This is a genomic window from Stenotrophomonas maltophilia (assembly GCF_004920835.1).
Classification (GTDB): domain Bacteria; phylum Pseudomonadota; class Gammaproteobacteria; order Xanthomonadales; family Xanthomonadaceae; genus Stenotrophomonas; species Stenotrophomonas maltophilia_AQ.
Genome location: NZ_QFHO01000002.1, coordinates 56,532 through 114,202 on the forward strand (window position 1 = coordinate 56,532; position 57,671 = coordinate 114,202).

Annotated in this window: 49 protein-coding genes and 2 pseudogenes (2 of these 51 cut by a window edge); 25 read left to right on the top strand and 26 right to left on the bottom strand. The window is 63.6% G+C overall.

The annotated features are described in order from the left end of the window. On the top strand, positions 1-1,802 hold the 3' portion of the coding sequence (locus tag DI041_RS01755) for an efflux RND transporter permease subunit (protein ID WP_136639467.1). It extends 1,285 nt beyond the left edge of the window; 1,802 of the gene's 3,087 nt are visible here — the last part of the coding sequence; the start codon falls outside the window, past its left edge; its stop codon occupies positions 1,800-1,802. 68 nt (positions 1,803-1,870) lie between these two features. On the opposite strand, the gene DI041_RS01760 is transcribed toward DI041_RS01755, so the two are convergent. The 7 genes from DI041_RS01760 to ykgO all read right to left on the bottom strand — a co-directional run bounded on the left by DI041_RS01760 (position 1,871) and on the right by ykgO (position 7,260). Then, positions 1,871-2,716, bottom strand: a complete 846-nt coding sequence (locus DI041_RS01760) for a phytanoyl-CoA dioxygenase family protein (RefSeq protein WP_046983813.1) — start codon at positions 2,714-2,716, stop codon at positions 1,871-1,873. Positions 2,717-2,765: 49 nt separating this feature from the next. After that, positions 2,766-3,986: a TraB/GumN family protein gene (locus DI041_RS01765; RefSeq protein ID WP_136639466.1), complete on the bottom strand. Its 1,221-nt coding sequence runs from the start codon at positions 3,984-3,986 to the stop codon at positions 2,766-2,768. Positions 3,987-3,990: 4 nt separating this feature from the next. Then, positions 3,991-4,521 carry a GNAT family N-acetyltransferase gene (locus DI041_RS01770; RefSeq protein WP_046983811.1) on the bottom strand — a complete coding sequence of 177 codons (531 nt, stop codon included), beginning with the start codon at positions 4,519-4,521 and terminating at the stop codon, positions 3,991-3,993. A gap of 14 nt (positions 4,522-4,535) precedes the next feature. Continuing rightward, the gene (locus DI041_RS01775) at positions 4,536-5,423 is read right to left on the bottom strand and encodes a carbon-nitrogen hydrolase (protein WP_046983810.1); all 888 of its coding nucleotides are present in this window, start codon (positions 5,421-5,423) and stop codon (positions 4,536-4,538) included. A gap of 158 nt (positions 5,424-5,581) precedes the next feature. Next, positions 5,582-6,619: an agmatine deiminase family protein gene (locus DI041_RS01780; RefSeq protein WP_136639465.1), complete on the bottom strand. Its 1,038-nt coding sequence runs from the start codon at positions 6,617-6,619 to the stop codon at positions 5,582-5,584. A gap of 39 nt (positions 6,620-6,658) precedes the next feature. Then, on the bottom strand, positions 6,659-6,961 hold the full coding sequence (locus tag DI041_RS01785) for a hypothetical protein (RefSeq protein ID WP_426355763.1): 303 nt from the start codon (positions 6,959-6,961) through the stop codon (positions 6,659-6,661). 173 nt (positions 6,962-7,134) lie between these two features. Further along, positions 7,135-7,260 carry a type B 50S ribosomal protein L36 gene (gene ykgO / locus DI041_RS01790; RefSeq protein WP_005409283.1) on the bottom strand — a complete coding sequence of 42 codons (126 nt, stop codon included), beginning with the start codon at positions 7,258-7,260 and terminating at the stop codon, positions 7,135-7,137. Between the two features lie 197 nt (positions 7,261-7,457). Here ykgO and cmk point away from each other — a divergent pair, with 197 nt between their 5' ends. The 8 genes from cmk (at position 7,458) to galU (ending at position 15,749) form a co-directional block, all read left to right on the top strand. Next, positions 7,458-8,135 (top strand): (d)CMP kinase, encoded by a 678-nt coding sequence (cmk, locus tag DI041_RS01795; protein WP_046983807.1) that lies wholly within the window; start codon positions 7,458-7,460, stop codon positions 8,133-8,135. Positions 8,136-8,333: 198 nt separating this feature from the next. Continuing rightward, the gene (rpsA, locus tag DI041_RS01800; RefSeq protein WP_012510790.1) at positions 8,334-10,019 is read left to right on the top strand and encodes a 30S ribosomal protein S1; all 1,686 of its coding nucleotides are present in this window, start codon (positions 8,334-8,336) and stop codon (positions 10,017-10,019) included. Between the two features lie 87 nt (positions 10,020-10,106). Continuing rightward, positions 10,107-10,412 carry an integration host factor subunit beta gene (locus DI041_RS01805; RefSeq protein WP_005409286.1) on the top strand — a complete coding sequence of 102 codons (306 nt, stop codon included), beginning with the start codon at positions 10,107-10,109 and terminating at the stop codon, positions 10,410-10,412. An 82-nt stretch (positions 10,413-10,494) separates the two neighbouring features. Beyond that, positions 10,495-10,779, top strand: a complete 285-nt coding sequence (locus DI041_RS01810; RefSeq protein WP_046983806.1) for a LapA family protein — start codon at positions 10,495-10,497, stop codon at positions 10,777-10,779. Positions 10,780-10,785: 6 nt separating this feature from the next. Beyond that, complete coding sequence (gene lapB / locus DI041_RS01815; protein WP_012510791.1) at positions 10,786-11,964, top strand: lipopolysaccharide assembly protein LapB; 1,179 nt, start codon at positions 10,786-10,788, stop codon at positions 11,962-11,964. A 3-nt stretch (positions 11,965-11,967) separates the two neighbouring features. After that, positions 11,968-12,957: an MraY family glycosyltransferase gene (locus tag DI041_RS01820; protein ID WP_046983805.1), complete on the top strand. Its 990-nt coding sequence runs from the start codon at positions 11,968-11,970 to the stop codon at positions 12,955-12,957. Positions 12,958-12,960: 3 nt separating this feature from the next. Continuing rightward, a complete protein-coding gene (locus DI041_RS01825) occupies positions 12,961-14,874 on the top strand; it encodes a polysaccharide biosynthesis protein (protein ID WP_046983804.1) in 1,914 nt (637 codons plus the stop codon). Next, positions 14,871-15,749, top strand: coding sequence for a UTP--glucose-1-phosphate uridylyltransferase GalU (galU, locus tag DI041_RS01830; protein WP_046983803.1), 879 nt, complete (start codon positions 14,871-14,873; stop codon positions 15,747-15,749). Before DI041_RS01825 ends, galU begins: the two co-directional genes overlap by 4 nt. Positions 15,750-16,314: 565 nt before the next feature. Here the strand turns inward: galU and DI041_RS01835 are convergent. The 3 genes from DI041_RS01835 to DI041_RS01845 all read right to left on the bottom strand — a co-directional run bounded on the left by DI041_RS01835 (position 16,315) and on the right by DI041_RS01845 (position 20,660). Beyond that, positions 16,315-17,523 carry an acetyl-CoA C-acyltransferase gene (locus DI041_RS01835; protein ID WP_136639463.1) on the bottom strand — a complete coding sequence of 403 codons (1,209 nt, stop codon included), beginning with the start codon at positions 17,521-17,523 and terminating at the stop codon, positions 16,315-16,317. A 69-nt stretch (positions 17,524-17,592) separates the two neighbouring features. Beyond that, a complete protein-coding gene (locus tag DI041_RS01840) occupies positions 17,593-19,965 on the bottom strand; it encodes a 3-hydroxyacyl-CoA dehydrogenase/enoyl-CoA hydratase family protein (protein WP_136639462.1) in 2,373 nt (790 codons plus the stop codon). Positions 19,966-19,991: 26 nt separating this feature from the next. Next, positions 19,992-20,660, bottom strand: coding sequence for a TetR/AcrR family transcriptional regulator (locus tag DI041_RS01845; RefSeq protein ID WP_046986532.1), 669 nt, complete (start codon positions 20,658-20,660; stop codon positions 19,992-19,994). Positions 20,661-21,006: 346 nt separating this feature from the next. Here DI041_RS01845 and ndk point away from each other — a divergent pair, with 346 nt between their 5' ends. From ndk to der, 7 genes are all read left to right on the top strand, one after another. Then, the gene (gene ndk / locus DI041_RS01850) at positions 21,007-21,432 is read left to right on the top strand and encodes a nucleoside-diphosphate kinase (RefSeq protein ID WP_008265389.1); all 426 of its coding nucleotides are present in this window, start codon (positions 21,007-21,009) and stop codon (positions 21,430-21,432) included. Positions 21,433-21,442: 10 nt separating this feature from the next. After that, positions 21,443-22,648 carry a dual-specificity RNA methyltransferase RlmN gene (gene rlmN, locus DI041_RS01855; RefSeq protein ID WP_065723019.1) on the top strand — a complete coding sequence of 402 codons (1,206 nt, stop codon included), beginning with the start codon at positions 21,443-21,445 and terminating at the stop codon, positions 22,646-22,648. Further along, positions 22,635-23,420 (top strand): tetratricopeptide repeat protein, encoded by a 786-nt coding sequence (locus tag DI041_RS01860; protein ID WP_136639461.1) that lies wholly within the window; start codon positions 22,635-22,637, stop codon positions 23,418-23,420. The genes rlmN and DI041_RS01860 overlap by 14 nt, the downstream gene beginning before the upstream one ends. A gap of 18 nt (positions 23,421-23,438) precedes the next feature. Next, entirely contained in the window at positions 23,439-24,308 is an 870-nt protein-coding gene (locus tag DI041_RS01865; protein WP_046986535.1) for a RodZ domain-containing protein, read from the top strand. A 65-nt stretch (positions 24,309-24,373) separates the two neighbouring features. Then, positions 24,374-25,012, top strand: coding sequence for a YfgM family protein (locus tag DI041_RS01870; protein ID WP_046986536.1), 639 nt, complete (start codon positions 24,374-24,376; stop codon positions 25,010-25,012). Beyond that, positions 25,012-26,220 (top strand): outer membrane protein assembly factor BamB, encoded by a 1,209-nt coding sequence (gene bamB, locus DI041_RS01875; protein ID WP_012510800.1) that lies wholly within the window; start codon positions 25,012-25,014, stop codon positions 26,218-26,220. Before DI041_RS01870 ends, bamB begins: the two co-directional genes overlap by 1 nt. Before the next feature lie 16 nt (positions 26,221-26,236). Next, positions 26,237-27,634 carry a ribosome biogenesis GTPase Der gene (gene der, locus DI041_RS01880; protein ID WP_046986537.1) on the top strand — a complete coding sequence of 466 codons (1,398 nt, stop codon included), beginning with the start codon at positions 26,237-26,239 and terminating at the stop codon, positions 27,632-27,634. Between the two features lie 207 nt (positions 27,635-27,841). Here the strand turns inward: der and DI041_RS01885 are convergent, their stop codons facing one another. The 3 genes from DI041_RS01885 to DI041_RS01895 form a co-directional block, all read right to left on the bottom strand. Continuing rightward, positions 27,842-28,432 (bottom strand): lysine transporter LysE, encoded by a 591-nt coding sequence (locus tag DI041_RS01885; RefSeq protein WP_248298497.1) that lies wholly within the window; start codon positions 28,430-28,432, stop codon positions 27,842-27,844. 335 nt (positions 28,433-28,767) lie between these two features. Next, positions 28,768-29,418, bottom strand: coding sequence for a LysE family translocator (locus DI041_RS01890; protein WP_136639459.1), 651 nt, complete (start codon positions 29,416-29,418; stop codon positions 28,768-28,770). A 74-nt stretch (positions 29,419-29,492) separates the two neighbouring features. Then, positions 29,493-30,308: an AraC family transcriptional regulator gene (locus DI041_RS01895; RefSeq protein WP_136639458.1), complete on the bottom strand. Its 816-nt coding sequence runs from the start codon at positions 30,306-30,308 to the stop codon at positions 29,493-29,495. A gap of 89 nt (positions 30,309-30,397) precedes the next feature. Here DI041_RS01895 and moeB point away from each other — a divergent pair, with 89 nt between their 5' ends. The 6 genes from moeB (at position 30,398) to guaA (ending at position 38,439) form a co-directional block, all read left to right on the top strand. Then, positions 30,398-31,534 (top strand): molybdopterin-synthase adenylyltransferase MoeB, encoded by a 1,137-nt coding sequence (gene moeB, locus DI041_RS01900; protein WP_136639457.1) that lies wholly within the window; start codon positions 30,398-30,400, stop codon positions 31,532-31,534. Between the two features lie 277 nt (positions 31,535-31,811). Beyond that, positions 31,812-33,644: a monovalent cation:proton antiporter-2 (CPA2) family protein gene (locus tag DI041_RS01905; protein WP_046982890.1), complete on the top strand. Its 1,833-nt coding sequence runs from the start codon at positions 31,812-31,814 to the stop codon at positions 33,642-33,644. A 177-nt stretch (positions 33,645-33,821) separates the two neighbouring features. Further along, complete coding sequence (folD, locus tag DI041_RS01910) at positions 33,822-34,700, top strand: bifunctional methylenetetrahydrofolate dehydrogenase/methenyltetrahydrofolate cyclohydrolase FolD (RefSeq protein ID WP_136639456.1); 879 nt, start codon at positions 33,822-33,824, stop codon at positions 34,698-34,700. Positions 34,701-34,835: 135 nt separating this feature from the next. Then, the gene (guaB, locus tag DI041_RS01915) at positions 34,836-36,293 is read left to right on the top strand and encodes an IMP dehydrogenase (RefSeq protein WP_136639455.1); all 1,458 of its coding nucleotides are present in this window, start codon (positions 34,836-34,838) and stop codon (positions 36,291-36,293) included. A gap of 107 nt (positions 36,294-36,400) precedes the next feature. Then, complete coding sequence (locus DI041_RS01920; protein ID WP_211195214.1) at positions 36,401-36,877, top strand: hypothetical protein; 477 nt, start codon at positions 36,401-36,403, stop codon at positions 36,875-36,877. Then, positions 36,874-38,439, top strand: coding sequence for a glutamine-hydrolyzing GMP synthase (guaA, locus tag DI041_RS01925; RefSeq protein ID WP_136639453.1), 1,566 nt, complete (start codon positions 36,874-36,876; stop codon positions 38,437-38,439). Before DI041_RS01920 ends, guaA begins: the two co-directional genes overlap by 4 nt. A gap of 79 nt (positions 38,440-38,518) precedes the next feature. On the opposite strand, the gene DI041_RS01930 is transcribed toward guaA, so the two are convergent. From DI041_RS01930 to DI041_RS01955, 6 genes and pseudogenes are all read right to left on the bottom strand, one after another. Next, positions 38,519-38,731 carry a KTSC domain-containing protein gene (locus tag DI041_RS01930; RefSeq protein WP_106549632.1) on the bottom strand — a complete coding sequence of 71 codons (213 nt, stop codon included), beginning with the start codon at positions 38,729-38,731 and terminating at the stop codon, positions 38,519-38,521. A 2-nt stretch (positions 38,732-38,733) separates the two neighbouring features. Next, a complete protein-coding gene (locus tag DI041_RS01935; protein ID WP_136639452.1) occupies positions 38,734-40,509 on the bottom strand; it encodes an ATP-binding protein in 1,776 nt (591 codons plus the stop codon). After that, positions 40,509-41,663: an SIR2 family protein gene (locus DI041_RS01940; RefSeq protein WP_248298495.1), complete on the bottom strand. Its 1,155-nt coding sequence runs from the start codon at positions 41,661-41,663 to the stop codon at positions 40,509-40,511. Before DI041_RS01940 ends, DI041_RS01935 begins: the two co-directional genes overlap by 1 nt. Before the next feature lie 74 nt (positions 41,664-41,737). Beyond that, positions 41,738-43,147, bottom strand: coding sequence for a DUF2130 domain-containing protein (locus DI041_RS01945; RefSeq protein ID WP_136639450.1), 1,410 nt, complete (start codon positions 43,145-43,147; stop codon positions 41,738-41,740). 779 nt (positions 43,148-43,926) lie between these two features. Then, positions 43,927-44,283: a hypothetical protein gene (locus DI041_RS01950; protein WP_136639449.1), complete on the bottom strand. Its 357-nt coding sequence runs from the start codon at positions 44,281-44,283 to the stop codon at positions 43,927-43,929. A gap of 551 nt (positions 44,284-44,834) precedes the next feature. Continuing rightward, positions 44,835-45,764, bottom strand: a pseudogene (locus tag DI041_RS01955) (LysR family transcriptional regulator). A gap of 97 nt (positions 45,765-45,861) precedes the next feature. Here DI041_RS01955 and DI041_RS01960 point away from each other — a divergent pair. Both DI041_RS01960 and DI041_RS01965 read left to right on the top strand, forming a co-directional pair. After that, positions 45,862-46,701, top strand: coding sequence for a type 1 glutamine amidotransferase domain-containing protein (locus DI041_RS01960; protein ID WP_136639448.1), 840 nt, complete (start codon positions 45,862-45,864; stop codon positions 46,699-46,701). Between the two features lie 98 nt (positions 46,702-46,799). Next, a complete protein-coding gene (locus DI041_RS01965; RefSeq protein WP_136639447.1) occupies positions 46,800-47,537 on the top strand; it encodes a hypothetical protein in 738 nt (245 codons plus the stop codon). 49 nt (positions 47,538-47,586) lie between these two features. Here DI041_RS01965 and DI041_RS01970 read toward each other — a convergent pair whose 3' ends face one another. The 4 genes from DI041_RS01970 to DI041_RS01985 form a co-directional block, all read right to left on the bottom strand. Continuing rightward, positions 47,587-47,820, bottom strand: a complete 234-nt coding sequence (locus tag DI041_RS01970) for a hypothetical protein (RefSeq protein ID WP_136639446.1) — start codon at positions 47,818-47,820, stop codon at positions 47,587-47,589. Positions 47,821-48,084: 264 nt separating this feature from the next. Continuing rightward, the gene (locus tag DI041_RS01975; RefSeq protein ID WP_136640129.1) at positions 48,085-49,560 is read right to left on the bottom strand and encodes an amino acid permease; all 1,476 of its coding nucleotides are present in this window, start codon (positions 49,558-49,560) and stop codon (positions 48,085-48,087) included. 73 nt (positions 49,561-49,633) lie between these two features. Then, positions 49,634-50,617 carry a hypothetical protein gene (locus DI041_RS01980; protein WP_136638678.1) on the bottom strand — a complete coding sequence of 328 codons (984 nt, stop codon included), beginning with the start codon at positions 50,615-50,617 and terminating at the stop codon, positions 49,634-49,636. A gap of 844 nt (positions 50,618-51,461) precedes the next feature. Further along, positions 51,462-51,806, bottom strand: a complete 345-nt coding sequence (locus DI041_RS01985; protein ID WP_248298449.1) for a LysR substrate-binding domain-containing protein — start codon at positions 51,804-51,806, stop codon at positions 51,462-51,464. Between the two features lie 102 nt (positions 51,807-51,908). On the opposite strand from DI041_RS01985, the pseudogene DI041_RS01990 reads away from it, so the two are divergent. Beyond that, a pseudogene (locus tag DI041_RS01990) lies at positions 51,909-52,642 on the top strand (hypothetical protein). A gap of 94 nt (positions 52,643-52,736) precedes the next feature. Here DI041_RS01990 and DI041_RS01995 read toward each other — a convergent pair. The 3 genes from DI041_RS01995 to DI041_RS02005 form a co-directional block, all read right to left on the bottom strand. Beyond that, a complete protein-coding gene (locus DI041_RS01995) occupies positions 52,737-55,943 on the bottom strand; it encodes a zeta toxin family protein (protein WP_282567767.1) in 3,207 nt (1,068 codons plus the stop codon). Next, positions 55,944-56,291: a hypothetical protein gene (locus DI041_RS02000; protein WP_248298450.1), complete on the bottom strand. Its 348-nt coding sequence runs from the start codon at positions 56,289-56,291 to the stop codon at positions 55,944-55,946. 623 nt (positions 56,292-56,914) lie between these two features. Next, positions 56,915-57,671: the 3' portion of a M1 family metallopeptidase gene (locus tag DI041_RS02005; protein WP_136638680.1), read on the bottom strand. The gene runs 617 nt beyond the window's last position; the window shows 757 of its 1,374 coding nt (coding positions 618-1,374); the start codon falls outside the window, past its right edge; it ends in the stop codon at positions 56,915-56,917.

Sequence of the window (57,671 nt, forward strand, 5' to 3'; positions counted from 1 at the left end):
TGGCCATCGCGCTCAGCGCCGGTACCCTGTGCCATTGCATCGTATTCGTACCGAACCTGTTCGGCGAGACCAACAACATCAGCATCTTCATGGCGCAGATCGCGATCACCATCTCGGTCTCGCTGCTGGCCTCGTGGCTGGTGGCAGTCAGCCTGATCCCGATGCTGTCCGCGCGCATGACCACGCCAAAGCTGGTGCATTCGAAGACCGGCCTGATCGCGCGCCTGCAGCGCCGTTACGCACAGCTGCTGGACTGGTCACTGCGCCACCGCGGCTGGAGCCTGCTCGGCATCCTGCTGGTGGTGCTGGTCAGCCTGGTGCCGATGAAGCTGACCAAGATCGATATGTTCGGCGGCGAAGGCGGCAAGGACATCTTCATCGGCTACATGTGGAAGGGCGCCTATACCTACCGGCAGATGTCCGAGGAAGTGGCACGGGTGGAGAGCTGGATCGACCAGAACCGCGAACGCCTGCACGTGAAGCAGGTGTACTCCTGGTACAGCGAGCAGGAAGGCAGCTCGACCGTGGTCACCCTCGACGAGAAGTACGCCAAGGACATCAAAGCGCTGCAGGAAGAGCTGCGCAAGGGGCTGCCGAAGTCGGCCCGCACCGATTATTTCGTCGGCAACCAAGGGGGCGACGGCGGCGGTGGTGGCAATCAGGGCGTACAGGTGCAGCTGGTCGGCGACTCCAGTTCGATGCTGCAGGAAATTGGTCAGGAAGTGGTGCCGCTGCTGGCCCAGCGTGCCGAGCTGCGCGACGTGCGCATCGACAACGGCGAGAAGGGCGGTGAACTGAAGGTGCGCGTTGATCGCGAGCGCGCTGCGGCGTTCGGCTTCAATGCCGAGCAGGTGGCCAGCTTCGTCGGCCTTGCACTGCGTGGTGCGCCGATGCGCGAGTTCCGTCGTGGTGACAACGAAGTACCGGTATGGGTCCGCTTCGCCGGTGCCGAACAGAGCAGCCCCGAGGATCTGGCCGGCTTCAGCGTACGTACCGGCGATGGCCGCAGCGTGCCGCTGCTGAGCCTGGTCAGTGTCGACGTCGGTTCGTCGGCCACCCAGATCGGCCGTACCAACCGCCAGACCACGTTGACCATCAAGGCCAACCTGGCCGAGAAGGTCACCGCGCCGGACGGCCGCAAGGCCATGGAATCGGTGCTCAAGCCGATGAACTTCCCGGCCGGCTATGGCTTCACCTTCGATGGCGGTGACTACGGCAACGACGACGAAGCGATGCAGCAGATGGTGTTCAACCTGCTGATCGCACTGGTGATGATCTACGTGGTGATGGCCGCGGTATTCGAGTCGCTGTTGTTCCCTGCGGCGATCATGAGTGGCGTGCTGTTCTCGATCTTCGGCGTGTTCTGGCTGTTCTGGATCACTGGCACTTCGTTCGGGATCATGTCCTTCATCGGCATCCTGGTGCTGATGGGCGTGGTGGTGAACAACGGCATCGTGATGATCGAGCACATCAACAACCTGCGGCGCGGCGGCATGGGCCGAACGCAGGCACTGGTTGAAGGCTCGCGCGAGCGGTTGCGCCCGATCATGATGACCATGGGCACGGCGATCCTGGCGATGGTGCCGATCTCGCTGACCAATACGCAGATGTTCGGTAATGGCCCGGAGTACGCGCCGATGGCGCGCGCGATCGCCGGTGGCCTGGCGTTCTCGACGGTGGTCAGCCTGCTGTTCCTGCCGACCATCTATGCGGTGCTGGATGACCTGCGCAGTGCGGTCACGCGACTGATCCGGCGCGCCCGCGGTCTGGAGATGGTAGAGCCGGGCGCTGCCCGGCTGTAATGCACGACAACGTGTTGTGGTGTGGGGGGAGACCGGTCGTAGTGGGGCGGTCTCCCCCCATTTTTTTTTCAGGCCTTGCGCAGGAACAGCGTGCGCCGGGTGTATTCATGCCCGAAATCGACATGGCCGAACCGCGCGATCTCACGCCGGCCGCGTCGGTAGTAGCGCCATGGCGCCTTCTCCGGCGGGTGGGTCTGTCCGTAGAAGACATCCATGTGACCGACCGGCATCGACTTCGGGGTCACATGCATCACCACGCTGCGGCGCGTGCCGGACGAAGGATGCGGGGCGCCGCCATGGAACAACTGTGGGTGCCAGACGATGACGTCACCCGCCTGCACGTGCACCGCTTGCGGTTGCAGGCCAGCATCTTCGCATTGGCGGGCCACCGCATCCTGGTAGGCAGTCCAGCCCTCCGGCGACATGGCGCCGACCGGGCTGTCGCCGAAGACCGTGCGTCGCAGCGCCTGCACATCAATGGGCGGCAGCAGGTGGCTGCCCGGGACCACCCGTAGTGGGCCGTTACTGTCATCAACTGCCTCCAGTGCCGTCCACACCCCCATGTAGCGCTCGCCCGGGGAGGTGCAGAACAGCGGCGTATCGCGGTGCAATGACTGTTCGGATCCGCGCTCGTAGTAGAGGCTGGTGTAGAGCGTAGTGGGTTCACCGAGGAAGCGGTCGCAGACGTCGATGGCCGGGTTGTCGGTGAGCAGGCGGGTCATCGCATCCACTGCCAGGTGCAGGTTGACGACCCGGTACATGCGATTGTGATCGTCCAGGTTGCGCGTTACCGCTTTGGGGTTGCGCTGCTTGAAGCGCGCGATGCGCTCATTGATGTCCTGGACCAGCGCCGGCGCGATGGCCTGGCGAACGACTACGTAACCATCGCGCATCAGCGCGTCATATGCATCCATCGCTGTGTTCCTCCTTAAACGCTGAGTATAGCCACGTGGGGCGGGACCATCAGCCCGCCACCTTGCCCCAGACCTTGAACGTGGTCAGCCACAGGCCCAGCATGCTGCCCAGGTTGGTCAGCATGAAGGTCAGCACCACGCGGGTGACGCGGTTGCGGTACCAGCCCTTCAGGCTCTGCGCATCGTCGCGCAGCTTCAGGAAGTCCTCGTACGCCGGCTTGCGCAGGCGTGCTTCCACCAGCGCCGAGAACGCGCCGGTTGGAATGCTCAAGCGGAACGGCTTGAACGGTGCCACCGCGATCGCGGTCAGGATGCTCAGCGGATGGCCACCGGCCAGCAGGCAGCCCAGGCCGGCCAGACCGCCGGTGTACATCGCCCAGGTCGCCAGCAGCTCGGTGCCAACGCCCAGCCCGCCGCGGTAGAAGCCCACGCCGATGCCGGTCGCTACGATGGCCAGGATGCCCAGCGTGAACCACGGGATGTTGCGCTTCTTCGGCACCGATTCCAGCTCGGCGCGCAGCGGTGCCGGCGCCTCGGTGTCGGTTTCCAGATAGCGTGCCAGCCCGGCCAGGTGGCCGGCACCGACCACCGCCAGCACTTCGCGCTGCTGCGGGTCGTGCGCTTCGCGCAGGCGCGTGGCCATGTAGCGGTCGCGCTCGCCGATGATGGTCTCGTACAGCGCCGGGCTCTCGCTGGCGAACTCGCCGAAGCTCGACTCCAGCATGTCGCCCTGCTTAAGTTTTTCGATCTCGTTCTCGCCCACTTCCTCCGACGAGAACAGGCCGGCGCCAAGCCCGGCAACCAGCTTCAGCTTGCCGAAGAAGCCCAGCCGCTGCGATGCACGGCGGAAGGTCAGGCCGACTTCACGGTCGATCAGGTGCACAGGCAGATCGCGCTCGCGGGCCAGTTCCACCGCGCGCTTGAGTTCGGCACCCGGCTCGATGTCGAGCTGCTCGGCCAGGCGCCGCTGGTAGGCGGACAACGCCAGGTTGGCGGCGAACAGGGCGACGCGGCCCTTGCGGATCACCTCGACCAGGTCGAGCTTGGCCAGGGTGTCCGGGTCGCTCAGGGCCTGCAGGCGCTGCGGATCGAGCTCGACGGCCACCGCGTCGAAGCGACCACTGTCGATCGCTTTTTCCACTGCTTCGACGCTGGCGCGAGAGACGTGCGCGGTGCCGAGCAGGGTGTAGCGCACGCCGTCGCGTTCAACGACGCGTACCGGCTGGCCGGCGAACAGGTCATCGCCGGTGTCAGGAAGGGTTTCAGTCATGGATTCATTCATTGGAAGGTGCGGTGTCGGCGCCATCGCCGAGCGCGCGCTGCATCTGCACGGTATCCAGCCAGCGGCCATGCTTGCGGCCAAGGCCACGGAACACGCCCACCAGCTCGAAGCCGAAGCGTTCGTGCAGCTTGATGGAGGCGGCATTGGTCGGTTCACCGATCACCGCCACCATCTGCCGGTAGCCGCGCGCCACGCAGGCGTCGATGAGGGCCTGGAGCAGGCCGGCGCCCACGCCCTGGCCCTGGAAGCGGGCATCGACGTAGACCGAGTTTTCCACGGTCCACTGGTAGGCGATGCGGGTGCGGTAGGTGTTGGCGTAGGCATAGCCGGCCACCTGGCCGTCGATCTCGGCGACCAGGTAGGGGAAGCCACGGTCGATGATGTCGCGCATGCGGCGCAGCATCTCCGGCGCGTCGGGGATGTCGTACTCGTAGGTGTTGACGAAGTCGGTCACTTCCACCGCATAGATCGCGGTGATCGCGTCGATGTCGGCCGGGCCGGCATCACGGATGAGGACGGCCATGCGCGGGCTCCGGCTCAGTCGATGTAGCGCTTGAGCAGGTCGCCGTACGCATCGATGCGGCGATCACGCAGGAACGGCCAGATGCGGCGCACGTGCTCGCTGCGCTGCAGGTCGACGTCGCACACCAGCACGGTGGCATCGGTGCCGGCCTCGGCCAGGAACTCGCCCTGCGGGCCGAGCACGTGGCTGTTGCCCCAGAACTGGATGCCCGACGCGCCCAGCGGCGAAGCCTCGTGGCCGACGCGGTTGCAGCTCAGCACCGGCAGGCCGTTGGCCACGGCGTGGCCGCGGTGGCTCAGCACCCAGGCGTCGCGCTGGCGGGTCTTCTCGTCCTGCACATCGTCCGGGTCCCAGCCGATCGCGGTCGGGTACAGCAGCAGCTCGGCACCGGCCAGCGCCATCAGGCGCGCCGCTTCCGGGTACCACTGGTCCCAGCACACCAGCACGCCGAGGCGGCCCACCGAGGTATCGATCGGCTTGAAGCCGATGTCGCCCGGGGTGAAGTAGAACTTCTCGTAGAAGCCCGGGTCGTCCGGGATATGCATCTTGCGGTACTTGCCCAGCAGCGTGCCGTCCTTTTCGAACACTACCGCGGTGTTGTGGTACAGGCCGGCAGCTCGGCGCTCGAACAGCGAGCCGACCAGTACCACGCCATGCTTCTTCGCCAGCGCGCCCAGGCGCTCAGTGCTCGGGCCCGGAATCGGCTCGGCCAGGTCGAACTCGTCCACCGACTCGTGCTGGCAGAAGTACGGACCGTTATGCAGTTCCTGCAGCAGCACCAGCTTGGCACCCTGCGCAGCCGCCTCGGCCACGCGTGCTTCGATCACCGCCAGGTTGGCGGCGGCATCACCGTGGTTGCGCTCCTGGATCAGGGCGACGGTAAGGGGGCTGCGCGAGTTCATGCGGGGCGTTCCTGCGGGGGAAAACCTGCATGTTAGCGCGGATGGACGGCGACGGCGTGTCGCGCGCTGAATGGGTGCTGGTAGTGCCGGCCGCTGGCCGGCAATCCCGTGGATCCATCAGACATTGCATGGTTGCCGGCCAGCGGCCGGCACTACCGTCATGCCTTCAACAGGCCTTCCGGCAGCTGCATGGTGATGCAGTGCAGGCTGCCGTTCTGCCAGATCAGCGAGCGGCACGGCACCTGCACGATCTCGCGGCCCGGGTGCGCCTGCGCCAGCACGTCGCGGGCGAGATCGTCAGCCGGATCGCCGTAGGCCGGCATCAGTACCGCACCGTTGACGATCAGGTAATTGGCGTACGAGGCAGCCAGGCGACGGCCTTCGTCGATCACCGGCTGTGCCCACGGCAGCGGGAACAGGCGGTACGGCTGCCCATCCTTGGTGCGCAGTGCGGCCAGCTCGTCGCCCATCGCCTGCAGCTCGGCGTAATGCGAGTCGCTTTGGTCGTCGCAGGCCTGGTAGACGATGCTGTCGGCCGAGGCGAAGCGGGCGAGGGTGTCGATGTGGGCGTCGGTGTCGTCGCCTTCCAGGTAGCCGTGGTCCAGCCACAGCACGCGATCCTGCTGCAGCCAGTCGGCCAGGTCGGCAGTCAGGCTTGCCCGGTCGCGGTCCGGGTGGCGCTCGTGCAGGCACTTCCAGGTGGTCAGCAGGGTGCCTTCACCGTCGGTCTCGATGCCGCCGCCTTCCAGCGCGAACGGGATGCTGCGCACCGGTGCGTCGTTGAACACGCCGGCCTGGTCGAGCACGCCCACCAGCTGGTCATCCAGGGTCGCGTCGAACTTGCCGCCCCAGCCGGTGAAGCGGAAGTCCAGCAGCTGGAAGCCGCCATCGGCGCGGCGCAGGGTGATCGGGCCGGAGTCGCGCAGCCAGGTATCGTCGTAGGCCGCCGTGGTGAAGTGGACCTTGTCCATGTCGATGCGGTTGGAGCGCAGCCGCATCTCGGCATAGGTCTCCACATCGTCGTCGGCCACGCAGATCAGCACCGGTTGGAAGCGGGTGATCGCCGCGACCAGCGCGATGTAGGTCTCTTCCACCTGGCCCAGGCGGTCGGCCCAGTCGGTGTCGGCGGTGGGCCAGGCAATCAGGATGCCGCTCTGGGCTTCCCATTCGGCAGGAAAACGAAGGGTCTGGTTCATGGTCTCGCTACACAGGCCCGCGCACGGCGGGTAGAGGGATCATCGGATCGGCGGTTTCGGGCCGATTTCGTTCGGGTCCGCCTGGTTGGCCACCACGTTGATCACCTTCTGCTTCTCGAAGTAGACGGTGAACTGCGGGTACACCCAGCGGTTGATGGTCGGCCATTGCCGCTTCTGCCCGCCACGCGGCTGCAGCTGCTCGCTCGGCGCGCCGAACTGCGCCTGCACCTGCTGCATGCTCTGGCCGCGCACGGGCAGGGCACCAGCTGGTTTTTCGCGGGCGCGGTCGACAAGCAGGGTATCGGCCAGCACCGGTGTGGCGGCGGCCAGGGTGGCCAGCATGGCCAGGGCGGACAGGTAACGCTTCATCTCGAACTACTCCCCAGTGGTCAAGAACGGCGATTACAGCAAAAACGGCAGGAAAAAGCCGCATAAACAAAAAACCGCCCGAAGGCGGCTTTTTGCATCGGGTCGGCCCCGCGTAGGGCCAGCCGCAGCCGCGAGGGCTGTGAGGCTTAGCGCTGACGCGCCTTGAAACGCGGGTTCGACTTGCAGATGACGAAGATCTTGCCACGGCGACGCACGACCTTGCAGTCACGGTGACGGGCCTTCGCCGACTTCAGGGAGGACAGGACTTTCATGGCATACCTCGGCGTAAACAGTAGTTGTTCGGGTGGAGCGTGGCCGCGATATGCGAAAGACAATCGGCAGTTGACGCTCGTTCAAGCCCGCCATTCTACCGGGCTTTTCCTCGTGGTTTCAAGTGGTTGCACAAAAGATCCTGCTGGGGGCGTCTGGCAGGGGCTAGAATGGCCTCTTCACACGCTCTGGGACCCCCATGAATCCACTCGCTCCCGTCCTGACCATCGACGGCCCATCCGGGGCCGGCAAGGGTACCATCAGCCGCATCGTGGCGCGCCGGATGGGCTGGCATTACCTGGATTCGGGCGCGCTGTACCGGGCGGTGGGCGTGGCTGCCAGCTGGGCCGACATCGATACCTCGGATGCCTCGGCGCTGGTCCGCTGCACCTTCGACACCCACGTCCAGTTTGTCGAGCAGGGCGAGGCCATGCGGGTCCTGGTCAACGGCACCGATGCCACCGACGAGCTGCGCCTGGAGACCACGGGGGCGCTGGCCTCGGCCATTGCCGCCATTCCTGAGGTCCGTGCCGCCCTGAAGGAGCGCCAGCGCGCATTCAGGGAACTGCCGGGCCTGGTCGCCGATGGCCGTGACATGGGCACGGTGATCTTCCCGGACGCGTCCTACAAGGTCTTTCTGACCGCCAGTGCCGAGGAGCGCGCCGAGCGCCGGCATAAGCAGTTGAAAGACAAGGGGGTTTCTGTTAGCTTTGATGACCTCCTGCGCGAGATCATGGCCCGCGACGCCCGTGATGCTCAGCGTACCGTGGCGCCCCTGAAGCCGGCAGACGATGCTGTCCTCATCGACACCACAGGCATCGGCATCGATGATGTCGTTGCCCGAGTGATGGATCTGCTTCCGGTTCCGGCTGCCTGATCCGTTCGCGCGGGAGTACTGCCAGCAACACCGGTGGTGGTCGCGCAAAGCAGTGCTGTACCAGCTCCGTCGCGCAATGATGCGTGGCGGTTTTCCTACTACACACGACCTGCGTTTCCGGGGTCGACCAACAGGCGGGCGGTCGCCATTCCCCTGAAGGGGACGCCACCGACCCATGTGTCCAACAGAGTAAATCTAATGACCGAATCATTTGCCGAACTGTTTGAAGCCAGCCAGGCCAACCTGGCCAAGCTGAAGCCGGGCGCCATCGTCAGCGGTACCGTTGTTGAAGTCCGCGGCGACGTCGTGGTGATCAACGCTGGCCTGAAGTCCGAAGGCATCGTGCCGATCGAACAGTTCCGTAACGACGCTGGCGAAATCGACGTCGCCGAAGGCGACATCGTCAAGGTCGCCCTCGACTCGATCGAGAACGGCTTCGGCGAAACCGTCCTGTCGCGCGAGAAGGCCAAGCGCGCGATGGTGTGGGACGAGCTGGAAGAAGCGTTGGAAAAGAACGAAACCATCACCGGCCGCATCAGCGGCAAGGTCAAGGGTGGTTTCACCGTGGACATCAAGGATGTCCGCGCCTTCCTGCCGGGTTCCCTGGTCGATGTGCGCCCGGTGCGCGATCCGGCCTACCTGGAAGGCAAGGAGCTCGAGTTCAAGCTCATCAAGCTGGACCGCAAGCGTAACAACGTCGTGGTTTCGCGCCGCGCTGTCGTCGAAAGCGAGCACTCGGAAGAGCGCGAGCAGCTGATGGACAAGCTGCAGGAAGGCGCGATCCTGAAGGGTGTCGTCAAGAACCTGACCGACTACGGCGCGTTCGTGGACCTGGGCGGTATCGACGGCCTGCTGCACATCACCGACATGGCATGGAAGCGCGTGCGCCATCCGTCCGAAGTCGTGAACGTCGGCGACGAGCTGGACGTGCGCGTGCTGAAGTTCGACCGCGAGCGCAACCGCGTTTCGCTGGGCCTGAAGCAGCTGGGCGAAGATCCGTGGGATAACATCGCCCGTCGTTACCCGGCCAACAGCCGCGTGTTCGGCAAGGTCTCCAACGTCACCGATTACGGCGCGTTCGTCGAGATCGAGCCGGGCGTCGAAGGCCTGGTGCACGTTTCCGAAATGGATTGGACCAACAAGAACGTCAACCCGTCCAAGGTCGTGCAGGTCGGTGACGAAGTTGAAGTCATGGTCCTGGACGTGGACGAGGAGCGTCGCCGCATCTCGCTGGGCATGAAGCAGGTTGCCGCCAATCCGTGGGAAACCTTCGCTGCCACCCACAAGAAGGGTGACAAGGTGTCGGGCCAGATCAAGTCGATCACCGACTTCGGCATCTTCATCGGCCTGGACGGCGGCATCGACGGCCTGGTTCACCTGTCCGACATCAGCTGGGCGACCACTGGCGAAGACATCGTTCGCAACTTCAAGAAGGGCGACACCCTGGACGCGGTTGTCCTGGCTGTCGATCCGGAGCGTGAGCGCATCTCGCTGGGCGTCAAGCAGCTGGAGCAGGATCCGTTCGGCCAGTACATGGCTGCCAATCCGAAGGGCTCCAAGGTTGAGGGCGTGGTGAAGGAAGTCGACGCCAAGGGCGCGATCATCGAGCTGGCTGACGGCATCGAAGGTTACGTCTCGGCCCGCGACATCGCCAACGAGCGCGTTGACGACGCCACCCAGCACCTGAAGGTCGGCGACAAGGTCGAAGCCAAGTTCGTGGGCATGGACCGCAAGGGCCGCACCCTGCAGCTGTCGATCAAGGCCAAGGACGACGCGGAAATGCGCGAAGTGCTGGAGGAATACCAGTCCTCTTCGGCTGCCAGCGGCACCACCCAGCTGGGCGCGCTGCTGCGTGCGCAGCTGAGCGGCAACAAGTCCGAGTAATCGGCCTTACGCTGTTCGTTGTTTCCTGGACGGCCCGGGCACTGCCCGGGCCGTTTCAGGCTGAGATGCCCCTGATGTGAGCCGGTAATGACCAAATCCGAACTGATCGAAATCCTTGCGCGCCGGCAGGCGCACCTGAAGGCCGATGATGTCGATCTGGCGGTCAAGTCATTGCTGGAAATGATGGGCGGTTCCCTCTCTGCCGGGGATCGCATCGAAATCCGTGGCTTTGGCAGCTTCTCGCTGCACTACCGTCCGCCGCGCCTGGGCCGCAACCCGAAGACCGGTGAATCGGTGGCCCTTCCGGGCAAGCACGTCCCCCATTTCAAGCCGGGCAAGGAACTGCGCGAGCGGGTCAGCAGTGTGCTGCCGCTGGACGCCGATCCGGCCTGAGCCCGCCCCGCCGTCGCGCCACCGCGTGCGAATCGAGCCGCGAGTCGGATAAGCTACGGTCTCCTGCCACTGGAGCTGTCGCATGAAGGTTTTTCGTCTGCTGGTCCTGCTGGCGGTGCTGATCCTTGGGCTGATCATTGGTGCGGTCAACATGACCGCGATGTCGATCAACCTGTTGTTCACCCAATTGAATACGTCCGTCGGCGTGGCGCTGATTGCCGCGCTGCTGATCGGCGTGATCGTCGGCGCCGGCCTGGTGCTGGTGAGCGTGGTCATTCCGCTCTACAGCCAGCTGCGCCGCGCCAACAAGTCCGTTGCCGCCACGTCGGCGCCGGTGGTTCCCCCGCAATCTTTTGATGGACGCTGACCGAAGATGGATTTCGTCACCGAGTGGCTGTGGTTTTTCCTGTTCGTTCCGCTGGCCGCATTGGCCGGATGGGTGATCGGCCGGCGTGGCGGGCAACGCCACGGTGACAACCAGGTCAGCCGCCTGTCCAGCACCTATTTCCGCGGCCTGAACTACCTGCTCAACGAACAGCCGGACAAGGCCATCGAGCTGTTCCTGCACATCGCCGAGCTGGACAAGGAAACCTTCGAGACCCAGGTCGCGCTGGGCCATCTTTTCCGCCGCCGTGGTGAAGTCGATCGCGCCATCCGCCTGCACCAGGGCCTGGTCAACCGCCACGACCTGAGCGACGCGCAGCGCGTGCAGGCGCTGCTGGCACTGGGCGAGGACTACATGAAGTCCGGCCTGCTGGACCGCGCAGAGACCGTGTTCACCGAACTGGCGCAGCTGGACCAGCGTGCTCCGCAGGCGCTCAAGCACCTGATCGGCATTTACCAGGCTGAGCGTGACTGGGAAAAGGCGATCGACAATGCCACCCGCTTCGAGGACGTGACCGGCGAGCCGATGGGCAAGCTGATCGGCCAGTTCGAGTGCGAGCTGGCCGAGCGCTTCCGCGGCGCCGGCAAGCTGGAAGAGGCGAGGGCAGCGATTGCCCGCGCCTACCAGGCCGACGCGATGTCGGTGCGTGCCGGCATCATCGAGGGCCGCCTGGAAACGGATGCCGGCAACGCCGAAGCCGCCGTGCGCGCGTTCGAGCGCGCGGCCCGCAACGATCCCGAGTACCTGCCCGAGCTGCTGCCTGCGCTGATGGCCAACTACCGGAAGGTCGGCGACCTCGGCGGTGCGCGTGCGTTCCTCTCGGAAATGACCGAGCACTATCGTGGTATCGCCCCGGTGCTGGCGCTGACCCGCCTGATGGAAGAGCAGGAGGGCGTGGCCCCGGCCCGTGCCTACCTCGGCCGCCAGCTCAAGGATCGTCCTTCGGTACGTGGCGAGTCCGCGCTGATCGACCTGACCCTGGCCGAAGGCGCCGATTCCACGGCGACCCTGCACGACCTCAAGCACATCACCGACCAGTTGCTGGTCCGCAACCCCGCTTACCGCTGCACCCGCTGCGGCTTCGGCGCGCGTACCCACCACTGGCAGTGCCCGAGCTGCAAGGAGTGGGGCACGGTCAAGCCACTGCTGAACTACGCGGTGCTCTGATCCATGCCGTGGTTTGTGATGGGGGCGCTGCTGGGATTGGCCCTGCTGAGTGCGGCGCTGACCTGGGCGGCACGCGGTTACGCGCTGCGCAGGCAGCTGATGGACCAGCCCGGCGAACGCCGCAGCCATAGCGTGGCAACCCCCCGCGGTGGCGGCATCGCCATCGTCATCAGCCTGCTCGTTACGGCGGGCGTGGCGATGTGGGCCTGGCCCGAAGCAACGCCCAGCCTGCTGGTTGCCAGTCTCGGCCTGGTCCTGGTCGCGGGCATCGGCTGGTGGGACGATCACAAGCCGCTTCCGGCCATGCGCCGGCTGCTGGTGCACTTCATCGCCGCCGCGCTGCTGGCTGCGTTGGTCAAGATGCATGGTGGCAGCTGGCTGCTGGCCGTGCTGGTGCTGCTGTTCACTGCCTCGCTGATCAACATCTGGAACTTCATGGATGGGATCAACGGCATTGCCGCCAGCCAGGCCATCGTGGTCGCGCTGGGCCTGGCGCCGGTGCTGCCCTGGCCCTATTCGCTTGCCGCCGTGGCGCTGGGCCTGGCCTGCCTGGGATTCCTGCCGTTCAACTTTCCGCGCGCACGGATCTTCATGGGTGATGTCGGAAGTGGCGCGCTGGGGTATGCCGTGGCGGTGGTTCTGGCGATCGCCAGCGTGCGTACCGACATCAATTGGATCCTGCTGCTGGTCCCGGCCTCGGCGTTCCTTGTGGACGCAGGCTTCACACTGCTGGCGCGCATCATTTCCGGGCAACGCTGGACGGAACCCCATACCCAGCACGTCTACCAGAGGGCGGTCCAGGCAGGAGCCAGCCACGCTCAGGTGACAGGGATGTACTTTGCTTTGGGCCTGTTCAGTATTACAGTGCTTAATGTCTGCTCGAATTTGCAGCCGAGGTGGGAGGCTGTCGTGGCGATCGCGTGGTTCATTGCGCTGAGCGTCCTTTGGCTCCTCCTGCGCAATGGATTGCGTCACCGACAAGGAACTATCTGACTCATGGCTTCACCCTGGCGGGACAGAATCCTCGGCCTGATGCCGCGTTCGGCCATCGTCTGCCACGACCTTTTCATGGTCTGGGCATGCTGGCAGCTGCTCCATGCGGGGCGCTACTCGATCCTTCCCAACGCGCCCGCGCTTCCCCTGTGGAATGTCGACACCACCCTGGTACTGCTGCTGCAGGGCCTGGTGTTCTGGCGCGTTGGCCTGTATCGCGGGCTGTGGCGTTTCGCCAGCGTCAGCGACCTGCTGAACATCTTCAAGGCCAGCTTCATCGGCATGGTCGCCATCGTGCTGGTGCTGATGTGGAAGCGCTTCGATGGCGTACCGATGTCGGTGCTGGTGATCTATCCGTTCGCACTGTCGGCGCTGCTGGGTGCGCCCCGGCTGCTGTACCGGGCCTGGAAGGATTACCAGTCGCTGCAGTCGGATTCGTCCGCGCGGCGCGTGTTGATCCTCGGTGCCGGCCAGGCGGCCGAGACCCTGGTCCGCGACCTGCGCCGGTCGGGCAACTTCGAACCGGTGGGCCTGCTGGATGATGCGCCCCACCTGCGTGGGGCCAAGCTGCAGGGCCTGCCCATCTTGGGCGGCCTGGACGACGCGCCGGCAGTGGTTCGCGAAACCGCGGCCAAGCTGCTGGTCATTGCTATTCCGTCGCTGGATGCCGCGGGCATGCAGCGGATCGTCGCCATCTGCGAAAGCACCGGCGTGCCGTTCCGTACCGTACCCAAGCTCAGCGACATCCTGCAGGGCCAGTCGCTGCCAGGGCAGTTGAAGGAAGTGGCGATCGAGGATCTGCTCGGCCGCAAGCCGATCATGCCGGACTGGAACCTGATTCGCGGCTGGTTGGGCGGCCGTACCGTGATGGTCACCGGTGCCGGTGGCTCGATCGGCTCGGAGCTGTGCCGCCAGTGCGCGCGCCATGGCGCCGGCCGCATCATCCTGCTGGAGATCAGCGAGCTGCTGTTGCTGACCATTGAAGGCGAGCTGCGCCGCAGCTTCCCCGATGTCGAGGTCGAAGCGGTACTGGGCGACTGTGGCGACCCGGCGGTGATCCGCCACGCGTTGTCGCTGCATCCGGTCGATACCGCGTTCCATGCCGCTGCCTACAAGCATGTGCCGGTGCTGGAGCGTCAGCTGCGCGAAGCGGTGCGAAACAATATCCTGGCCACCGAGAACGTGGCTCGTGCCTGCCTTGAGGCGCACGTCGAGCATTTCGTGTTCATCTCTACCGACAAGGCGGTTGATCCGGTCAATGCGCTGGGTGCCAGCAAGCGCTACGCCGAGATGATCTGCCAGAGCCTGGACCAGAGGTCCACGCATACCCGGTTCGTCACCGTGCGCTTCGGCAACGTGCTGGCCTCGGCCGGCAGCGTGGTGCCGCTGTTCCGCGAGCAGATCCTGCGCGGCGGACCGGTTACTGTCACCGACCCGGAAGTCAGCCGCTACTTCATGACCATCCCGGAGGCCTGCCAGTTGATTCTGCAGGCCGCCGCGTCAGCCTCGCATGGTGCGATCTATACGCTTGACATGGGTGAGCCGGTGCCAATCCGCGTCCTGGCCGAACAGATGATCCGCCTGGCCGGCAAGCAGCCGTACAAGGACATTCCGATCATCTACACCGGCCTGCGCCCGGGCGAGAAGCTGCACGAGACGCTGTTCTATTCGGACGAGGACTATCGTTCGACCGCGCACCCGAAGATTCTCGAGGCCGGTGTGCGCACGTTCGCGCGCGATGTGGTGCTGGGCAATGTCCCGCGCCTGCGCGAGGCGGTGTGCAGCTACGACACCACCAGCATCCAGGAGATCCTGTTCGCGACGATGCCGGAGTTCTCTCCCATCGAACAGGATGCTTACATTTCATCCGCTAAAGTCGTGCCCTTTCCGGCACGTGAGGCCAACAGGCACCAATGAGCAAGCGAATTCGCAAGGCAGTTTTTCCAGTGGCAGGGCTCGGGACGCGCTTTTTGCCGGCAACCAAGACGGTGCCGAAGGAAATGTTGCCGATCATTGATCGTCCGCTGATCCAGTACGCGGTTGATGAAGCGATCGAAGCGGGCTGCGACACGCTGGTGTTCATCACCAACCGCTACAAGCATGCGGTGGCCGATTATTTCGACAAGGCCTACGAACTGGAGCAGAAGCTCGAGCGTGCCGGCAAGCTGGAACAGCTGGAGATGATCCGCCATGTGCTGCCCAACGGCGTGCGTGCGATCTTCGTGACCCAGGCTGAAGCGCTGGGCCTGGGCCATGCGGTGCTGTGTGCCAAGGCGGTGATCGGCGACGAGCCGTTCGCGGTGCTGCTGCCGGACGACCTGATCTGGAACCGTGGCGATGGCGCGCTGAAGCAGATGGCCGACCTCAACGAAGCCAGTGGCGCCAGCGTGATCGCGGTGGAAGACGTGCCGCATGACAAGACCGCCAGCTACGGCATTGTCGCCACCGATGCGTTCGATGGCCGCAAGGGTCGTATCTCGCAGATCGTAGAGAAGCCGAAGCCGGAGGACGCACCGAGCGACCTGGCCGTGGTCGGCCGCTACGTGCTGAGCCCGAAGATCTTCGAACTGCTGGAGCAGACCGGCAGCGGTGCCGGTGGCGAGATCCAGCTGACTGATGCGATCGCGCAGCTGCTGAAGACCGAAGAGGTGGATGCCTATCGTTTCGAGGGCACCCGTTTCGATTGCGGCACGCACCTGGGGCTGGTGGAGGCGACGATTCGCTTCGCGCTGGACAACCCGAAGCTGGCCGGCCCGGCACGCGAGAAGCTGGCGGCGATGCTGGCGGAGTAGGTTTATCAAGCGCTCCGTCAGCGCCTTCCTGCCAAAGTGGGGGAGGCGTGGGCAGTCCGCTGCAGGACACGCCGTAAACCCATCCCTGGGGGCTCGATGGCGCCAACCATGGCGCCAACGGTCCTGCAGCGGCCTGCCCACGCCTCTCGACAGTTTCCTGCGGGCGCGGACGGGAAGGGCGGAATCAAGGGCAAGAGCAAAAGCAAAAAAGGCAGCCGATGGCTGCCTTTTTCGTTTCCGCGAGCGTCGAGTCGGGGTCGGATCCCTTTGCGTAGCAAAGGGCTCTGACCCCAGCTCTTGATCCTGCCTTTGCTCCCCCCTCCGCCGCGCGGAATGATGGATGGCGCGGGTGGGTGAGGCTGCCCGGGACCGTTGGCGCCATGGATGGCGCCATCGAGCCCCCAAGGGTGAGGGCGCTTTGGTTGCGAAGCACTGCTTCGCAAGCGCCCGAACGCACAGCCGCTAGCGGCTGGGCCGGACCCCGGAGGGGGGTTCACGGCGTGTCCCGGGTAGCCCTGCCAACCCGGCCCACGCCTTGAAGCCCAACGAGGCAACGCCTTGAACCTTACAGCGCCTCGAAAATACCCGCCGCACCCATGCCGGTGCCGATGCACATCGTCACCATGCCGTACTTCTGCTGGCGACGACGCAGGCCGTGCAGCAGGGTCGCGGTACGGATCGCGCCGGTTGCGCCCAGCGGATGGCCCAGGGCGATCGCGCCGCCCAACGGGTTGACCTTGCTCGGGTCCAGGCCGCAATCGCGGATCACCGCCAGCGACTGCGCGGCGAAGGCTTCGTTGAGCTCAATCCAGTCCAGCTGGTCCTGGGTCAGGCCGGCCTGCTTCAGTGCCTTCGGGATCGCGGCGATCGGGCCGATGCCCATCACTTCCGGACGCACGCCGGCCACCGAGAAGCTGACGAAGCGGGCCAGCGGGGTCAGGCCGTAATCCTTGATTGCCTGTTCCGACGCCAGCAGTACCGCGCCGGCGCCATCGCTCATCTGCGAGGAGTTGCCGGCAGTGACGGTGCCGCCGAACTGGCCGTTGCGGAACACCGGGCGCAGCTTGGCCAGGCTTTCGGCCGAGGAATCCGGGCGCGGGCCTTCGTCAGTGTCGGCTACCTTGTTGCGGGTGATGATGCGCTGGCCATCGGCCAGGTCCGGCAGGTGCGAGACGATTTCGTACGGGCTGATCTCATCCTTGAACTCGCCGTTCTGGATGGCGGCCATGGCCTTCTGGTGCGAGGCCAGGGCGAACGCGTCCTGTTCTTCGCGCGAGACCTTCCACTCTTCAGCGACCTTCTCGGCGGTGATGCCCATGCCGTAGGCGATGGCGACGTGGTCGTTGTCGAACACGCTCGGGGCCATCGCGATCTTGTTGCCCATCATCGGCACCATCGACATCGACTCGGTGCCACCGGCCAGCATCAGGTCGGCGTTGCCGAGGCGGATCGCGTCGGCGGCCTGCGCCACGGCCTGCAGGCCGGACGAGCAGAAGCGGTTCACGGTCTGTGCGGCGATGGTGTTGGGCAGGCCGGCCAGCAGCACGCCGATGCGGGCCACGTTCATGCCCTGCTCGGCTTCGGGCATGGCGCAGCCGATGATCGCGTCATCGATGCGGTTGACGTCCACGCCCGGGGCCTGTGCGACGACGCTGCGCAGCACGTGGGCGAGCATGTCGTCGGGGCGGGTGTTGCGGAACATGCCCTTGGGCGCCTTGCCAACCGGGGTGCGGGTGGCGGCGACGATGTAGGCGTCCTGGATTTGCTTGGTCATTGCAGTGATCTCTTGAATAGGGGTTGGAAGAGGTTGCCGGCCAGCGGCCGGCACTACCGATGTCTTCCGTCAGTTCCGCAGCGGCTTGCCGGTCTTGAGCATGTGCGCGATGCGGGCCTGGGTCTTTTCCTGCTGGGCCAGTTCGACGAAGTGCTTGCGCTCCAGGGTCAGCAGCCACTCTTCGTCGACCAGGGTGCCGCGGTCGACCTTGCCGCCGCACAGCACGGTGGCGATGCGCTCGGCGATCTCGTAGTCGTACGGGCTGATGAAGCGGCCTTCCAGCATGTTGACCAGCATCATCTTGAAGGTGGCGATGCCGACGTCACCGGCCACCTGGATGCGGCGTGCCGGCAGCGGCGGACGGTAGCCCGCTTCGGCCAGGGCGCGTGCTTCGGCCTTGGCGATGTACAGCGCCTCGTAGCTGTTGAACACCACCTTGTCGGTGCTGCGCAGCAGGCCCAGTTCCTGGGCGTTGACCGCCGAGTTGGACACCTTGGCCATCGCCACGGTCTCGAAGGTCTTCTTCAGTTCGGCGAACACGTCACCGCCCGGGCCAGCGGCCTGCGAGGCACGCACGGCCAGTTCCTTCAGGCCACCACCGGCCGGAAGCAGGCCGACGCCGGCTTCGACCAGACCGATGTAGCTTTCCAGGAAGGCCACGGTCTTGGCGCTGTGCATCTGGAACTCGCAGCCGCCACCCAGGGCCAGGCCACGCACCGCAGCCACCACAGGCACCAGCGAGTACTTGATGCGCTGGCTGGTGCGCTGGAAGTTGTGCACCATCGCTTCGAACTGGTCGACCTTGCCGGCCTGCAGCAGGCCGAGCGCACCGGCCAGGTCGGCACCGGCGGAGAAGGGTTCCTTCTGCTGCCAGATCACCAGGCCCTGGAAGTCCTTCTCGGCACGCGACACGCATTCCTGCAAGCCGTCGAGCACGTGGTCGGAGACGGTGTTCATCTTGGTCTTGAAGCTGACCACGGCAATGCCATCACCGTCGTGCCACATGCGCAGGCCGTCGTTCTCGAACACGGTCTCGCCCGGCGCGAACTTCTCACCCAGCAGCGGATCGGGGAAGCGCTGGCGCTGGTACACCGGCAGCGACGAGCGCGGCAGCTTGGCATTGCGCGACGGGCTGTAGCTGCCCTCGGCGGCGTGCACGCCATCGCGGCCATCGAACACCCAATCCGGCAGCGGGGCGTTGCTCATGCTCTTGCCGGCCACGATGTCATCGGCAATCCACTGTGCGACCTGCTTCCAGCCGGCAGCCTGCCAGGTTTCGAACGGGCCCAGCGACCAGCCGTAGCCCCAGCGGATGGCCAGGTCCACGTCGCGCGCGGTCTCGGCGATGTCGGCCAGGTGGTAGGCGCTGTAGTGGAACAGGTCGCGGAAGGTCGCCCACAGGAACTGCGCCTGCGGGTGCTGGCTCTCGCGCAGCTTGGCGAACTTCTCGGCCGGGTTCTTGATCTTCAGGATCTCGACCACTTCCGGTGCGGCGGCGCGGTCAGCCGGACGGTAGTCCTGCTTTTCCAGGTCCAGCACCACGATGTCCTTGCCGACCTTGCGGAAGATGCCGGCGCCGGTCTTCTGGCCCAGTGCGCCCTTGGCAATCAGCGCGTCCAGCCACTTCGGCGACTTGAAGAATTCATGCCACGGGTCGTTGGGCAGGGTGTCGCCCATGGTCTTGATGACGTGGGCCATGGTGTCCAGGCCGACCACGTCGGAGGTGCGGTAGGTGGCCGACTTCGGGCGACCGACCAGCGGGCCGGTCAGGCCGTCCACTTCATCGAAGCCCAGGCCGAACTGCTGGGTGTGGTGGATGGTCGACAGGATCGAGAACACACCGATGCGGTTGCCGATGAAGTTCGGGGTGTCCTTGGCGTACACCACGCCCTTGCCCAGGGTGGTGACCAGGAATTCTTCCAGGCCTTCCAGCACGGCGGCGTCGGTGGTGGTGGCCGGGATCAGCTCGGCCAGGTGCATGTAGCGCGGCGGGTTGAAGAAGTGCACGCCGCAGAAGCGGTGGCGCAGCTGTTCGGGCAGCACGTCGGCCAGCTTGTTGATGCCCAGGCCCGAGGTGTTGGAGGCCAGCACCGCGTGATCAGCCACGAACGGGGCGATCTTCTTGTACAGGTCCTGCTTCCAGTCCATGCGCTCGGCGATGGCCTCGATGATCAGGTCGCAGTCCTTCAGCTGTTCCAGGCCGCCTTCGTAGTTGGCCGGGGTGATGGCTTCAGCCAGCGACTTGCTGGCCAGCGGCGCCGGGCTCAGCTTGCCCAGGTTGGCGATCGCCTTCAGCACGATGCCGTCGGCCGGACCTTCCTTGGCGGGCAGGTCGAACAGCACGGTGTCGACGCCAGCGTTGGTGAGGTGGGCGGCGATCTGGGCACCCATGACGCCGGCACCCAGCACGGCGGCGCGGCGGACTAGCAGGGAATTGGACATGGTGTAGGGCCTTTGTTGGTCAGCAGTTACTGGGTGGAATCAATGGAGGCGGGCAGGGCGCTGCCGCTGCGTGCGGCGGCGCGGAACCCGGCCTCGGCGAAATGGATCAGTTCATGGGCGGCATGGGCACGATGCGCCGCTTCGGTGACACCGGCGGGACGTTTGATCAGCCCGAAGTCGGCCATGGCATAGGTGAGCGAACCGGCCAGGAAATCCAGCCGCCAGTACAGCTCTTCCTTGCTCAGGCCGGGCACGCATTCGGCGATGGCCTTGCCGAACGCGCGCAGCACATGGCCGTAATGGTCGGACAGGAACTTGCGCAGGTTGTCGTTCTTCTCGGCATAGGCGCGCGCGATCACACGCACGAAGGCGCCACCGCTCTGCCGGTCCTGGGCCATGGCCAGGGCCGGCTCGACGAAGGCGGCCAGCACCGGGCGCAGCTGGCCGGGGTGCTCGGCGCGGGCGCGCTCGAGCTGCGACAGGCGGGCGCCGGTCATTTCGTCCATGCGGCGGCGGAAGACCTCGTTGACCAGGTTTTCCTTGGAGCCGAAGTGGTAGTTCACCGCTGCGATGTTGACGTCGGCCTGGCTGGTGACCTGGCGCAGCGAGGTGCCGGCAAAACCGTGCTGGGCGAACAGCTCCTCGGCGGCGCCGAGGATCCGGTCCTTGGTCGAGAAGTGGGCGGGCTTGGCCATCGGGCGGGCGGACCTTAATCAAACGATTGTTTGATACTAGAACCAGACGGTAGCGTATGGCATTTTGCAGTGCAGCAAAAATCGACCGGATGGTCAGAATCCGCTCAGGTGGGTGAATGGGGTGGTGGCTGGGGCCGGATCCCCCCCGGGGCTCCGACCCCGGTGCTGGCCCCGGAATGGAGTCAGAGCCCCTGCGGGGATCCTACCCCTGCGGCCGGCACTACCACCCTGCCGCGATATCTCTTACAATCCGCGCACGTTTATCAGGCTAAGCCCGCGTTTCGACGCGGCTTTTTTTTTGTTACCCTTCGGGCCATCAGCGGCCCGATTCCATTGGAGACATCCCATGGCGCTGGAGCGCACCCTTTCGATCATCAAGCCGGACGCCGTTGCCAAGAACGTCATCGGCGAAATCTACGCCCGCTTCGAAAAGGCTGGCCTGAAGGTCGTGGCCGCCAAGTACAAGCAGCTGTCGCGCCGTGAAGCCGAAGGCTTCTACGCCGTGCACCGCGAGCGTCCGTTCTTCAACGCGCTGGTCGAGTTCATGATCTCCGGCCCGGTGATGATCCAGGCCCTGGAGGGCGAGAACGCCGTCCTGGCCCACCGCGACCTGCTGGGCGCCACCAACCCGAAGGAAGCCGCCGCAGGCACCATCCGCGCCGACTTCGCCGAATCCATCGATGCCAACGCCGCCCACGGCTCGGACTCGGTCGAGAATGCAGCGATTGAAATCGCCTACTTCTTCGCCGCCACCGAAGTCGTTTCGCGCTGAGAGTAATGCCGTGAACGAGGTCGTACAGACACCCGCCATCCAGCCGCTGCCGAAGTCGGCACCCACGGCTGGCAAGCAGAACCTGCTCGACCTCGATCGCGCGGGCCTGGAGAAGTTTTTCGTCGAGGTTCTTGGCGAGAAGAAGTTCCGTGCCCATCAGGTGATGAAGTGGATCCACCATCGCTACGTCACCGAGTTCGATGAGATGACCGACCTCGGCAAGGTCCTGCGCGCCAAGCTGCAGGAGCATGCCGAGGTCCTCGTCCCGAACATCGTGTTCGACAAGCCCTCCGCCGACGGCACCCACAAGTGGCTGCTGGCGATGGGCGTGGATGGCAAGAACGCCATCGAGACCGTGTACATCCCCGACAAGACCCGTGGCACGCTGTGCGTGTCCTCGCAGGTCGGTTGCGGCCTGAACTGCACGTTCTGCTCCACCGCCACCCAGGGCTTCAACCGCAACCTGACCACCGCCGAGATCATCGGCCAGGTGTGGGTTGCCGCGCGCCACCTGGGCAACGTGCCGCACCAGATGCGCCGCCTCACCAACGTGGTGATGATGGGCATGGGCGAGCCGTTGATGAATTTCGACAACGTCGTGCGCGCCATGAGCGTGATGCGCGACGACCTGGGCTACGGCCTGGCCAACAAGCGCGTGACCCTGTCGACCTCCGGCCTGGTGCCGCAGATCGACCGCCTGTCCACCGAAAGCGACGTGTCGCTGGCGGTGTCGCTGCATGCGCCCAACGATGCGCTGCGCGAGACCCTGGTGCCGCTCAACAAGAAGTATCCGATCGCCGAGCTGATGGCTTCGTGCGCACGTTACCTGCGCGCCAACAAGCGCCGCGAATCGGTCACCTTCGAATACACCCTGATGAAGGGCATCAACGACAAGCCCGAGCATGCCCGCGAGCTGGCCCGCCTGATGCGCCAGTTCGACAACGCGGTGCAGGCCAAGGATTCGGGCAAGGTCAACCTGATCCCGTTCAACCCGTTCCCGGGCACCCGCTACGAGCGTTCGGAAGAAGCGCATATCCGCGCCTTCCAGAAGATCCTGCTCGACAGCAACGTGCTGACCATGGTCCGCCGCACCCGTGGCGACGACATCGACGCCGCCTGTGGCCAGCTCAAGGGCCAGGTGATGGACCGTACCCGTCGCCAGGCCGAGTTCAACAAGACGCTGCAGGCGGGGAAGGGGAGCGATGCCGCGGCCTGACCGCCTCTGGCTGGTCCTGATCGCAGGCGTGCTGGCCGTCACGGTCACCGGCTGCAAGTCCCGTCCGAAGGCCAAGCTGGGCCCCAGTGAGGCGCCGGTCTACTCGGTTCGTGATCCGGATGGCGTTCGCCAGCAGGTGCGCTGGCAGGAGCTGCTGACCCTGGCCGGCCGCGACATCCAGTCCGGCAATCTGGACGCCGCTGAGCGCAAGGCACGTGAGGCGCAGAAGCTGGTGCCCACGGCCCCCGATGGTCTGGTCCTGCTTGCGGGCATCGACGAACGCCGCGGTCGCAGCCAGCAGGCTGGCGAGAACTTCCGCAAGGCTGCCGAGCTGGCGCCGCAGCGTGGTGACGTGCTCAACAATTACGGTGCCTGGCTGTGCCAGCAGGGCAGTGCCGCCGAATCGCTGATCTGGTTCGATCGTGCGCGGCAGGCGCCGGGCAACTCTGCGGCCGCCGAAGCACAGGCCAATGCCGGAAGCTGCGCACTGGATGCCGGCCAGCTCGATCGTGCCGAGCGCGACCTGCGCGCGGCACTCGCAGTGCTGCCCGGCAACCCGGTCGCGCTGGAGGCGATGGCCCAGCTGAGCTTCCGCCAGGGCCGCTACATGGAGGCCCGGGCCTTCGCCGAACGTAGGATTGCAGCTGCACCCGCAACGCGTTCCGTGTTACAACTTGCGTCTCAAATCGAAGCGCGGCTGGGTGATCGGGCGGCATCTGATCGCTATATTCAGCGGATTCGACAGGAATTTCCGCAGGAAGCGGGCTCCTAACTCCAGGGTTGATGCATTGTGATTGATGACCAGACTGTGAGCGCTCTCGAGACTGCGGCCGGCTGCGGCACCCGCCTGCGCCAGGCCCGTGAGGCGGCCGGACTGACCCTCGAAGATGTCGGCTCGCGCCTGCGCATGCCGATCCAGGTGGTCAGGTCGCTGGAAGAAGAACAATGGCAGAAGCTCGGCGCGCCCGTGTTCGTGCGCGGCCAGTTGCGCAGCTATGCGCGCCTGCTGGATGTGGACGTGGGCCAGCTGCTGGAGCAGGCCCAGGTCGGGCCGGTGGTCCCGCCCACCCTGGTCAGCCATACCCATACCCCGCGTGCGCGCCGTATCGCCGAGAACCTCGGGCGACGCGTGCTTTATGTCGGTATCACCGCGGTGCTGGCCGTGCCGGTGTGGTTCGCCACCCGTGGCCACTTCGATGGCAGTGCCACCCCGGCGCCGAATACCGCGTCGCTGGATGCGCTGCCGGCCGCCGTGCCGGTGACCCCGTCCGCAGCAGGCATCGAGCCGTCCACGCCGGTCGAAGTGGCGGCTGCGCCGGCCAGCAAGCCGGCGGCAACCCCGTACGTGGCCTCGCTGGCTCCTGTGCCGCGTTCGGCCCCGGCTGCTGCCGCGGCCAATACGCTGGACATGCAGTTCAATGGCGACAGCTGGGTCGATATCGGCGGCCCGGACGGTACCAGTGTCGAGAAGGCGCTGATCAAGTCCGGCGAGAGCCGCAGCTTCACCCCGGGCCAGGTTGCCCGCGTTACCTTGGGCAATGCCTCGGCGGTCCAGGTTCAGCAGAATGGCGCTATCGTCGATCTGACCCCCTACCAGCGAGCCAACGTGGCACGCTTTCAGGTATCCTCTGAAGGCTCCGTAGTCCCGGTTTCGCACTGAGGCGCGGTTTCACCACCTTCGATTAATCCCAATGGTCCCTCCCGATGGGCGGGGCGAGAGTACGCATGGCGATCGACGATCTGCTCGACGAGCACGAACAAAGTGAACGCGTCCGCAGCTGGCTGCGGAAGAATGGCGCCAGCATCCTCGGTGGCGTAGTCATCGCCATCGGTGCCATTGCCGGTTGGCAGTGGTACCAGAAGGATCAGGGCGGCAAGCTGGCCTCGGCCAATGTCGAGTATCAGAAGGCCCTGGTCGGCCTTCAGCAGAACAAGCTTGACGACGCCTCCAAGGCGGTCAAGGCGCTCGAAGCCGGCCCGTCCAGCATCTACGGCGACCTCGCGGCGCTGCAGCTGGCCAAGGCCCAGGTCGACGCCGGCAAGAACGAAGAAGCGCTGGCCACCCTGCGCGCCGTGAAGGTCGAAGGCGACCTGCAGCGCGTGGTCGACCAGCGCGTGGCCCGCCTGCTGGTGGCTACCGGCAAGAGCGACGAGGCCATCAAGCTGCTCGGCAGCGCCACTGACAGCAGCAGCCTGGAGATCCATGGCGACGCGCTGATGGCGCAGGGCAAGCGCGATGACGCCCGTGCACAGTACGAGAAAGCGCTGAAGACGCTGGACGTGGCAGCGCCGCAGCGGCGCCTGCTGGAAACCAAGGTTATGGATGCTGGCGGCACGGTCGCCGCCCCTGCGGAGTCGGTTTGATGAGTCAGAAGGTCATGATCACCCGCGTCGCCACCGTGCTCCTGATGGGCATGGCGTTGACTGGCTGCAGCACCGTGAAGGGCTGGTTCGCCGGCAAGGACGCGGCAGCGAAGAAGGCCCAGGAGCCGGCTGAACTGGTCAAGTTCGAGCCCTCCGTGAAGGTCAACAAGGCCTGGTCGGTCAACCTCGGCAAGGGCGAGCGCCGCATCGGCGTGCGCCAGGGCCCGGCAGTGGCCAACGGCCACGTGTTCGCCGCGGCGATCACCGGTGGCGTCCACGCCATCGACCTGCAGACCGGCAAGAAGGTCTGGACCTGGGAGCCGAAGAAGGAAAAGAAGAAGGCCAAGCTGCGCTTGTCCGGCGGCCCGGGTGTCGGTGAGAACCTGGTCGTGATCGGCACGCTCGATGGCCAGGTCATCGCCCTGGACATCAACGACGGCAGCGAGAAGTGGCGCGCCCGTGTTCCGGGTGAAGTCATTGCCGCGCCGGCCGTTGCCCAGGGCATGGTCTTCGTGCGCAGCAATGATGGCCGTGTGACCGCTTTCGATGTCGGCAACGGCACCCAGAAGTGGTTCAACCCGAGCGAATTGCCGGCGCTGACCGTGCGTGGCAACGCGCCGGTGGTGACCGGTCCGGGCGTGCTGTTCATCGGCAAGGATGAAGGCGCGGTTGCCGCGCTTGCCATGCAGGATGGCCGCACCCTGTGGGAACAGAACCTCGGCAACGGCGAAGGCCGTACCGAGCTGGAGCGCATGGCCGACGTCGATGGCGCCCCGGTGCTGGAGGGCAACACCCTCTATGTGAGCAGCTTCAAGAACCAGACCATGGCCATCGAAGGCCCGACCGGTCGCCCGCTGTGGGCGCGCGACCATGGCGGCGCGGGTGGCGTGGCGGTTTCGTCGGGCAATGTTTTCGTCACCGACAACAAGGGCGGCGTGTTCGGCCTGGACAAGGCGACCGGCGCAGCAATGTGGTCGCAGACCGAGCTGGCGCGTCGTTCGCTGACCGGCCCGGCGCTGCACGGCGACTACGTGGTGGTCGGTGACTACAAGGGATACGTGCACTGGTTGAAGACCGCCGATGGGGCGATGGCTGCACGGGCAAAGAGCGGCGGTGACGCCCTGCTTGCCCAGCCAATCGTCGTAGACGGGGTGCTGCTGGTGCAGAACGTGGATGGCAAGCTGACCGCCTTCCGGTTGGCAAATTAAAAATGGAGTAATCGCGATGCTGCCTTTGGTCGCCCTGGTTGGACGGCCGAATGTCGGCAAGTCGACTATTTTCAATGCGCTTACGCGCACCCGTGACGCCCTGGTCCACGACCAGCCCGGCGTCACCCGCGACCGCAACTACGGCGTCTGCCGTCTCGACGAGGACAATCATTTCCTCGTCGTCGACACCGGCGGCATCGCGGAAGAGGAAGAAGGCCTGGCCGGCGCTACCACGCGCCAGGCCCGTGCCGCCGCTGCGGAAGCCGATCTGATCCTGTTCGTGGTCGATGCCCGTGACGGCAGCTCGGCCATGGACGATGAGATCCTGGCCTGGCTGCGCAAGCTGTCGCGTCCGACGCTGCTGTTGATCAACAAGATCGACGGCACCGACGAGGACAGCGTGCGTTCGGAATTCGCCCGTTACGGCTTCAGCGAAATGCTGACCGTCTCGGCCGCGCATCGCCAGGGCCTGGATGACCTGCTCGAAGAAGTGGTGCAGCGCCTGCCGGAAGAAGGCAGCGGCGAAGAGCTGGACAACGATCCGAACCGCATCCGCATCGCCTTTGTCGGCCGCCCGAACGTGGGCAAGTCGACCCTGGTCAATCGCATCCTCGGCGAGGAGCGCATGATTGCCTCCGACGTGCCGGGTACCACCCGCGACTCGATCGCCGTGGACCTGGAGCGTGATGGCCGCGAGTACCGCCTGATCGACACCGCCGGCCTGCGCCGCCGCTCGCGCGTGGACGAGGTCGTCGAGAAGTTCTCGGTGGTCAAGACCATGCAGTCGATCGAGCAGTGCCAAGTGGCCGTGCTGATGCTCGATGCCACCGAAGGCGTGACCGACCAGGACGCCACCGTGCTCGGTGCCGTGCTCGATGCCGGCCGCGCGCTGGTGATCGCCATCAACAAGTGGGATGGCCTGACCGAGTACCAGCGCGAGCAGGCGGAAACCATGCTGTCGCTTCGCCTGGGCTTCGTGCCGTGGGCTGAGTCGGTGCGCATCTCGGCCAAGCATGGTTCGGGCCTGCGTGAGCTGTTCCGTGCGGTGCACCGCGCGCACGAATCGGCGAACAAGACCTTCACCACCAGCGAAGTGAACAAGGCGCTGGAAGTGGCCTACGAGACCAATCCGCCGCCGACCATCCGCGGCCACGTCTCCAAGCTGCGTTACGTGCACCCGGCCGGTTCCAATCCGCCGACCTTCATCGTGCACGGCACCCGCCTGAAGGAACTGCAGGAGTCTTACAAGCGCTACCTGGAGAACTTCTTCCGCAAGCGCTTCAAGCTGATCGGCACGCCGGTGAGCTTCATCTTCCGCGAGGGTACCAACCCGTACGAGGGCAAGAAGAACGTCCTCACCGAGCGGCAGGTCAAGGCCAAGCGGCGCTTGATGAAGCACGTCAAGGGCAAGTGATGCAGAAGAAGGCGGCCGCAGGGCCGCCTTTTTCGTTCTGGGGAATGGGGTCAGATGCCTTTTCCTTCGGAAAAGGGATCTGACCCCGGATGCAGGACCGCTGCTGCCGTCCGTTTGCGGCGGTCCTTTAGAGCCGAGCCCATGCTCCGCTGCATTTCGCGGATTGACGAGGCGCGCTGCGCGCGTGAGCCGAGCGTAGGCTCGGTTCTACAGGTCCAGGTCACGGCGGGCTGCGCGACGCGCGCGGCAATGCGGCCATGCGCACGGGATCCTGCGGGTGTGCTGTGCTGTTGAGGGCGGTTGGACCTGGCGTGCTGCCGGGAGCGATTCCGGCAAACCCGCCTGCCCGGTGAGGCTTGCCCAGATCATGGCGGTACCGAGCGCGCCGGCGAGGAACGCGATCGATATGGTGCCCAGTACCAAGCCGGCCGCATGTTCCAGCCATGGAAGCAAGTGGGAACAGCCTTGCCGCCATCGTGGATGGCTGCCGATCCATGCCGCCAACAGTCCGCACGACAGCACGGCTCCGGTCATCCACCCGGCATAGGCGGCCTTGGTTCCGGCGTCACCAATGAAGCCGGCGAGAAGCGCGGCGCTCGCAGAGTGGAACATCCAGCTGCCCGGGCTGGAGAGCGCCAGCAGGCATCCCGCTTCGATGCCCGGCCAGCGGGTACGGGTTTCCAGGCCCCAGGGCATCTGCAGGGAAACCGGCGAAAACGTGGTCATGCCTGCATCGCGCAGGCACATGCCGGCCAGGCGCAGCAGCATCAGGCAGCCGATGCACTGCATCACCAGCATCCACATGCCACCGTTTGCCATCGCACCCACGGCCATGAAGGTGATGGCACAGATCACCGCAGTGCCGAGTGCGGCGCCGAATGAAGCGGCCGCAGCTGCGTGCCACCCGGCACCCATCGCGATGCGCAGGATCATCACGTGATTCGAGGCTGGCAGGACCATGGAGAAGCCATGCAGCGTCGCGACGATGAAGAACTGCTCCACGCAAACCCACCGCTGTCATGTAGAAGCTGTCGAGTGTGAAGTGCGATGGAATCATCGTATTGAACGCGATTGCGGCAGGCCCGCCCACGCGGTCGATGCCGGCCGTGTCACTGGTGAACGATCCATGTGGATCAGGCTGTGGGTGCAGCACCCACGAACAGCGACAGCACGATCCATGCTGCCAGCGTGATCATCAGGATCCCCGCTGCCCGCTCCAGCCAGGGCAGGGCGCGTGCGAATCGGCCCAGCACCCATGGGTGACCGACCAGTGCCGCCACCAGCAGATCCCACAGCAGCACCACACTGAACATCCAGGCGCCGTAGAACAGCTTTGTTACCGCACTTGCCTGCGGGCCGTTGAGCATCGCGGCCAGCGTTGCGTAGAACAGCGCATTCTTCGGGTTCAATAGCGCAGACAGTGCCCCCAGCCAGGCGGCCTTCCACCAACCGTGCGTTCCGCCTGCGCGTGATCCGGCGGCAGCTTCAGGTGCCTGCAGCGTCGCCGAACCCGCATGGCGGAGGAACAGCGTACCGAGGTACAACAGGAACCCGCAGCCCGCCAACTGCACAGCAATGAACCATACGCTGCCCGCGCGCAGCATGGCTATTCCGGTGAAAGCCGCCACGATGAAGATGCCATTGCCCAAGGCAATGCCGGCACAGGCGCCGCTGGCAGTACGCCAGCCGGACGTGATCGCGGTGCGTGCAACGAGGAAGAAGTCGGGACCGGGTGAGAGCAGGGCGAGAAAATGTACGGTGGCGATGATCAGGAACTGTTCCATCGGGTCCGGCGGCGGCTGGCTGGGGCGCCAGTCTGGGGATGTGCCGCGCGGTGGTATTGAACGTTATTGCAGGCTCAACGCCGGTACTGGCCCGGGGTCGCACCGGCGTGGGCCTTGAAGACCCGCTGGAAATGACTCTGGTCGGCAAAGCCCAGCGCATGCGCGACCACGGCCAGTGCCTGGCCTTCGCACAACCGTCGGCGGGCCTCCTGGATGCGCTGGTCGATCTGCCAGGCGTGTGGGGTCAGGCCCGTGGCACGTCGGAAGGCGCGGATCAGCTGGTAGCGGCTCATGCCTGCCAGCGATGCGAGCTCCTGCAGGGCCGGGGTGTGTCCGAGCCGCTCGCGCAGGACGTCCATCACCGGCTGCACCCGCTGCTGTAGTGCGGCGTCTTCAGGCGGGCCGGCGACGGCTACACCATCGTGTTCATCCAGATCGCCGACGAACGCGATCAGGGCCGCTTCCTTGACGCTGACCGGATCGTCGGAGAACAGCGTCTCGTTGAGCTGGCAGTACTGCTGGTAGCGCGGGCGATGGTGGGAAATCCGGATGGGTTCCTGCTGCCAATCGGGTCCGGGCAGGCCGTCATACTCGGCGCGGACCTCGGCCATCCAGCGCGCATCCAGGTGCAGCATCTGGTAGCTCCAGACCTGGCCGGGCAGGGGGTTGCAGGCATGCACGCGGCCTGCGGGTACGCCGACCAGATTTCCGGGTTGCAGCAGGCGCGGTCCTTCCGCCGAGCCGGTGAACACGCTGTTGCCAGCGTCCACGGCGCCGATCGAGAAAGTGTCATGGCTGTGCGGGCGATGGCAGGCGCGGCTGTCGCACGCCCGTCGGCTTTCGACGAAGGGCATGCGCGGGTCACGCCAGAATTCGGTGGCAGAGCGCATGCAGCGGTTCCGGGATGCAGGGGACAACGCCCGCATGGTGCCATGTTCGGGGCAAGGCGCGTCGAGGGTGTCTGCGCGATAATGCAGCCATGAGCATCCAAGAGCTTTCCCCCGCGCAGGCACGCGAGCGCCTGGCCCATGGCGCGGTGCTGATCGATGTGCGCGAGGCGCATGAACGCGCCGGGGGCATGGCCGAGGGCGCGCGCGGCGTGGCCAAGGGCGAGCTGCAGGCCGACCCGGTCGCGCATCTGCCGCGGCACGACCAGGAGATCCTGCTGATCTGCCAGAGCGGCAAGCGCTCGGCCGATGCCGCGCAGTTCCTGCTGGACGCCGGCTATACCCAGGTGGCTTCCGTGACGGGCGGCACCGTGGCCTGGCGCGAGCAATCGCTGCCCTTGGTGCAGCCGCTGACCAGTGCCGCCGATCGCGACTTCTACGACCGCTACTCGCGCCACCTGCTGCTGCCGCAGGTGGGCGAGGCCGGCCAGCGCCGGCTGCAGCAGTCGCGGGTGCTGGTGCTGGGTGCCGGCGGCCTGGGTGCGCCGGCCGGCTTCTATCTGGCTGCGGCCGGGGTAGGGCATCTGCGCTTCGCCGACCATGACCGCGTGGAGCGCAGCAATCTGCACCGGCAGATCGTGCATACCGAAGCCAGCGTCGGCCAGCTCAAGGTCGATTCCGCGCGCGAGCGGCTGCTGGCGTTGAACCCGTCGATCGAGGTCGAGGCGGTGCCCGAGCGGGTGACCTCCGGGAATGTCGATCGCCTGCTGGACGGCGTGGACGTGGTGCTGGATGGTTCGGACAACTTCCCGCTGCGCTACCTGCTCAACGACGCCTGCATCAAGCACGCCAAGCCGATGGTCTATGCGGCCATCGAGCGCTTCGACGGCCAGGTAAGCGTGTTCGATGCTGGCCGCCAGCGCGGTGCGGCACCGTGCTACCGCTGCCTGTTCCCCGAGCCACCGCCGCCGGAGTTCGCGCCGAACTGTTCCGAGGCCGGTGTGCTGGGGGTGCTGCCCGGCCTGGCCGGTGTGCTGCAGGCCACCGAGGTGCTGAAGCTGCTGCTCGGCATCGGCGAACCGCTGGTCGGCCGGCTGCTGCGCTTCGATGCGCTGGGCATGCGCTTCCGCGAGACCGGCATCCGGCCGGACCCGCATTGCCCGGTGTGCGCACCGGGCGTGCCGTTCCCGGGGTATATCGATTACGCCGCGTTCTGTCGGGGTGGGTGAACCCGTCCGGGGAGTGCGTTGGTAGATGCCGACCTTGGTCGGCGCTTTCGTGCCAACCAAGGTTGGCACCTACCGAAGCGGGTGCATGGTTGGCGCCCGCCGATGCGCATGCATGGTTGGCCCCCACCGACGCGCATGCAAGGTTTCGGGATGATGTTGGGGTCTGTCCCCGGCATCGTTCCACCTCCAAGACAATCCGACGCAACATGCGTGCTATTGCCGTCATCGGCATTGCTCTATTGTTGAACCCGATTCTGGATCTTGGGGAACACACCGCATGGCGGTAGAAGCAGCGACCAGCGAGCTGGTCAAGGTCGTGGCCCTGTTGGGCGCGGCGGTGGTGATGGTGCCCCTGTTCCGCCGGGCCGGCCTGGGCTCGGTGCTGGGCTACTTCGCTGCCGGCCTGGCGATCGGACCGTTCGGGCTGGGCTGGTTCTCCGACCCGCAGGCCATCCTGCATACCGCCGAGCTCGGCGTGGTGATGTTCCTGTTCGTGATCGGCCTGGAAATGCGGCCCTCGCACCTGTGGAGTCTGCGCAAGGAAATCTTCGGGCTGGGCACGCTGCAGATCGTCACCTGTGCGCTGGTGCTGACCAGCATCGCCAAGCTGTTCGGCCTGCCATGGCAGGTCGCCTTCATCGGTGCCACCGGTTTCGTGCTCACCTCCACCGCGGTGGTGATGCAGCTGCTGGCCGAGCGCGGCGACATCGCGCTGCCGTCGGGGCAGAAGATTGTCTCCATCCTGCTGTTTGAGGACCTGCTGATCGTGCCGTTGCTGGCGCTGGTGGCCTGGATGGGCCCGAGCGCGGGCAGTGCCGATGGCGAAGGTTCGCGCTGGCTGTCGGTGGCGATCGGCGTCGGTGCCATCGTCGGCCTGGTGCTGGTCGGCCGCTTCCTGCTCAACCCGCTGTTCCGCGTGCTGGCCGAATCGAAGGCGCGCGAGGTGATGACCGCCGCCGCGTTGCTGGTGGTGCTGGGCGCGGCGCTGCTGATGCAGCTGTCCGGTCTGTCGATGGCGATGGGCGCGTTCCTCGCCGGCGTGCTGCTGAGCGAGTCGACCTTCCGTCACCAGATTGAAGCGGACATCGAGCCGTTCCGCGGCATCCTGCTCGGCCTGTTCTTCCTCAGCGTGGGCATGGCGCTGGACCTGAGCGTAGTGGCCGCGCACTGGCAGCTGATCCTCGGCCTGGTGCTGGCGTTGATGGCAGCCAAGGCGCTGTGCATCTACGTGGTGGCGCGCATCATGGGCAGCGATCACGCGCAGGCGCTGGATCGCGGCGTGCTGATGGCGCAGGGCGGCGAGTTCGCGTTCGTGCTGTTCTCCGCCGCCGCATCGGCCGGCGTGATCGATCTGGAGATCAATGCCAACTTCACCGCCGTGGTGGTGCTGTCGATGGCGCTGACCCCGCTGGTGGTGCTGGTGTACAAGCGCATCGCACCGAAGCCGACGGTGAACATGGATGGCGTGGACGAGGCCGACGGCCTGTCCGGCAGCGTGCTGCTGATCGGCTTCGGCCGCTTCGGCCAGGTCGCCAGCCAGTCGCTGCTGGCGCGCGACGTGGATGTGACCATCATCGACAACGATGTGGAGATGATCCAGAGCGCGGCGCGATTCGGTTTCAAGATCTACTACGGCGACGGCACGCGTCTGGACGTGCTGCATGCCTCGGGCGCGGCCACCGCACGTGCGATTGCGGTGTGCGTGGACAAGGCTGAGGCCGCCGATCGTATCGTTGAACTGGTGGCGCACGAGTTCCCGCAGGCCAAGCTGATGGTGCGTTCGTTCGACCGCGAGCACTCGCTGCGGCTGATCCATGCCGGTGTCGATTTCCAGATCCGCGAGACCTTTGAATCGGCAGTGCTGTTCGGCCAGTCTGCACTGGTCGAGCTGGGCGCTGACGAAGACGATGCGATCGAGATCGCGACCGAGATTCGCCGCCGCGATGCCGAACGATTCGAGCTGGAGATTGCCGGTGCCGGGCTGACTGACGGAGCGCGGATGATGTACGGCAACACGCCACAGGGCGTGCCGACACCGACCCCGTTCACCGCGCCGAAGCGGGAGAGCAAGACGCTGAACCCGCAGGATGTGCCGGAAGAGGAAGAATAAGGTCTGCGGGTCGGATCCCTTTCCAAAGGAAAGGGCTCTGACCCGTTTTGCCATGTTGGGGTCAGAGCCCTTTGCCTGTGGCAAAGGGATCCGACCCCATCAGGACCCCATTCCGCGGTGGGCGAGGGGGCCTGAATCGGGGACAATAGCGTCCCCGCCGCCCCACGCCCGCTCCCGATGACCGATTCCGCCCCCCAGCTTCCTGCCCGCATCCTTGATGGCCGCCGCATCGCCGAGGACCTGCTCGACAGCCTGAAGGTGCGGGTCGACGCCCGTGTCGCCGCAGGTGGCAGCCGCCCGGGCCTGGCCGTGGTGCTGGTCGGTGGCGACCCGGCCTCGACCGTGTACGTGCGCAACAAGCGCCGTGCCGCCGAGAAGGTCGGCATCGAAGCGCATGACTACGATCTTCCGGCCGGTACCACCGAAGCCGAGCTGCTCGACCTGATCGACCAGCTCAACGCCGATCCGAAGATCAACGGCATCCTGATCCAGCTGCCGCTGCCGGGCATCCCCGACGCGCGCCGCCTGATCCAGCGCATCGACCCGCGCAAGGACGTGGACGGCTTCCATCCGGAAAACGTCGGCCACCTGGCCCTGCGCGAGTTCGGCCTGCGCCCGTGCACCCCGCGTGGTATCACCACGCTGCTGGGCCACACCGACCAGCCGGTGCGCGGCCGCAACGCCACCATCGTCGGCGTCAGTAACCACGTCGGCCGGCCGATGGGCCTGGAGCTGCTGATTGCCGGCTGCACCGTGACCAGCTGCCACAAGTTCACTCCCAAGGACGTGCTTGAACAGGCCGTGCGCAACGCCGACATCCTGGTGGTGGCGGTGGGCCGCCCGGGCATCGTGCCGGGCGAGTGGGTGAAGCCGGGCGCGGTGGTGATCGATGTTGGTATCAATCGGTTGGACGACGGCCGGCTGGTGGGTGATGTCGGGTTTGAAGCGGCTGCCCAGCGGGCCAGCTGGATCACCCCGGTGCCGGGCGGCGTGGGCCCGATGACCGTGGCCACGTTGATGCAGAACACGTTGGAAGCGGCGGAAGCTGGGGTTTGACGGTAGTGCCCTGAACAGATCCCCGCCCGCGCGACACTGTGTCGCAGGATTACCTATTTCCGGTTACCAAAATTACTGTTCTTGGTCGCCAAAACAGGGTAAAATGTCGCGCTTCCCCACATCTCGGGTATGCCGATGCTGCGCATCCAGGCTGAAGCACTCACTTACGACGACGTCTCGCTCGTCCCCGCTCATTCGACCATCCTGCCCAAGGACGTCAACCTCGAAACGCGGTTGACTCGCGACCTGAAGCTGAAGCTTCCGATCCTGTCCGCAGCCATGGATACCGTCACCGAAGCCCGCCTGGCCATCGCCATGGCACAGCTCGGCGGCATGGGCATCATCCACAAGAATCTCAGCCTGGAACAGCAGGCCGCGGAAGTGGCCAAGGTCAAGAAGTTCGAGGCCGGCGTCATCCGCGACCCGATCACCGTCGGCCCGGAAACCACCATCCGCGACGTGCTGGCCCTGACCCAGGCGCACAACATCTCCGGCGTGCCGGTGGTGGGCAGCGACGGCCTGCTGGCCGGCATCGTGACTCACCGCGATATGCGCTTCGAGACCGAGCTGGACGATCCGGTCCGCCACATCATGACCAAGAAGGATCGCCTGATCACGGTCAAGGAAGGCGCCGCCTCTGACGAAGTGCTGCAGCTGCTGCACCGCAACCGCATCGAAAAGGTGCTGGTGGTCAACGATGATTTCGCCCTGCGTGGCCTGATCACCGTCAAGGACATCCAGAAGAACACCGACTTCCCGAACGCTGCCAAGGATCTGTCGACCCGCCTGCTGGTCGGTGCAGCCGTCGGCGTGGGTGGCGATACCGATCGCCGCGTGGAAGCGCTGGTCGCCGCCGGCGTGGACGTGATCGTGGTCGATACCGCGCACGGCCACTCGCAGGGCGTGCTGGACCGCGTCAGCTGGGTCAAGAAGAACTTCCCGAACGTGCAGGTCATCGGTGGCAACATCTGCACCGGCGAAGCCGCATTGGCGCTGCTGGACAGCGGCGCGGACGCAGTCAAGGTCGGCATCGGCCCGGGCTCGATCTGCACCACCCGCGTCGTCGCCGGCGTCGGCGTGCCGCAGGTCACCGCCATTGACCTGGTGGCCGAAGCGCTGCAGGACCGCATCCCGTTGATCGCCGACGGTGGCGTCCGCTACTCGGGCGACATCGGCAAGGCGCTGGCCGCCGGTGCCTCGACCATCATGGTCGGTGGCCTGCTGGCCGGTACCGAGGAATCGCCGGGCGAGACCGAGCTGTACCAGGGCCGTTCGTACAAGAGCTACCGCGGCATGGGTTCGCTGGCCGCCATGGAGAAGGGGTCGAAGGACCGCTACTTCCAGGACGCCGCCACCGCCGACAAGCTGGTGCCGGAAGGCATCGAAGGCCGCGTGCCGTACCGCGGCCCGGTGGGCGGCATCATCCACCAGCTGATGGGCGGCCTACGTGCCACCATGGGCTACGTGGGCTGCGCCACCATCGAAGACATGCGCAGCAAGCCCAAGTTCGTGAAGATCAGCGGCGCCGGCCAGCGTGAGAGCCACGTCCACGACGTGACGATCACCAAAGAGCCGCCGAACTACCGCGCCTGATGCGCTTGCGAACTGCTCTTGCGATTACGGGCAGCCTGCTGATGGCAGGCTGTTCGTTGTCCGAACCGCCGCCGCGCTCCGGGTCTCCGGGCGCGGCGGTTTCGCAATTGCAGGACGTACAGGCGTGCCAGAACGCGTTCTCGCTGCCGAAGGGCTGGCAGGTGCAGGCCGCTGGCGAGCAGCGCTGGCTGCTGAAAGGCACCGGCGAGCGCCCGCTGCAGGTCACGCTGCAATGCATTACCGAGCTGCTGCACGGGCCGGATGATCCGGTGCTGACGCCGGTGTTGGGCTCGCTGGAGCCCGCACGGATGAGTGTGCGCTGGGCGTCCTGGGGCGCTGCGGATTCGGGCGTCTCGATGGCGGCGCTGCAACGGCGCATCGTGCCCGGCACCGAAGTGCAGGAAATCGCTGAGCTGCCGCGCGCTGACCGCTCCAATCCCAACGCACCGCACGGCCTGCTGATGCTGCGCTGGGACGAGGAAGACACCTCACATATTCAACAACGCGAGGCGTTCATCGCCACGCTGACGCAGAGCCTTGAAGCGCCGGGCGCTGCGAAAAACACCACTGGAACGGCACCATGACCAACATCCATAACGACAAGATCCTGATCCTCGATTTCGGCGCGCAGTACACGCAGCTGATCGCCCGCCGCATCCGCGAGCTGGGCGTCTACTGCGAAATCTGGGCGTGGGACCACAACCCGGCCGAGATCGCCGCGTTTGGCGCCAAGGGCATCATCCTGTCCGGTGGCCCGGAATCGACCACGCTGCCGGGTGCCCCGGCCGCGCCGCAGGAAGTGTTCGACAGCGGCCTTCCGATCTTCGGCATCTGCTACGGCATGCAGACCCTGGCTGCCCAGCTGGGCGGTGCCACCGAAGCGGCGGACCAGCGCGAATTCGGCCACGCCGAAGTGAACGTGATCAACCCGGATGCACTGTTCAAGGGCCTGAGCGACCACGGCGGCGAGCCGAAGTTGAATGTCTGGATGAGCCACGGCGACCACGTCTCCGTTGCACCGCCGGGCTTCACCATCACCGCCACCACCGACCGCATTCCGGTGGCCGCCATGGCCAACGAAGAAAAGCGCTGGTACGGCGTGCAGTTCCACCCGGAAGTGACCCACACCCTGCAGGGCCAGGCGCTGCTGCGCCGCTTCGTGGTGGACGTGTGCGGCTGCCAGACCCTGTGGACCGCTGCCAACATCATCGACGACCAGATCGCCCGCGTGCGCGAACAGGTGGGCGATGACGAAGTGATCCTGGGCCTGTCCGGCGGCGTCGATTCGTCCGTCGTGGCTGCACTGCTGCACAAGGCCATCGGCGACAAGCTGACCTGCGTGTTCGTGGATACCGGCCTGCTGCGTTGGCAGGAAGGCGACCAAGTGATGGCGATGTTCGCCGAGCACATGGGCGTGAAGGTGGTGCGCGTGAATGCCGCCGACCGTTACTTCGCTGCGCTGGAAGGCGTGAGCGACCCGGAAGCCAAGCGCAAGATCATCGGCAACCTGTTCGTTGAGATCTTCGATGAAGAGTCGAACAAGCTGAAGAACGCCAAGTGGCTGGCGCAGGGCACCATCTACCCGGACGTGATCGAGTCGGCCGGCAGCAAGACCGGCAAGGCGCATGTGATCAAGAGCCACCACAACGTGGGCGGCCTGCCGGAGCACATGAAGCTGGGCCTGGTGGAGCCGCTGCGCGAGCTGTTCAAGGACGAAGTGCGCCGCCTGGGCGTTGAGCTGGGCCTGCCGCGCACCATGGTCTACCGCCATCCGTTCCCGGGCCCGGGCCTGGGCGTGCGTATCCTGGGCGAAGTGAAGCGCGAATACGCTGAGCTGCTGGCCAAGGCCGATGCCATCTTCATCGATGAGCTGCGCAAGGCGGATCTGTACGACAAGACCAGCCAGGCCTTTGCCGTGTTCCTGCCGGTGAAGTCGGTGGGCGTGGTGGGCGACGCGCGCGCTTATGAGTGGGTGATTGCGCTGCGGGCCGTGGAGACGATCGACTTCATGACCGCGCACTGGGCGCATCTGCCGTATGAGTTCCTGGGTACGGTGAGCAACCGGATCATCAATGAGTTGCGGGGGGTGTCGCGGGTTGTTTATGACATCTCGGGGAAGCCGCCGGCTACTATTGAGTGGGAGTGAGTTTAAGAACGAGGGCGCCGAGAGGCGCCCTTGTTCTTTGTAGGCGTCCAGTGCTGAACGCCAACGTCAGTAAATTTGGCTAGCCTACTTGCGAGTAGCTATATGAATTTTTGACGTTCTTTGCAAAATAGCTCCCAACGGAAGGTGCCGAAATTAGCTCTTGATGGACGTAAGGAGGGACGCCGAAGTACTGGTAGATGCCGCCCTTTAGAAATTCAACCTCAAGTGTCTGTGATTCTTCGTGGTACCCAACTGACGCGAGGTTCGATGAGCTCACTGGATTGCGTTCCATTGCTAGTCCTTTTGACTGCTGTCTTGGTTTCTCCAGGCGCTTACGAGCTTGGAGTAATCTTCGGCGCCTCGGTCTGCGCGCCACCTACTGCCGATCTCTGGATCTCCGCTTGTTGGATATTTCCCTTCAGGTAGGACATTGAATCTGCAACGAGTTGGTAGTTGCGCAGCCTCGCCGACTATTACTGCTTCCCCCGTCCGCAGTACTGGTAGTGAATCAATTACTCCGGCGAGCCCATCGGACATGGCTGCCTTCACAATTCCTCTATCGGTTGAATTGTTAATTCGAAGGGAAATTATCGTTCCACACTGTGAAAGTATAGTTTCGTCTATCTCCGAAGGACGTTGGCTAACAATCATGGCGCCAACACCAAACTTCCTGCCTTCCTTGGCAATTCGCTGGACCATCTCCTTTGATTCGCCTCCCTGAGACTTTCCGAGGTAGCGGTGCGCTTCCTCTAGAACGATCAGCAAAGGTCGTTCGCGCATGCCTTCTTTTGCATTCCTGCCCCAGATAGCTGCTTCAAAAAGTATGTCTAGAAGCGCTCCAAGAAGCAGGCTAAGCCTGGCTGAAGGCATTCCGGAGAGGTCGAAAATAGTAACCGGCTTGTCATGCCCCAGCCACTCATCGAGAAGCCCGTCCAGATCTCTTTTGACTGTCCCATCCTTTTCTGGGTTCCAATCACCAGGCTGAAGTAGGAAGGAGAACTGTGTATCGAGCAGCCTCGATTTCATAAGGTCGAGCTGCCTCTTGAGTGCTCCAGGTCCACCCTTCTTGGGGAGTGAACTTCCTGCCCCAGGAGGAAGAAACTTGGGAGCTATCAATGTTTCGAAATCCCCCTCGCCGCCTTCTGCATAGGCTGGCTTCGTCATTTCGGCGTCGGAGTAGTTCACTCCGTCGTCGTGGCAAAGGTCATACCAGATCTTTTTGATTCGATATGGAAGAGGCGTGCTGCTGGTAACATTGCTCGGGTCGATGTTGGCGATTCCATTTGTCCCGATTCCTAGTCTCTTCTCCTCAACTACCTTGTCCATAAAAGACGATCTTTGAGATTCATTAGGACTATTAAAAACAAGATCAAACAGCTTGTCTGGGGATATGCACCAATAAGGAATGTAGAGCTGATTTCCTTCCTTGGGCAATATAGAGAAAGACTTTGCGATATCGCTCAGCGCGGGACCGTATTCGCCGTGGATATCAATTAGCATTACGCGGGCTGATGGCGCAGGCCTCTCATCAGAGCCGATAAGCATTGATCTCAAAATGCTCGCTGTGCTTGTGGACTTTCCAGATCCAGTAGAGCCAAGGACTGCGGAGTGTCGTGCGACGAGCTTATTTAGGTCAAGGCTTACCTCAATTCCCTCTGAGCTTGAAAGGCGTCCCACTTGGAAGTGGCTTTTCAGATCATTTCTAAATATTCTCTTTAAGTCGCTATCTACAACAAAGTGGACTTGGTCGCCGATGCTTGGGTACTCGCTGATTCCCCTGTCGAATACTCCGCCAATAGATTCGCCAACCAGCTCTACCTTAATCCACTTTCTATCGGAGGAAATCGTTTCCTCGAGGTTGAGTGTTGATGTTTCACTCGATTCGGATATTATTCCGTAGAGGTGGTTGTATCCGATTGGTATTTTTACAAAGCTTCCGACTTGGCCAATTCTGTAGTTCCGTCCTTCAAGCACAACAATTCCAGAGTCGACCGTGGATGCTATCTCAACCGAAATCGATGAACTGGATACTGAACTAACGAGGCCTAGGTAGGTGGGCTGAGTTGCCACTAATTATCCCCCGTTGCAGCGTCTTGAGGAGTTGGTTGCAACGGTGCCTCTTGCGACACGTCACTACCTGCGATCGCTAGGAAACGCGCAAGCTTCTTGAAGTCACCGAGGAGGAACTTGCCGTCCTTGTAGTACTCGGACCTAATTTCGTGCCAAGTGCGCGTTGGCTGTGCGCCAATCTTCCACTTTGCTTCAACGCCATTAATTACTGCACCATCACTGCAGAATGCACTGATGCCGGGGCATTTGAGTGCTAGCGATTTGGCTGAGATCTCTTCGGCGAGACTATTAAACTGAAACGCGAACAATGCAGATGATGGGTTCGCCAGCAAACACTCAAGTAGTCGAGATGAGATGTGCGCATCGGCAAATGAGAAGCCTGTGCTTATGATCAGCGTGTCAGGCTCCAGAATAAAATTCTTCAGACGCTCAAAAAGCGAGGAGAACGGTGCTGCTTGTGTTTGATCGTACTTAATGTGGGATGGGTAGACCAAATTTGCGTTAGTTGAGTTCGGGATCCGAACTACCTCGCCCTTTCTGTTGGTTTCCCATCCGATCGATCCGTGAAGCTTCCAGAGCCGCACCCACCTCGCAGGTAGATCGTTTTTTGCGATACTTGAAGGATCAAAGAATGCTGACTTCGACCCGCTAAAACCATCGAAGTACGGTGTTCGCGCGCGCTCCAACGCATTCTCCAGGAGTAAGTCATAATTGGTTGTAAAGATTTCGACTGCATGCTTTCGATCTATTCCATTAATCCATGAGACTAGCTCTGAATATGGATTGGCGCCTTCTGGAAGATCCTGGGATACCACCCGTCTGATGGAATTGCAGATTGATTCAGAGAGATCGTTGAAGTCGGCAGCAGACGACTCGAAAATATTCCCGTCGCCGACAACCTCAGATAGCATTCTAATTCTGGATAGGACCTTTTCCAAGTTAGAGTCCGCTATGGAGTCCCTTATCTTGGAGTATGCTGTTGCTTGAGCTGGGTTAAGGCTTTCGAGGACTATTAATTCCAGTCCCGCAATGTTTGGTATTAATGGCTTCCAGGTTTCGTCATTGCTCGTATTGATGCTGACAGGCGCTCCAGCTCCGAGGAGTATTGCTATTCTCTTTCTTCCATTTGTCGCGAGCTGGCGCAGCGCGAACATATACTGATCTGGGTTGTGTGATGTGTTGTCCATAATTTCCCCCTGTATAGAATAACAATTATCTCCTTTCGTGATTACTTGGAGTTTTGCTGTCCATCTCCTTTGAGATCATTGAACTTGGATGCCATTGTTGGGTTTCCCTTGGTGAGCTTTTTTATCGTAACGTCTTGGGCTTTATCGTTGGCCAGCCGGAGATTTCGATCCGTCCCCAATAGTGCGTCTTTCGTCTTCTGTAGGTGGTCAATTGACTTATCAATTTCAATGATGGCAGTCTGAAATCTCTTGGCCGCCAGGTCGTAATTCTTTGAGAAGGCCGACTTGAATGAGTCCAGTTGATCCTCGAAGTTTGTTATGTCAATGTTTTGGGCTTTCATCAGCGCAAGCTCAGACCTATATTTTAGTGAATTGAGTGATGCGTTTCTGATCAATGCAATCAATTGTATGAAGAACTGTGGCCTGATAACGTACATCTTTGCGTACCGGTGCGAGACGTCGACGATCCCTGTGTTGTATAGGTCACTGTCTGGCTCAAGGAGTGAAACCAGGACTGCGTACTCACACCCCTTCTGGGAACGATCCTTGTCGAGCTCTTTGAAGAAGTCTTCGTTCTTACTTTTAGTTGAAGTTCGATCTGCTTCATTCTTCATCTCAAACATGATCGAGGTGATCTCGACGCCGGATATATCGGTGTCGCGAAAAATATAATCACCTTTGCTGCCAGATCGCGCATCATTATCTTTTTCAAAGTACGCCGTCGGAAAGGCGGTCGCGCGGATCCTGTTGAACTCATTCTCGCAATGTTGCTCGAGTGTTTCTCCCAGCATCTTGGTGGAAAGTCGTACCTTCATGTCACGTAGTCTCTCTATGGACTCATCGCGATCCTTAAGTAAAGTCTCATACTTGTCCTTTAGAGATTTCTCTGCAAGAAGGCGTTCAAGCTCGGATTTTTCAAGTTGACTTCGAAGTTCCTGGGCCTGTTTCTCTTCCTTGCCAACTGCTTGGGAGATTTCCAGTTTGTTGCTTGCTTTAGAGTTGTCGAGCTGGTTCTTTAATTCTTGGATCTCGCGGTCCTTGGATGACGTTGCAATGGCGAGGTCTCGTGATAGTTTGACTTCCATCAAGCTCAGCGCGCTCGCGTTATCTGATCGCGTTTGTTCAAGCTGTCTCGCTAAGTCATCGCGCTGCTTCTCTATGCCGTCAAGTGCTTCGCGAACAGCTAGCTGTCGAGCAGTTTCCTCTCCATCGATTTTTGATTGTAGTCTTTGTATCTCGCGATCCTTGTCGAATTCCTTTTTTTGAAGGTCTCTTGTGCTCGCTGCTACGGCAAGTTCAACGGCGCTTCTCTTCTCTTGCTCGGCTAGGTCAAGCCGCTCTCGAAGTTGCCTTTCAAATTCGGCATCTCGGACTTGCTTTAGGATTGCCGCATAGCCAGAGCCGTCAATCTTGAAGGCTTTGGCGCAGTGCGGGCAGATGATCTCGGGCATTCTATGATCTCCGATCGATTTCAACTAACTCTGACCGACCCCAAGCCGGTTTGCCACTGGCGGCGCGGAGACAACTAGTTGGGGGGATCTGTCGGATAGTAGATGAACATCGCGTGCTTGTCTCATAGTCGTGTCATAGCTTGCCTCGGGCATATGATCGCGCTGCGTTACTACGGCCCCCATGCGTGTCGAAGAATTCGGTGTCACCCCCGCGCTTAAAACTTTCAATGCGGTGATGAGACTTTAGTTGGGCGGGCGTGTCGAGTACAAAGCTATAGAACGAAAGTAGTATTCCGCGAGCTCGAATCCTCTCTGTATCGGTCCAGTTATTTTTCCCCCTACGGTGGCCTAGCTTCCCTATAGACCAGCTCGACCAGCTCTCGTCCAGCAAAGTGAAAGCCCTCAACTAGGCCCTCTTCCAGATGTCAGTCGGGCGTGGACATCGCCTCATGGCGCCTTGCTGCGTGCGGGATCTCCACCGCGGCCAGAATGGCCACTGCCGCACGGCCAACGCCTGTCAGAGCCCGTCGGTGGCGCCTTCAGAGAGCTTCTCCTCCGGCCCGGTTCGCGATCGCGCTTGAAGCAGCCCTGGAACATGAGGAGTTCCGGGAAATGGGCAGGCGCCTTCGTTGATGGAGCCATTTGCAGAGAAGGGTGGATTCTCGCAAGTGGGCATGTCGCGGACCTACGCGTTAGTAGGGCCTAGCGCCAGCCGCTGCAAACGGTTGGCAGACAGTGCGAGTTACAAACTAGGGCGGCTAGCTGGCGCGCGCACGCTCTCACTCCGGCCTAACCTCCCGACAAGCCCACTCAACCAGCCCTCGGCAAGCCAAAAACAACCCATCCACAACCCCCTCATCCAAATGCCGCTCTGGGTCCGCAGCCACCCGGCAGCGGTCCGCCGCGTGCAGCAGCTCCAGCACCGTAAGCGCGCCAACCATCGCGCGCTCACTCCTCGCCAGGCTTACGCGGCGGCCCGGTGACACGTCGTTCTCCGGCCAGGGATGCCCATCAGCCCCCTCGCAGCCGCGCATGCGCTTGAGGATGCCGAGCAGGGAGTTCAGGTCGGGTAGGGGAGTGTCGTCGTTGATGGGTTCAACAACGGTGTACGAAGAGAAGGTGTCGGATTCGTTCATGGCGTCGGCTTCCGTGGCTGTGCTTAACAGCGCCACCGCGAAGAGGTGGCGGACGATGCGTGGCTGCAAACCGGTTGATGCAGCGCTATTGGCCGGTGAGTCCGAAGACTCCCACGCACCGCCCGCCAGAAAGGCCGACGGATTGCCCGCCGGCACCGGTTAAGGACGGTGCCGACGGGCAAGCGTAAACAACTTGCGCGTGCATCAAACGGGTTTGCAGACCCGGAGCCACCCGTTGTCGGTGGCACGTCATGGTGTTTACGCCGTCGCTTCGAATGCCAATAGAAATTCGCGAACGAATCGTTGAATCCGAGAGCGAAGAACTATTGTTGCACGCACCATTCGTGCAAGACGCGACGTCACCAGACGCATTCGCGCAGCTGCTCTGTTAGTTGCGAACCAAACTGCCGCAATCGCCCACGCCACAAGCGAATAGCGCGACGGCTTCCTTTGCAACAGTTCTTAGTCCGCCTCGGCAGGCAGCGGCGCCGGATCAGCCGCACTCCCCGAAAATCGGTTCAATCCCGACAACGCCAGCGAACCTCGCAGCCTCAACCAACGCCATCCTCAGCCGCATTCCCCACCAGCAAATCAATCATCGCCTCAATCATCGCCCGCGCCGCCGCCGACTGCCGCCGATGCGGCGCATAGATCACCGAGAACGGCCGAGATCTCCCCCGCAGCTGCGGCAGCACTTCCACCAGCTCCCCACGCAACAGCCGCTCGCGCACGATGAAATCATAGCTCTGGCAGATGCCGATGCCCTGTTCGGCCAGCGACACCACGCCCAGCACATCGTCGGAGGTCTCGATGGACGAGCGCGGCAGCCAGTCCACGTCGCGCCCGCCGTCGCGGAAGACCCAGGGCGCCAGCCGCCCGGTGCGCGGCATCACGAACGGCAGGCACAGGTGCTGCTGCAGGTCGTCCAGCGTCTGCGGCGTACCCCGGCGCTGCAGGTAGTCCGGCGAAGCCACCAGCATCAACGGCGCGTCTTCCAGCTTTCGCGCTACCAGCCCGCTGTCCGGCAGCTGGCCCAGGCGGATGGCCAGGTCGAAGCCTTCGGCCACCAGGTCCACGTTACGGTTGGTGATGTTCAGTTCCACCTGCACCTACGGGTACTGCTGCGCAAACCGTGCCAGCACGGGCGGCAGCCGGTAGTGGCCATAGGTGGTGGGCACGCTCAGGCGCACGCGGCCGGCCAGCGCACCGTCCTGGGCCAGTACGTCGCGCTCGGCCTCGTCCAGCAGGCCAAAGGCGGTGCGCACCTGTTCCAGATAGAGCCGCCCGGCGTCGGTCAGTCCCACGCGGCGGGTGGTCCGCTGCAGCAGCTGCCGGCCCAGCCGCGCTTCCAGGCGGGTGACCGCGCGGCTCAGCACCGAGGGCGTGGTGGACAGCGCCACCGCGCCGGCGGTGAACGAGCCGTGCTCGACCACCGCCAGGAACACCTCCACATCGCCCAGGTAGTCGAACTTGCGGCTCATTTGGCTCTCCGGGGAACAGATGTTTTGCGACAGGGCCAATTTATCGCTGCTGGGGCGATGAATAAAGTGGCCGCCATTCCCCGATAGGAGCTCCCCCATGAACCTGATGACCCGGCTGGCCGCAGCGCTGGCCCTGACCTTGGCCGCGACCGGCGCGCAGGCCGCCAACGTGCTGGTGGTGCTGTCCGACGAAAACCACCTGGACCTGAAGGACGGCAAGGTGCTGTCCACCGGCTTCTATCTCAACGAGCTGATGCAGCCGGTCAAGCTGCTGCTGGACGCGGGCCACGAGGTGACCTTCGCCACGCCGCAGGGGCGGGCGCCGACGGTGGACGCGTCCTCGGTGACGCCGGCGTACTTCGGCAACGATGCCGCGCAGCTGACGCTGCACAAGGGCCTGCTGGAGAAACTGGCGCTGACCTCGCCGACGGCCTCGCCGGTGGTCAGCCTGGCGCGCATCGAGCAGCAGGGCTACGCGCGTTTCGATGCGGTCTACATTCCCGGTGGCCACGCGCCGATGCAGGACCTGCTGAAGAGCCCGGCGCTGGGCCGGCTGCTGGCCAACTTCCACCAGCGCAACAAGACCACCGCGCTGGTCTGCCACGGGCCGATCGCGCTGCTGTCCACGCTGCCGGATGCTGCGGGTTTCGTGGCGACGCTGGAGGCGGGTGCGATGCCGGGCACGCCGAAGTGGATCTACAGCGGCTACCAGATGACGGTGATCAGCAACCAGGAAGAAGAGCAGGCCAAGCCGCTGCTGGGCGGCGGTGAGATGAAGTTCTACCCGCAGACCGCGTTGCAGCGGGCGGGTGCGCGGTTCAGTAGCAACAGCACGCCGTGGACGGCGCATGTGGTGGTGGATCGGGAGCTGATTACCGGGCAGAACCCGGCTTCGGCGCTGGCGGTGGGGCAGCGATTGGTTGAGCGGTTGAAGTAGGGCGGGTTCTGCATCGCATGCGGTGCCGTGGCACCATGGTGGATCGGCTTCGTTCTTATGGGCGAGGCCGGTTACCCAGGGAAGCCATTCACTCCGACATGCGAACGTCCGTCCTCTTCATTCTCTCCGCGCTGTGCCTGGTTCTGCTGTCTGGCTGCGCCAGTGGGCCGGAGTATCACCATTACAGTCGCGAGATCACCAGCGCGTTCGTGGCCGACGACGGCAAGCTGTATCTGCTGCCTGTCTATGACGAGCCCATGCGCTTCGACGCCGCGCCGTTCCGTGACTACCGTGCGCTGATGGACAGCCCGTTGCGCCAGGCCGTGGTCTGCGCGCAGTTGTACATCCGTGAGGACTGGCGCGTGCCGGCCGACAGGAGCAAGGTGCATGGCAGCTACGCGCTGCTGCTGCGGCCAGAGCAGGTGACGCCGGAGCAGGCGGCGCAGTTCAAGCTGGAGCGGTTGGAGATCAGCCCGCGGGTGGCCAAGGCCATCGACGAGTTGACGCGCCGACCGTACATCCTTGAAGCCCGGAGCCGCTACGAACTGGCGGCCAACCCGGACTGCAATCTTTCCAGGAAGGGCGGCAGCTATTACAGCGCGCTGTTCGAGGGGGATGGCGAGCGGGTGCAATTGCCGGACGCTGCGGCGCTGGCCGCGAAGGCGAAGCTACCGCAGTCGATTACCGCGCGGGCTGAGCGGATCCGGCCGGACGATACGGACAAGCCGGGGGTTGGGACGGCGGCCGGGAAGGTGCTGGGCGCGGCGCTGATTCCTGTGGCGGTTCCGGTGTTTGTGTTGAGCCTTCCGTTTTTGGGGCCGGATCATTGGAAGTGATGGGGCGTTGAAGCCGAAGCATCCACGCGTGGCGTGGATCTACTGATCTTCAGGCCTTGCTCCTCGGCCTCCCACCCGCACGCAGCGTACTCGCCAGCGCTGGAAGGTATGCAACGGTGTCGGTTCGAGCGACGACAACGAATGCATCAGCACGTCGTTGGCTCATTCCCTCTGGCGGAAAGCCCTGAAGGCTGATGCCCGAAGCCTCGAGCAGGGTGGATGCACCGGTATCGAGCAGGATCAATGCCTCCTTGCCATTGATGACGGCGGGCAGGCGCGGCATCACCATCGTTACTGTGGAAGGTGCGGTCAAGGCACAGCGTGTCGGCATCGGTGCCACCACCTACATCAGGACCGGTGGTGACGTCCGACTACTTCGTCGCCAAACTCATCCCATGGGGAGTGGCAGCGGTTCCGGCTCCAAGCTTGAGAAGTCAGGCCAGTCGCGGCGCACGAGCCCGGCGCAGGCGCTGTGTCCAAAGGGGTTTCCGTTTCCGATAAGCCGATATGAACGGACGGGCCGGCGCAGGGCCGGCCCGTAGGCGGATCAGGAGGACTTGGCCAGCTTGCTGTTGCGGATGCCGTAGCCCAGGTAGATCAGCAGGCCGAGCAGGGTCCAGCCAACGAACAGGTGCCAATGCACCACGAAGGCCTGCCAGAACAGGAACAGGCAAGTGGCCGCGCCGAGCGGGCAGATGATCCACACCGCCGGCACGCGGAACGGGCGGTGCAGGTCCGGCTTGGAATAGCGCAGCACCAGCACCCCGATGCAGACCGTGGCGAAGGCCAGCAGGGTACCCATCGACACCAGTTCGCCCAGCACGTTCAGCGGCACCAGGCCGGCCAGTGCGGCGGCGATCACGCCGACCACGATGGTGGCGACGTACGGGGTGCGGAAGCGGGCATGGACCTTGCCGAAGAACTTCGGCAGCAGGCCGTCGCGGGAGATGGTGTAGGCGATGCGGGTCTGGCCCATCATCATCACCAGCACCACCGAGGACAGGCCGGCGATGGCACCGATCTCGACCAGCGTCTTCAGCCAGGCCAGGGTCGGGTAGGGCTCCAGCGCGGTGGCTACCGGCTTGTCGGTGCCCAGCAGGTGGTACGGCATCATGCCGGTCAGAACCGCGCAGACGATGATGTAGACAATGGTGCATACCGCCAGCGAGCCGAGCAGGCCGATCGGCATGTTGCGCTGCGGGTCCTTGGTTTCGCCGGCGGCGGTGGAGACCGCATCGAAGCCGATGTAGGCGAAGAACACGATCGTTGCCGCACGGAACACGCCGCTCCAACCGAACTCACCCGCCACGCCGGTGTTTTCCGGGATGAACGGTTGCCAGTTGGCCGGATCGATGTGGGCCGCGCCGATGCCGATGAACAGGCAGATGACGGTGACCTTGATCGCCACGATGATCGCGTTGACGAAGGCCGACTGGGTCACACCCACGTACAGCAGGCCGGACACCGCCGCGACGATCAGCACCGCCGGCAGGTTGAACAGCTTGCCCGAGGCGATGAACTCGCTGCCGGTCCAGGCAATGGGAGCTGCGCTGAGCGCATCCGGGAACGGCATGTGCAACGTGGTGGTGATGAAGCTGATCAGGTACGCCGACCAGCCCACCGCGACCGAGGCCGAGGCGAACAGGTACTCCAGCACCAGGCACCAGCCGATGAACCAGGCCATGCCTTCGCCGAGGGTGGCATAGGAATAGGAGTAGGCACTGCCGGAGACCGGCATCATCGCTGCGAACTCGGCGTAGCACAGGCCCGCCAGGGCGCACGCGAAACCGGCGATGACGAACGACAGCATCACTGCCGGGCCGGCGTGGTTGGCCGCAGCCTGGCCGGTCAGCACGAAGATGCCTGCGCCGATCACCGCACCCACGCCAAGCAGGATGAGGTGTTTAGCCGTGAGGGTCCGTTTCAACGTGGCTTCGCCGTCCAGGCTGCCTTCGATGGGTTCGCCAGCATCGACGTGCCCCACCGGCTCGAGTGGCTTGATTCTCAATAGGGCTTTCAACATGTGTATCTCCTGGAGATCGAATCAGGCGGTTTGTCGATCGTTGCCGACGGCCTGGAAGGCTAGGAAGGAGCTGTCAGAAGGACATGCCTAAAGCGATCTGCGGGCGAATGAAGTCAGCGGAGTTGCGGCCATCCAGCGTAAATTCGACGCCGGCGATCAGCCCCACTGACGCATTGAAGTGGTACTGCAGGGCCGGAGCCATGCTCAGGCTTCTGCTGGCAGGTCGCTGTTCGTAGATGGGTTGAATGCCATTTCCAGTTGCAGGAACATAACCGCGCAGGTTCTGACGGCCCTCACGAGTCCCTGCGATTTCCATCACCGCTACCCAGCGCGGATTGAAGCTGTACTCGGCGCCAATCGATGCCCTCAGTACGGAGCCGCGGGCCATGCTGCCCTGGAAGCCGGGTGGGGTGCCGTAGATGCTGGCACCAGAGATGGCGATGCGTTCGGGTGTGGGGCTTACGCTGAAGTGAGCTCGCCAGCGCAGTGGTCTTTCATTCTTCATCCAGATGATCTGTTGAATACCCAGGCCTAGTGTTGTGCGTTGAACGCCATCGCCTTGTGCATTCAGTGCGTTATCGGTGATGCGATCATGGTTGCCTGTGGCGAAGCGTTGCGTTAGTGACACGGATATCGCTGGCCGCGTGCCATCGGTACTGGGTTGTTGCAACAAGTAAAGCAGGCCGGCGCTGCTGCCGGTCATTCGGAATCCATCACTGCGATCGCTACCTGACTCCGCGCGAACTGCCGCGAGACTGATCTGGCCGGTAAGCCGTTCGCTCACTCCATAGGACATCGGCAGCAACAGCGACCAATCGCCGCTGTCCACTTCGAGACGCTGCCTCTTGCCAGCATCATCAAAGATCCTCTTGCTGTCGGTGCGAACTAGATAGGGTTGGATATACCAATTGCCTTTCCGTACTCCGGCAGGATTCGGAGTGATCAACGGTCCTGTGAAATTGACGGTCTTCAGATCGCGCTCCGAAGGAGCGGCCATCGCCTGAGGTGCATTGAACAATGCAACGATCAAGGTTGCGAGAGATGAAGATCTGCGCATACAGGCTTTTCCTTGTGGGTAAGGGCTCAGTGTCAAATCTGCTTTAAGCCCGACTACCTTCGGATGCGCGTGTGGTGAATACAATTCACAAACCTGCTGGAGAAATCTGGTGCGCTCTTGACTGATGTTGGTGACGCAACATGTGCAAGGTGGGCCCGTCAAGAACGCAACACGGGTCACGGCGACAAGCGATCACGCCGTCACTCAGTCACACCGATTCCTTCTATGTACCGAGTACGGCCTTTGGGTGTGAGAGGCTGGCGGTGATCTCCGTGCCGGGGTGTCGTCACCTGTCACGATGTGGCCAGCAGGCGACCAATGTGCGCGGCTGCACGTCAGGTTCGTACACGCCAATAGCCTATTGGTACTAGCCCGCCTATTCAGCTGGTTGATGTTGCCTCAGGGACTCAATGGGTCATCAATATGATCACGTTCGTTGCATGGTGAAGCGACGGTGCCCATTCGGTCCGGAGCTCCGGGCTAAACCATTCGCGGCCACACCGTTCTTGTCGGGGTCTCTCTTTCGTCCGTGCTCAGCATAAGCGTGGCCGCATGCTGTAGTTCAGTCGATGCCCCTGGTAGTAAGCCAGCAGCCGACTCCCATGTTCCTGCTGCTCGGATGGAGTTGTGGTCAACATGTAGCCAGCATCGACGCCTGGTGCCATCACCGCATGCAGGTGATGGCAGTGCGCAAGTTCAATCCGGTCAGGCGGCGCACCTGTGCCTGCTTACCAGCAGGGGTCACTAGGGCCTTCCGCAACAGATCCAACTGATTCCGCTCTGCCTGAGGCTGTAGCGGCAGTGCGCGGGCATCACGATGGGCAGGCACAGGTGCTGCTGCAGGTCATCCAGTGTCTACGGCGTCGCAGGCAATCCGGCGCAGCCACTCCGGCAGCTGGCTCAGGCGGATGGCCAGGTCGAAGCCTTCGGCCACCAGGTTCACGTTGCGATTGGTGATATTCAGTTCCACCTGCTGCGGGTACTGCTGCGCAAAGTGCGCCAGTACTGGCGGCAGCCGGTAGTGGCCATAGGCGGTGCGCACGCTCAGGCGCACGCGGCCGGCCAGCGCGCCGTCTTGGCCCTGCACGTCGCGCTCGGCATCGTCCAGCGGGCCGAAGGCCGTGCGCACGAGTTCCAGATAGAGCCGCCCGGCGTCGGTCAGGCCCTTGTCGACCACACTAAGTTTCACCGACTCAACTTGGAGCCTGATGGACCACATGGCACCATGGCGCCCGGCTCTGATCATCAGGTAAGACGAGGCCTTGTTTCCACGAAAGCCATTCACGACGACATGCGAACGTCCGTCCTCTTCACCTTCTCCGCCCTGTGCCCGGCTCTGCTCTCTGGCTGTGCCAGTGGCCAGGAGGAGCACACCTCAAGCCGCGAGATCACGGGTGCGTTCGTGGCCGACGACGGCCAGCTGTACCTGTTGCCGCGCTTTGAGGAACCGATGCGTTTCAATGCCGCGCCGTTCCGCGAGTACCGCGCGCTGATGGACAGTCCGCTGCGCGAGGCGGTGGCCTGCGCGCAGATGTACTTCCATGAGGATTGGCGCGACCCGGCCAACAAGGCCAAGGTGCACGGCAGCTATGCGCTGCTGCTCCGGCCGGAGCAGGTGACTCCGGAACAGGCCGCGCAGTTCAAGCTAGAGCGGATTGAGGTGATCCCACGCGAGGCGAAGTATGTGGATGAGCGCGCGCGCTACTACCTACCGCAGGATCGGAGCCGTTATGCGCTGGCGTTTGATCGTGCCTGCAATCTTTCAAGAAGGGTGGCAGCTATTACAGCGCGCAGTTCGGGGGCGACGGCGAGCGGGTGAAGTTGCCGGATGCTGCTGCGCTGGCGGCGAAGGCGAAGCTGACGCAGTCAATCATTGCGCGGGCAGAGCGGATCCAGCCGGAGGATACAGACAAGCCGGGGGTTGGGACGGCGGCCGGGAAGGTGCTGGGCGCGGCGTTGGTGCCTGTGGCGGTTCCGGTGTTTGTGTTGAGCCTGCAGTTCCTGGGGCCGGATCATTGGAAGTGATGGGTTGAGGAGAAGCATCCACGCGTGGCGTGGATCTACTGAAGCAATCGGGCGCGGGGTAGGGCAAAGCATCCACGCAACGCTGTAAGTTCGGTCAGCCCATACTGGCGGCGCGGATCTGGATATCGTGCTGGACGCGCTGGTCTTCAAGCTGCTGCTCAAGCTGGTTGGCGATGGCACGTTGCTGCGCTTCGCGGCTAACCGCATCGAACTGCTGCATTGACTCCTCAACCGAGGTCTGCGCGGCCAGCTCGGTCGGCATTGCAGCGCGCTGGTGTGCGGGATCGCTGGGCTCGCCCTGGACCACGAACAGGGTGTGGCCGGCGGGTTTGTCTGCGGTGGCATTACTCAGCAGCACGTGGTCGACGCGGTCCAGGTCGTTGTCCTTGGCCAGCACCAGCAGGCTGGCGGTCATACGCTCGCTGGCTTCGTCGAAGGTGCGGCCGTGCTTTGCATCCAACGTCGCCACGCCTTCGCGTACCTGTTGGTAGAGGGCGTGATCGGGATGCTCCGGCTGGGTGGGTAGCAGGGGAGAGGGAGGTACTTCTGGTTCTTGCTGGGTCGTTGTGCTTGGTGGCGGTGCTACCGGTGCTTCCGCTGGAGGTGGCGTGTAAGGAGGCTCGTGCTCAGAGACCTTGGACGCGGCGTCTGTTGCCAGCGCGGGTGCAGCGGGCTCGGCTGCTGCGAGGTTGGCTGGAATGTCTGGCTCAAGCTGGATTGGCGCAGGCGTTGCTTCGGCCTCTTGGAGGCGAGCAGTAACCGGCGCGGCGTCAGCCACGTCGGTATGGATCGACGGGGCCGGGGAGTGGCTGTCAGTCGCAATGGGCTCCTGCGCAGGAGCGGGGTGCCCGACACCCGGCGTAGGTAGCGCGCTCGCTTTGGGCTCGGCCTGAAATTGCTCAGCCGAGGGAATGCCGGGTGACGGCACCGGGGCAGCCGGCATCGAATGCGCGGGAGGGTTTACCTCGGTATGCGCTTGCCGTTCGTTTGACTCTTTCGATGCCGGGGGCGTTGCGACTGTGGTCGGCTCCGGTCGTGGCGCTTCGCGGCGAGCCGTTTCCTGTACGGGTTCCGTACGATCCGATGGCATTGGCGCTGCAGGCGTAGAGGTACGATGTTCCTGCGCCAGAGGCGGCGCGCTGGGCGGCAGTGCAGCCTGCTCATCGGTGCGCGCATCGATCACCGCTTGCGGGGTCAGGCGTTCTTTGGCGTGCTCGCCGCGAACCTCAGCCACGGCAGCGGCGGCCACCTGCTGCGCCTGCGGTGCAGCGACACCCAGTCGATTGGCTTCCTGCATGGCTTGGTCGTGGGCATCGCGCTCGTTGACGGTCAGTGCCTCGATACGACGCTCGTGGGCACTGGGTACCGGCGCCTCCATCTGTTGAATGGCGCGGATCTGTCGGTAGGTGCTGTTCAACTCGTCGCGGACGTTGCCCTCGGCCAGCGAATCGTAGATCCAGCCGTCATGCAGCCACTCGCCATCGCCCTGGTGCTGATAGGTGCGTCCATCGGATGCCAGTACGTGATCGGGATGGTCCCGGGTCCAGATCACTTCATCAGGAATCGCTCCATACTGGGACCAGCCCTGTGCGGTGTAGGCCTGTTCGTACTGCTTGGCGAATGCAGCTGAACTACGGGCGGCGTTGAAGGCCATGATGCCCTGTGCGGCTTCATCAAGCCGGGCGGCCTTGGTGGCATCGGCCACTTCTACTGTGGTGTTCTTGATGCCGTGCTCGAGGACCTGATGGACGACCTCGCGCCGCCATTCGCCATTCTCCGGGTTGCGCTCCCAGGAACGTGGAAGAACGCTGGGTGTATCGCTGGCGTCGCCGGCAATGCTGAAGGGATTGATCGGTTGATCAGGCTCGGACAGCCGCAGCCCGACGGCCCGGCTTGAGGCCTGGTAGTTCAGTTGCTGGGTCAATTCGGCATCGGAAGTAAGCAACGTGGTTGCGCCGTAGATCGGGCGATCCGCAAGGGTGCCGACGGTGCCTATGATTTCCCGTTCGCTGTGCGTCCAGCCCTTTTCAGGGTTCGCCGGATCAAACGTCCAGATCCTGCCGGTGCTGTCGGCCTGGTTATTGATCTGGTATTTCTCGATCCAATCGACGATCTCACTGCCACCCCATGCGCCTAACCCGCCACCAATGATGCCGGTGACAATGGCGCCAGGGCCGGACTCGATGCCCAGCAGCGTACCGACCTTGACGCCCACTGCCGCGCCGGTCCAACCGCCGACGCTGCGTGCTCCGAAGTCCAGCAGCGCGGCTTCCGCGCCCGTCCGGTTGTCGCGCGCGTACAGGTCGGCAATCTTTGTTCCTTCCGTGGCGGCTTCAACGACCGTCGCTGCGGCACCACCGATGACGGCACCCCGCACCATGTTTGGACGCACGCGGATGGTGTGGTCGATGCCGCGTGCTTCCTGGATGTTGGGCGTTATGCCTTCAACAACCTTGAGCGTTGCGCGCTCATCGAAAACGGCTGCCGCTGTTGGCGGACTGACCTTGTCGTTGAGTGGCAGGGTGTCCGTAAGTTCGGCGTGCCAGCGGCCCTGCGCGCGCCAGCCATCGCGCAGTGCTTGGGTGATTCGAGGGTCTTTCAGCCGAGCTTCGCGTTCGGCTTCCAGCGCTGCGCCCGGTGGGCGGGTATCGCTATGGCTGTCGTAGACCTGAGCGCCTTCGCGTCCGTAGAGCCGAATCTGGATGCCGGTCTCGGCCTGGACCTTGTCCAGATTTCCGGGCAGGGCATCGTAAACGTGTTTGCGCACGTCTTCGGGGACATAGCGGCCGAAGCCTCTGTTATCCAGAGAGTTGGAAAAGCGGGCATCCACGCCAAGTTCACTTTCCAGCCGATGCGCCACGACGCCTCGAATCTCTACGTCGTAGCCATTCGCCTGAAGGTCCTTGATCAATGAGACCGCGCTGTCACCATTGCCAAGCGTGGTGTCGAGGATAAGATTCCTATGCCCCTCTACTGCTGCCGAACGAAGCTCCTTGGCCCATTGGCTGGCGTCTTCATGTGTGTGGCCGGCCCACGTGTACGGGTGCTGCTGGCGCAGGAGTCGAGCATCAGGATGAGCGCCGCGAAGCTCGTCAGGATCGACCTTTACAACGTCATCGGAAAGCTCAAACTCAACAGCGGTGACCAGTCCACCCTTACCCGCGCCAGGTTGCCCGGCCAGAACGATGGCTCGAGGCATCAGCTGGCTTGTGACTTGGTCCAAACGAGATTCCGGAAGGATGACATCCCTGAGGCGAGCAGAATGTTCCTCTGGACTCAATCGCGGATGGGGAGTATCCACTTAGGGCTGTTCTCCCGATCCCTTGAAATACTCGTATAGTTCATGGAGGCCTTTCATTCCGCCGTTGCCGGAGCGCGCTCGGAACATTAGTTTGAATTTCTCGTCAGCCGCTGCAATGGATTGCGTATTACCGGATGCCCGAGCTGCAGTCAGCTCACCTTGAGCGTCATTGATGAATCCGTCGAGACAGTCCTCCAACTTCCACACTGCATCCTCAAATGGCGGCAGGGACTTTATGCGTCGGTTGCTCACCGAATTGAGCGCTTCCTGCAGGCTCTTGATGTGCTCTGGGTAGTCTCTGAGCATCTCTCGAAGCTTCGCCGGAACGGGAGGGTAGGATTGCGGCATGGTAGGTACCTATTCAGCGGCCTGACGCGCTTCCATGAGTATCTGCACTTGTAATGGCAAGTTCAATGCCCCCATGGCCATTCGACTATCAGAAGGTTCCGCTAGTCGCCTCTTGAATGAAGCTCGATGTACTTCCTGAGATCGCTGAGTCTGACCATGCCAATGTTGCTGGATATCGCAAAGGAATGAGATTTTCCTTTTATTGGGACTGTGCAATTGCCTTCGGGTCGCCTGAAGCTTCGGCAGTTGCTAGTTCACCTCGTGCTTCGGCGAAATAGCCTGTGAAACAGTCCTCCAATAACCATACTGCGGCCATCAAAGGATGGGGCGTAACTCTGTCGCCCATGGCTCACTGAAATGAGAGCTTGCTGTAGCTGTTCGATGTGCTCTGGATAGTCCTTGAGCATTTCCCGGAGCTTCGCCGGAACAGGAGGGGAGGCGAAAGCCATGACTGCCACCTCTTTTGAATATCCATGCGGATTCGAGAATATCCGTGCATGCCTCGGCGAGTCCAATGTCATTTGCGACATCGATAGGGTGCGTTGGCACCGTGCACTTGGACACGGATCTGAATGATTCAGATGTGCGGACGTTAAGGGGGGGGAATGCACGCGTGGCGTGGGTCAACAGCTTGACTTGCCACCTGCCACACAGCTTGCCCGCCAATGCTCCCAGACCTTGGCATCGATGCCGGCCTTCATCGCAATGCCTTGCAGCTCCGCCCAGTTCCTCGGCGAAGGCGAGGCCAGCAGCCCACGCATGAAGGCCTGCATCTTCGCTTCGCCCACCTGCTTCTCCAACGAGAGCAACAGCAAGGGGGCATAGACGTAGCGATACATCTCGCCCAGATCCGAGTTGCCGTCGATGGCATCGAACGCCGGCAGCGGCTTCTCCTGCATTTCGATGGCCGATTGCAGTCGCGCGATGTAGCGATCCGCCGCGGTATCGCCACTGATCTCGCGCAGCGCCTTGATCGAGAGGAACTCGGCGCTAGACTCCAGCAGCACCCAGAAGTACGGTCCCTGCGGACGATTGAGCGTGCCGAAGTAGTAATGGCCCATTTCGTGTGCGATGTACTGCACGCGTCGCTCGGCCTTCTCGCCACCGGCCAGCAGTGAATCGGCCACGTTGCCGATGCTGCCGCTCATGGCGATGGTCGGCCAGGTGGCAAAGCCCCATTCGCTGCCCTCGCGGTCTCGCTCGATCTGGTTGAGCGTGACCATGCGCAGGAAGGTGGGGCGGTCGGCCAGCGGCACGCCCATGTAGCGGCTGTGCACGCCGGCTATCTTCTGCACCGTGCTGGACAGTGCATCGACCTTCGCCGGGGGCAGGGTCTCGTTGAGGATCGTGACCTGCGCGGTGCGGGTGATGGGGCCGCTA

Coding starts and splice junctions, on each gene's coding strand:
- galU (WP_046983803.1), top strand. CDS start 14,871: ATGAGCAAGCGAATTCGCAAGGCAGTTTTTCCAGTGGCAGGGCTCGGG.
- ndk (WP_008265389.1), top strand. CDS start 21,007: ATGGCGCTGGAGCGCACCCTTTCGATCATCAAGCCGGACGCCGTTGCC.
- DI041_RS01840 (WP_136639462.1), bottom strand. CDS start 19,965: ATGTCCAATTCCCTGCTAGTCCGCCGCGCCGCCGTGCTGGGTGCCGGC.
- lapB (WP_012510791.1), top strand. CDS start 10,786: ATGGATTTCGTCACCGAGTGGCTGTGGTTTTTCCTGTTCGTTCCGCTG.
- DI041_RS01945 (WP_136639450.1), bottom strand. CDS start 43,147: ATGCCCGAGATCATCTGCCCGCACTGCGCCAAAGCCTTCAAGATTGAC.
- DI041_RS01820 (WP_046983805.1), top strand. CDS start 11,968: ATGCCGTGGTTTGTGATGGGGGCGCTGCTGGGATTGGCCCTGCTGAGT.
- DI041_RS01860 (WP_136639461.1), top strand. CDS start 22,635: ATGCCGCGGCCTGACCGCCTCTGGCTGGTCCTGATCGCAGGCGTGCTG.
- DI041_RS01940 (WP_248298495.1), bottom strand. CDS start 41,663: ATGTTCGCGCTGCGCCAGCTCGCGACAAATGGAAGAAAGAGAATAGCA.
- DI041_RS01970 (WP_136639446.1), bottom strand. CDS start 47,820: ATGCCGCGCCTGCCCGCCGTCATCAATGGCAAGGAGGCATTGATCCTG.
- DI041_RS01760 (WP_046983813.1), bottom strand. CDS start 2,716: ATGGATGCATATGACGCGCTGATGCGCGATGGTTACGTAGTCGTTCGC.
- DI041_RS01960 (WP_136639448.1), top strand. CDS start 45,862: ATGAACCTGATGACCCGGCTGGCCGCAGCGCTGGCCCTGACCTTGGCC.
- moeB (WP_136639457.1), top strand. CDS start 30,398: ATGAGCATCCAAGAGCTTTCCCCCGCGCAGGCACGCGAGCGCCTGGCC.
- DI041_RS01845 (WP_046986532.1), bottom strand. CDS start 20,660: ATGGCCAAGCCCGCCCACTTCTCGACCAAGGACCGGATCCTCGGCGCC.
- DI041_RS02000 (WP_248298450.1), bottom strand. CDS start 56,291: ATGCCGCAATCCTACCCTCCCGTTCCGGCGAAGCTTCGAGAGATGCTC.
- DI041_RS01965 (WP_136639447.1), top strand. CDS start 46,800: ATGCGAACGTCCGTCCTCTTCATTCTCTCCGCGCTGTGCCTGGTTCTG.
- DI041_RS01975 (WP_136640129.1), bottom strand. CDS start 49,560: ATGTTGAAAGCCCTATTGAGAATCAAGCCACTCGAGCCGGTGGGGCAC.
- rpsA (WP_012510790.1), top strand. CDS start 8,334: ATGACCGAATCATTTGCCGAACTGTTTGAAGCCAGCCAGGCCAACCTG.
- DI041_RS01905 (WP_046982890.1), top strand. CDS start 31,812: ATGGCGGTAGAAGCAGCGACCAGCGAGCTGGTCAAGGTCGTGGCCCTG.
- DI041_RS01765 (WP_136639466.1), bottom strand. CDS start 3,986: ATGACTGAAACCCTTCCTGACACCGGCGATGACCTGTTCGCCGGCCAG.
- DI041_RS01885 (WP_248298497.1), bottom strand. CDS start 28,432: ATGCTGGTGATGCAGTGCATCGGCTGCCTGATGCTGCTGCGCCTGGCC.
- bamB (WP_012510800.1), top strand. CDS start 25,012: ATGAGTCAGAAGGTCATGATCACCCGCGTCGCCACCGTGCTCCTGATG.
- folD (WP_136639456.1), top strand. CDS start 33,822: ATGACCGATTCCGCCCCCCAGCTTCCTGCCCGCATCCTTGATGGCCGC.
- cmk (WP_046983807.1), top strand. CDS start 7,458: ATGAATCCACTCGCTCCCGTCCTGACCATCGACGGCCCATCCGGGGCC.
- DI041_RS01835 (WP_136639463.1), bottom strand. CDS start 17,523: ATGACCAAGCAAATCCAGGACGCCTACATCGTCGCCGCCACCCGCACC.
- DI041_RS01895 (WP_136639458.1), bottom strand. CDS start 30,308: ATGCGCTCTGCCACCGAATTCTGGCGTGACCCGCGCATGCCCTTCGTC.
- DI041_RS01770 (WP_046983811.1), bottom strand. CDS start 4,521: ATGGCCGTCCTCATCCGTGATGCCGGCCCGGCCGACATCGACGCGATC.
- DI041_RS01950 (WP_136639449.1), bottom strand. CDS start 44,283: ATGAACGAATCCGACACCTTCTCTTCGTACACCGTTGTTGAACCCATC.
- DI041_RS01980 (WP_136638678.1), bottom strand. CDS start 50,617: ATGCGCAGATCTTCATCTCTCGCAACCTTGATCGTTGCATTGTTCAAT.
- DI041_RS01825 (WP_046983804.1), top strand. CDS start 12,961: ATGGCTTCACCCTGGCGGGACAGAATCCTCGGCCTGATGCCGCGTTCG.
- guaA (WP_136639453.1), top strand. CDS start 36,874: ATGACCAACATCCATAACGACAAGATCCTGATCCTCGATTTCGGCGCG.
- der (WP_046986537.1), top strand. CDS start 26,237: ATGCTGCCTTTGGTCGCCCTGGTTGGACGGCCGAATGTCGGCAAGTCG.
- DI041_RS01870 (WP_046986536.1), top strand. CDS start 24,374: ATGGCGATCGACGATCTGCTCGACGAGCACGAACAAAGTGAACGCGTC.
- DI041_RS01805 (WP_005409286.1), top strand. CDS start 10,107: ATGACCAAATCCGAACTGATCGAAATCCTTGCGCGCCGGCAGGCGCAC.
- ykgO (WP_005409283.1), bottom strand. CDS start 7,260: ATGAAAGTCCTGTCCTCCCTGAAGTCGGCGAAGGCCCGTCACCGTGAC.
- DI041_RS01890 (WP_136639459.1), bottom strand. CDS start 29,418: ATGGAACAGTTCCTGATCATCGCCACCGTACATTTTCTCGCCCTGCTC.
- DI041_RS01810 (WP_046983806.1), top strand. CDS start 10,495: ATGAAGGTTTTTCGTCTGCTGGTCCTGCTGGCGGTGCTGATCCTTGGG.
- DI041_RS01785 (WP_426355763.1), bottom strand. CDS start 6,961: ATGCTGGCCACCCTGGCCGCCGCCACACCGGTGCTGGCCGATACCCTG.
- DI041_RS01930 (WP_106549632.1), bottom strand. CDS start 38,731: ATGGAACGCAATCCAGTGAGCTCATCGAACCTCGCGTCAGTTGGGTAC.
- guaB (WP_136639455.1), top strand. CDS start 34,836: ATGCTGCGCATCCAGGCTGAAGCACTCACTTACGACGACGTCTCGCTC.
- DI041_RS01775 (WP_046983810.1), bottom strand. CDS start 5,423: ATGAACTCGCGCAGCCCCCTTACCGTCGCCCTGATCCAGGAGCGCAAC.
- DI041_RS01780 (WP_136639465.1), bottom strand. CDS start 6,619: ATGAACCAGACCCTTCGTTTTCCTGCCGAATGGGAAGCCCAGAGCGGC.